Source organism: Micromonospora sp. NPDC093243 (assembly GCF_044753725.1).
Taxonomy (GTDB): Bacteria; Actinomycetota; Actinomycetes; order Mycobacteriales; family Micromonosporaceae; genus Micromonospora.
Map to the genome: position 1 here is coordinate 708,666 of NZ_JBIVNT010000002.1, position 54,503 is coordinate 763,168.

Here is a 54,503-nt window from a genome sequence, read left to right on the forward strand (position 1 = left end):
TGGTCAGCCCGTAGATCCGGTTGTTGAAGAGCAGGATCTTGAGGTTGACGTTGCGGCGCAGCGCGTGGATCAGGTGGTTGCCGCCGATCGAGAGGGCGTCACCGTCACCGGTGACCACCCAGACCGAGAGGTCCGGCCGGGTGACCGAGAGGCCGGTGGCGATCGCCGGGGCCCGGCCGTGAATCGAGTGCATCCCGTAGGTGTTCATGTAGTACGGGAAGCGCGACGAGCAGCCGATCCCGGAGACGAAGACCGTCCGCTCGCGGGGGATGTTCAGCTCCGGCATGAACTGCTGGATGGCGGCCAGGATCGCGTAGTCACCGCAGCCGGGGCACCAGCGCACCTCCTGGTCGGACTTGAAGTCCTTGGCGGTGAGCTTGAGGGCGACGGGCTCAGACATTCTTCAGGACCTCTTCCAGCATCGTCTCCAGCTCGGCGGCCGTGAACGGCAGGCCGCGGACCTGGTTGTAGCCGATCGCGTCGACCAGGTACTTCGCCCGGATCACGTGGGCGAGCTGGCCGAGGTTCATCTCGGGGATGACCACGCGGTCGTAGGAGCTCAGCACCGTGCCGAGGTTCGCCGGCATCGGGGCGAGGTGCCGCAGGTGCGCCTGGGCGATGGAGAGCCCACGCTGGCGCAGACCGCGGCAGGCGGCGCCGATCGGCCCGTACGTCGAGCCCCAGCCGAGCACCAGCACCCGGGCGTCGCCGTCCGGGTCCTCGACCTCGACGTCCGGCACCGGGATGGTCTCGATCCGGGCCGCCCGGGTACGCACCATGAAGTCGTGGTTCGCCGGGTCGTACGAGATGTCGCCGGTCTTGTCGGCCTTCTCCAGACCGCCGATCCGGTGCTCCAGCCCCGCGGTGCCCGGGATGGCCCACGGTCGGGCCAGGGTCTCCGGGTCGCGCAGGTAGGGCAGGAAGGTAGTGCCGTCCTCGCCGTTGGGCGCGGTGGCGAACTCGACCCGCAGGTCGGGCAGGGACTCCACGTCGGGCAGCAGCCACGGCTCGGAGCCGTTGGCGACGTAGTTGTCCGACAGCAGGATCACCGGGGTGCGGTAGGTGAGCGCGATCCGGGCGGCCTCCAGCGCAGCGTGGAAGCAGTCGGACGGCGACTTCGGGGCGATCACCGCCACCGGGGCCTCGCCGTGCCGGCCGTAGAGCGCCATGTTGAGGTCGGCCTGCTCGGTCTTGGTCGGCATGCCCGTGGACGGCCCGGCCCGCTGCACGTCGACGATGACCAGCGGCAGCTCCAGCGCCACCGCCAGGGAGATCGTCTCGCTCTTCAGCGCCACGCCCGGGCCGCTGGTGGTGGTGACGCCGAGCGACCCGCCGTAGGCGGCGCCCAGCGCCGCGCCGACCGCGGCGATCTCGTCCTCGGCCTGCATGGTGAGCACGCCCAACTTCTTGTGCTTGCTCAGCTCGTGCAGGATGTCCGAGGCCGGCGTGATCGGGTAGGCGCCGAGGAACACCGGCAGCCCGGAGCGGACCCCGGCGGCGACCAGGCCGAGCGAGAGCGCCGCGTTGCCGGTGATGTTGCGGTAGGTGCCGGGCTGCATCTTCGCCGGCTTGACCTCGTAGCGGACCGCGAAGTCCTCGGTGGTCTCGCCGAAGTTCCAGCCGGCCCGGAAGGCGGCGATGTTCGCGGCGACCAGCTCCGGCCGGGCGGCGAACTTGCGCTCCAGGAACCGGAGGGTCGACTCGTAGGGCCGGGAGTACATCCAGGAGAGCAAGCCGAGCGCGAACATGTTCTTGGCCCGCTCGGCGTCCTTCTTGGACACCTCCTGCGCGGCGAGGGCACCGATCGTCATCGAGGTCAGCGCGACCGGGTGCACGACGTAGCCGGCGAGCGAGTCGTCGTCGAGCGGGCTGACCTGGTAGCCCACCTTGGCCAGGTTGCGCTTGGTGAACTCGTCGGTGTTGACGATGATGTCCGCGCCCCGGGGCAGGTCGGCCAGGTTGGCCTTGAGCGCGGCCGGGTTCATCGCCACCAGCACGTTCGGCGCGTCACCGGGGGTGAGGATGTCGTAGTCGGCGAAGTGCACCTGGAAGCTGGAGACGCCGGGCAGCGTCCCGGCGGGGGCGCGGATCTCGGCGGGGAAGTTGGGCAGTGTCGAGATGTCGTTGCCGAGCTGGGCCGTCTCCGAGGTGAATCGGTCGCCGGTCAGTTGCATGCCGTCGCCGGAGTCGCCGGCGAACCGGATGACCACCCGGTCGAGTTGACGGATCTGCTTGGTCACGCCTGCACCTCGCTTCGCTGCGCGCGGTTGCGCGGGCGGCTCGACATGATGGTGACCCCGCCTTGCCCGGCCACGTGACCTCCTTGACGCACCGCTGCACCGCGCCGGCCGTGACTGGCCCGGCCCGCTGTGGTTTCTCCCCTGAGAGCCTACGTCGGATCGACCCGTCACCTTCCCAGGAGGTTCGCCGACTGGGACCGAATCGGGGGGTGAAATTCACCTTTTAGTGGTGATTGGCCCCTCGCGCCGTAATCGAGATCACCGTCCGCCGATGCTCCGGCCCGGAATGTGCCCGCCGATCCGGGGGCTCCGCCGCTCACTCCTGGGTAGCGGGCGACCGCCCCGGGTCGGTCACCGGCTCGGCGAGCCGGCGGCGCAGCGACGTGGTGGCCAGCCAGAGCGCCAGCACGACCAGCAGCGTCGAGACCACGATGAGGATGACCGCGGTGCGCTGCACCGAGCTGGCCCCGTCGCCGCCCGTGCCGGCGTCGCCGGCGCCCAGCACGCCCTGTGAACCGGTCGGCGCGGGCGCCGCGGCCACCGGGGTGGCCAGCGCCGCCGCCGCGGTGATCCGGAAGCTCATCTGCACCTGCCGGGTCCGGCCGCTGCGGGGGTCGAGCTGGCCGACCACCGCACCCGAGAGCGGGGCATCCCGCTGTGCGTCCGGTGTCGCCTCGACCGGGAGCCGCAGCTCGGCGTGCCCTCCGGCGGGTATCGCGCCGACGTCGCAGCGGGTCCGGGTCGGGTCGACCGCGACGCAGCCCGCCGGCGGCGCCGGCACGGTGACCCCGGCCGGGAGGACCACGTCGACCCGCCCGGTGGCGTCGACCTTGCCGGTGTTGCCGAGCCGCACGCCGAGCTCGCTCGCCGCCCCGCTGATGTCGAAGGCCACCTCATCGGCGTGCAGCGCGATGCCCGGCACCGGCGGGCCCGGCGGGAACAGCACCGCGAACCCCTCGTTGTCGCTCACCGCGCCGGTCACCCCGGGGGCGCTGGCGGTGACCGCCACCGAGCCGCTCAGCGGCATCCGTCGCCAGGCGGTGCCGGAGATCCGGACCCGGACCAGGGTGCTGAACCGGGCTCCTGCCGCAGCCGTCCACTCACCGCAGCGGTACGAGCCACCGCCGCTGGCCGCGCAGCCCTCGGTGCCGGCGTCGGTCAGCCCGGCGGGCAGCGTGTAGGAGAGTCGGATCCGCTCGGCGGTGCTGCCGGTGTTGGTCACCGTCACCCGAAGGGTGGTGTTCGTGCTGGCCGCGTTCCAGTAGCCGCTGCTCAGGGTGATGTCGCCGGTGGTGATCCGGATCCCGAGCGGGTGCTGGGCCGGTGCGCCGCCGGGCGCCGGCGGTCGGACCGGTGGGACCGGCGGCACCGGCGGCACCGGTGGGCGGCTGGACGTGCCGGCGCCCGGCGTCGGCCCGGTAGCCGGCCCCGACGTCTCCGGGGCGCCGGTGGTCGGCGCCGGTTCGGTGGTCGCCGGCGGCGTCGTCTCGGCGGGCGGCTCGATGGTCGGCGGCGGCGTGGTCGGGTCCGGGGCTGTCTCGGTCGGCTCCGCCGTCGGGGTCTCGTCGCCCGGCTCCTCCGCCGGATCGGTGGCGGACGCGACCGGGCTGGCCTCCGGGACGGCCGCGGTGGCCCAGCCCGGCACGACAGCGATCGCGGTCAGCAGGCCGAGCGTGAGCGACATCGCCAGCAGGGGCGCGCTACGCCGGCCACGCGCCCGTCGCCCGGGGGGTACGTCCACGCTGGCCATCTGTCCTCCGGTCCGACGGGTCAGGGTCCAATATTCGGTAACGCTTGCCCCGCGGCACTAGTCCCAGCCGGAAACAAATCCGTAACGTGTTCGGTACGTGCCCGCGGAGCGGACGGTAGGCTGCCGACCGTGACCGGTTACCTGGGCTCGTACGCGACGCTCGGGCTCTTGCTGCTCGCCAGCGTCCTCTTCTTCGTTACGGCGTTCTCGGCCAACCGGATGTTACGTCCTGACCGTCCGGCTGATCCACCCGGCAAACGGACCAGCTATGAGTGCGGGCTGGACCCGGTCGGCGGCGACTGGGCGCAGATGCAGATCCGCTACTACGTCTACGCCTACCTCTACGTGCTCTTCGCGGTCGAGGCGGTGTTCCTGTTCCCCTGGGCGGTGGTCTTCGACCGGCCCGGGTTCGGCCTGGTCACGGTCGTCGAGATGGCGATCTTCGTGGCGGTGCTGGCGCTGGGCATCCTGTACGCCTGGCGTAGGAACATCCTGCGCTGGACCTGACCGCCCCGGCCATCGGCGATCGTCTCGGCCCGGCCGCCCGTTCGCGCCGCCCCGGCCGGTCGGTCATGTCCGGCCCACGCCTGATCGGCGGGCGGCCGACGCGGATCAGGCGAGGCCGCGCCGGGTGGCCGCCGGCGGGCGGTCACCCCGGATCGTGGCCACCATGTCGAGCACGCGGCGGGTGGGGCCGACCTGGTGGGCGCGGAACACCCGGGCGCCCAGCCAGGCGGAGACCGCGGTCGCCGCGAGCGTCCCCTCCAGCCGCTCGGCGACCGGCAGGTCCAGCGTCTCGCCGATGAAGTCCTTGTTGGAGAGCGCCACCAGCAGCGGCCAGCCGGTGGCGGTGAGTTCGTCCAGCCGCCGGGTGATCTCCAGAGAGTGACGGGTGTTCTTGCCGAAGTCGTGCGCCGGGTCGATCAGGATGCCGTCCCGGCGTACGCCCAGGGCGACCGCGCGCTCGGCGAGACCGGTGACCGTAGCGACCACGTCGGCCACCACGTCGTCGAAGGCCGCCCGGTGCGGCCGGGTGCGTGGGGCCAGACCGCCGGCGTGCGAGCAGACCAGGCCGGCCCCGGTCTTCGCGGCGACCCCGGCCAGCGCGGGATCGGCACCCGACCAGGTGTCGTTCAGCAGGTCGGCCCCGGCGGCCACCGCCTCCACCGCGACCTCCGCCCGCCAGGTGTCGATGGAGATCACCACGTCCGGGAAGGCGGCCCGGACCGCGGCGATCGTGTCGACCGTGCGCCGGATCTCCTCGGCGACGTCGACGTCGTCACCCGGGCCGGCCTTGACCCCGCCGATGTCGATGATCTCGGCGCCGTCGGCGACGGCCCGCTCCACGGCCCGCAGCGCGCTGTCGGCGGCGAAGGTGGCGCCCCGGTCGAAGAACGAGTCCGGCGTGCGGTTGACGATCGCCATCACCACCAGCTCGCCGGAGGCGAAGGTCCGCCCACCGAGCCGAAGCTCCCCGGCCATCGCGCCTCCCTGAGATCAACCTGGTCGGCCGCCGCACCGTCGGCCGGTCCCGACGCTAGCCGGTCGATCCGCGTCCCACCCGTGCGGTACACCCGCCCGGCGTGGGTGGCGGGCTCGCTCCGGCCCGGTCGACATGCCACGATCTGTGCATGGGTCAGCTTCTGCTCATGGTGGTCGTGGCGTTGACCGTCGCGGCGGTGGTGTTCGGGGTGACGGTGCTGGTCACCGGTCGGGATCCGGGGCTGATGCCGGCCGAGCCGGACGGCCGGGCCGTGCCGCTGCCGGGCAACCGTCCGCTGCGGGAGTCGGACGTGGGTGAGGCGCGGTTCGACACCGCGCTTCGTGGGTACCGGATGATCCAGGTCGATCAGGCGATGCGCCGGGCCGCCTACGACATCGGCTACAAGTCGGAGCTGATCGGCGTGCTGGAAGCGGAGGTGGCCGCGTTGCGCGAGGGACGGACGGCGGACGCCGACGCGCTGCGCCGGGCGCGCGAGCAGGCAGCGGGCGTCGGGGCGGCCAACGGAGTGGTCTCCGTGCCGGGTGCGACCCCTGCCCCGGCGGCCGACGGGCCGGCGGTCGGGCCGGTCACCGTGACGGCGGCGGAGCACGACCCGAATGCCCAGGCGAACGACACGGAGGCGAAGCGCGGGGCGGGGCGGCCCGGCCCGGCGGTGCCGTCGGAGTCGGCGTGACCGACCCGGACGGCGGGGACGGCCTGCGCGAGGCGGCCCAGCCGGGCGCCGGCGAGGTGACCGCCACGGTGATCGTCGACGCTCCGGCGGAACGGGTCTTCGCCGCGCTGATCGCCTGGGAGCGCCAGTCGGACTGGATCCCGTTCACCCGGGTGCGGGTGGTGGAGGGCGACGGTCGCGAGGGCAGCCTGGTGGAGGCGGTGACCGCGCTGGGGCCGGCCGAGGTGCGCGACGAGATGCGGGTGGTCCGGGTCGACGAGCCCTACGAGATCGGGGTGGTGCACTGCGGCCGGCTGCTGCGCGGCCCGGGCGTGCTGCGCTGCACTCCGCTGGCGCGCGACCGCACCCAGGTGGTGTGGCACGAGTGGTTCCACCTGCCGGGTGGGCCGGCCGGCCGGGTTGCCTGGCCGGTGGTCTGGCCCGGCTCCAAGTACGGCCTGACCCGGGCGTTGCGGAAGTTCGGCCGCCTGGTCGAGCTGGGCCTGCTGCCCTGACCGTTTCCGGGGCCGAGGCGGGTTGCGGCCTACGGTGTTGCTCCGCCGCCGGCCGGTGCCGGTTGCGGCGCGCCGGTGGCCGGCCGGGATGTCTCGGCGGTGGCGGGTTGCCAGCCGGGTGACCGGAACAGGTGCCCGGCCCGGCTGCGCCAACTGGCCGCGGCCCGCAGGTCACGGGCGATCGACACGTACTCGTGGAAGGCCACCCGCACCGGGTTGTGGGTGCCGATGTTCTTGGTCAGGCCGTAGACGCAGCGCTCCCGCTCCGGGGCGAACGTGCCGAAGAGCCGGTCCCAGACGATCAGGATGCCGCCGAAGTTGCGGTCCAGGTAGCTGCCCTGCGAGGCGTGGTGCACCCGGTGGTGCGACGGGGTGTTGAACACCGCCTCGTACCAGCGCGGCAGCTTGTCGATCCGTTCGGTGTGGATCCAGAACTGGTAGAGCAGGTTGACCGAGCCGCAGAAGGCGACCACGGCCGGGTGCACCCCGGCCAGGATCATCGGGATGTAGAAGACCCAGCTGGTCAGGCCGGTCCACGGCTGGCGCAGCGCGGTGGAGAGGTTGAACCGCTGCGACGAGTGGTGCACCACGTGCGAGGCCCAGAGGATCCGGATCACGTGATGGCCGCGGTGCGACCAGTAGTAGCAGAAGTCCTGGGCCAGCAGGATCAGCGGCCAGCTCCACCACACCTCGGCGATCCGCAGCGGGGTGAGCGCGTAGAGCAGCGCGTACGCGGCGGCGATCGGGATCTTCCAGAGCAGGTCGGTGAAGACGCTGCCCAGCCCCATCGTCAGGCTGGTGGCGGTGTCGGCGCCGCCGTAGCCGATCTCGTCGTCGTCGCGGTGCAGCAGGTAGGAGATCCGTTCCAGCACGACCAGCAGCAGGAACGCCGGGATCGACCAGGCGATGACGTCCGGGAACTCCTTCATGGGTCGCCTCCCGTGCTCGGTGCCCTCGGTGCGGCCGCACCCACGGGCGGTGGCCGCACCCCTACCGGTCGGTAACCTGCACGATAGGCAGCCGTGCGCCCGCTGGCAATGGGGTGTCGGAGGTTTGCCCTAGCGTGTAGGCCGTGACTGACCTGGTGATCGGCGCCGACGGGCTGCCGCGCTGCGCCTGGGGGTCGAGCACCCCTGACTACGCCGTCTACCACGACACCGAGTGGGGGCAGCCGCTGCACGGCGACGACGCGCTCTACGAGCGGATGACGCTGGAGGCGTTCCAGTCCGGCCTGTCCTGGCTGACCATCCTGCGCAAGCGTCCGGCGTTCCGGCTGGCCTTCGACGAGTTCCGGATCCCGACCGTCGCCGGCTACGGCGAGGCCGAGATCAACCGGCTGCTCGCCGACGCCGGCATCGTGCGCAACCGGGCCAAGATCGAGGCCGCGATCGCGAACGCCCGGGCCGCCGCCGAGCTGCCCGAGGGGCTCTCCGCGCTGCTCTGGTCGTTCGCGCCGGCGCCCCGGCCGGCCCGCCCGGCGTCGTTCGCCGAGCTGTCGGCGATCACGCCGGAGTCCACCGCGATGGCCAAGGCGCTCAAGAAGCGCGGCTTCCGGTTCGTGGGCCCGACCACGGGCTACGCGCTGATGCAGGCCACCGGGATGGTCGACGACCACCTCGCCGGCTGTCACGTCAAGCCCACCGGGACGGCGTGATGAGATTGGCTGCATGACGACCGACACCGCGCACCGGGCGGACGGGCCGGGCCGGGCCGCGAGCACCGGTGCCTGGGCCGTGCTGCTGCCCGCCGCCCGCTACGACGCCGAGCGGCTCGTGCACCACGACACCCTCGAGCTGACCGGCCTGGACGAGATCGGCCGGCCCCGCCCCGGCGACGAGGTCGCGGTGCTGGCCGACGAGCCGCTCCGGCTGGTGGCGCTGGGCCGGGTCGCCGCACCGACCGGCGCGCGGGCCGAAGACCCGGACGACCCGCAGTCCGACCGGGAGGCGGCGCTGGTGGTGACGTACACCCGGCGGGCCTTCGACGAGCCAGTGCCGGCCGAGCGACTCGCGCTCGACGGGCCGGTCACCGCCCTCGACCCGGCGGCCTACCGGGCGCTCGCCGACCGGCTCGGTCCGCCGCCGGCGCGACGCACCTGGCTGGTCAGCCTCGACCTGCCGATCGAGGCCGACACCCCGGCCGAGGCGGTCCGGCTGTTCTGGTCCTACGTGCAGGAGCTCGGCCCGCGCGAGCTGCCCGCCTTCGTCTCGCCGGCCGGCGACGAGCTGGCCATGCAGGCGTTCGTGCTCGGCGCGGAGGCTAACCAGGATCCGGAGGAGGACGACTGACCGAGCCGCCCGCTCGGTGCGGGCGGCGGCTCAGCGCCCCTCGAAGACCGGCTTCTGCTTGCCGACGAAGGCGAGGGTGGCCGCCCGGTGATCGGTCGTGGCGCCGCAGATCGTCTGTGCCTGGGCCTCGGCGGCCAGGGCGTCGGCCAGGGTGCCGGCGTCGGCGATGGAGAGCTGCCGCTTGATCGCCCCGTACGCGACGGTGGGGCCGGCGGCGAGCCGGGCGGCCAGCTCCTGCGCGGCCGGCAGCACCTGCTCGTCGTCGTCCACCAGGCGGTTCAGCAGCCCGAGCCGACAGGCCTCCTCGGCACGGACCGGCTCGGCGAGCATCAGCAGCTCCACCGCCTTGGCGTGGCCGACCAGCCGGGGCAGCGTCCACGAGGCGCCGGTGTCGGCGGCGAGCCCGACCTTGGCGAACGCCATCAGGAAGTTGGTGGTCGGGCCGCCGATCCGGATGTCGGCCAGGAAGGCCAGCGAGGCGCCGGCGCCGGCGGCCATCCCGCGCACCGCGGCCACCACCGGCTTCGGCAGGTTGGCCAGCCGGGCGGCGATCGGGTTGTAGTGCGCCCGGACGGTGGCGAGCGGGTCGCCGCTGGTGGACTCCAGGGTCGCCACGTGCTCGCGCAGATCCTGCCCGGCGCTGAACGACCCGCCCGCCCCGGCGAGCACCACGGCCCGGCAGGTCCGGTCGGTCTCCAGCTCGGCCAGGGTGTCCCGGAGCGCCTCCTTGAGCGCCACGTCGAGCGCGTTCATCGCCTTCGGGCGGTTCAGCGTCAGCGTGACGACGGCGTCGGTCCGGTCGACGAGCAGCGGTTCGGTCACGTGTCTAACGACCCTTCTGTCGGACGATGCGGTTGCCGGCGTCGAGACACTGCTCGACGTACCGGTCGGCGGCCGGCCGCAGCCGGGCCGCGTGCCGGTCGAAGAAGCTCGCCGCGGCGGTGCCGGGCCAGCGCTCCGGGAGCAGCGCCGGGGGTAGCTGCGGGTCCCGGAACAGGAAGGTACGCCACGCGTGCACCAGCCGGAACCGGGCGGCGTACGCCTCCTCGTCCCCGCTGCGCACCGTCACCCCGGAGAGCAGCGGGCGTTGCTCGGCGACGAACCGCTCGTAGGCCCGGCCGATCTCGGCCAGGTCCCAGGCGCGGCGGACCACTCCCATCGCGCCCGGCGTGCCGGCGGCGTGCGCCGCGGTGAACCGCTCGTAGCGCACGCCCGCCTCGCTGAGCAGCAGGTCCACGTCCTCACCCGGCCGGGTCGCCACCCAGTTGCACTCGTCGAGCGTGCCGTAGCCGAGGAAGGTGAGGTTCGCGGCGAGCCGCTGGCGTTCCCGCCGCGAGGTCGGCGCCTCCAGCACGAGCAGATCGAAGCGGCCGTCCCAGCCGACCCGGCCGGTCCGGTAGATCCGGGCGGCCGCCTCGTCGAGTCGCCGGGCGGCTTTCGGTGTGATCGAATACCCCGGTCCGGACGCCAGCCGGAGCGGGTCGAGCCACCCCTGGCGGACCATCCGGGAGACCGCGGTCCGCACGGCGGGCGGGGCGATACCGAGCGGCGCCAACAGCTTGACCAGGGCGGCGACCGGCGCCCGGCCACCCCTCGGTCTGAGGTAGTCGCCGTACAGGTCGAAGAGTGCCGACCGTGCCTGCATGACCGCACATTGTGACAGGCCTTCTCAAGATAAGCTAGATGCTGTTACATCAATGCTGCTTCGGTTTGGGTCCGGCGGTGTTCATCAGGGAAAATCGTTGGTCGACGCCCCGCGGCGGTTGCGGGTGGGTCGTGAAGAAGTGGCTGTGGGGCAACCCACCGACCCTGGTGTAGGTCTGAGGGGAGACAACATGGCGGCGATGAAGCCGCGGACGGGCGACGGTCCGCTGGAAGTCACCAAGGAGGGGCGGGGCATCGTCATGCGGGTCCCGCTGGAGGGCGGTGGCCGGCTCGTCGTCGAGATGACTCCGGACGAGGCCAACGCGCTCGGTGACGCGCTGAAGGCGGCCGCCGGCTGATCGAGGAGCGGCCTGGGCGGCAGCTGCCGCCCGGACGGTTCGTCATACCCTGAGCCACCGGCCCGGCCGGTGGCTCAGGGCTTACCGGCGCGGAGCGCCGTGGGGGCGATCCCCGCTCCGCGATCCCTTTCCTGGAGGTACGGTCCCGCGTGCTCGCCATCCGTCTGGTCGCCGAGCCTCACCGGCTCGACACCCTCGTCCTGCCCCTTCGACCGGCCGGGACGGAGGCGGGCGGCGACGCCCCGACCGCGCCGGTCCCGACCGCGGTGACGCTGCCCGACGGCGTCGCCGACGAGGCCGCCGCACTGGCCCCCGCCGCCCGGCTCACCGGCCGGGCCGGTGAGGTCCGGACCCAGTTCCGCCCGGGGCGGACCCCCGGCGTGCTGGTCCTGATGGGCATCGGCGACGGCGACGAGGGCGATTGGCGGCGGGCCGGCGCCGCGCTGGCCCGCGCCACCACCGATGAGACGCACATCACCATCGCGCTGCCATCCGACGCGTCCCCGGCCGCGGTCCGAGGGCTCTACGAGGGGCTGCTGCTGGCCTCCTACCGCTTCCGGCTGACCGACGCCGGCGACGCGCCCGCGCTCGCCGCAGTCGACCTGCTGGTCGGCGACCCGGACGCCTACCTCGCGGTGGTCGAGACGGCCCGGACCACCGCCCGGATGACCCGGCTGGCCCGCGATCTGACCAACACGCCCTCGTCGGTGAAGAACCCGGAGTGGTTCGCCGGGCAGGTCGCCGAGGTGGCCGGCGGGACGCCGGACCTGCACCTGCGGGTACGCGAACCGGCCGAGCTGGCGGCCGAGGGCTTCGGCGGCATCCTCGCCGTCGGCGGCGGCTCGGCCAGCGGGCCGCGGCTGGTCGAACTGGACTGGCACCCCGCCGGCGCGAGCACCCACGTGGTTCTGGTCGGCAAGGGCATCACCTTCGACACCGGCGGCATCTCGATCAAGCCGGTGCCGGCGATGAAGCTGATGCGCAAGGACATGGGCGGCGCCGCCGCGGTGATCGCCGCCACCCTCGGCGCTGCCGCGCTGCGGCTGCCCGTCCGGATCACCGCACTCGCCCCGCTGGCCGAGAACATGGTCAGCGGCTCGGCGTTCCGCCCCGGCGACGTCATCCGGCACTACGGCGGGATGACCAGCGAGTCCACCAACTCCGACGCCGAGGGACGGCTGGTGCTCGCCGACGCGCTCGCCTACGCCGCGGCGCAGCTCAAGCCGGACCTGCTGGTCGACCTGGCCACGCTGACCGGCGCGAACGCCGTGGCGCTGGGCAAGCGCACCGGCGCCCTCTACAGCGAGAACGACCAACTCGCCGCCGACCTGCTGGCGGCCGGCGAGGCGGCCGGCGAGTCGGCCTGGCGGATGCCGCTACCGGCGGACTACGTCGAGTTCCTGGGCAGCGAGGTGGCCGACCTGTACAGCGCGCCGGAGCCGGCCAAGTCGGTCACCTCCGCCCTCTTCCTGCGCGAGTTCACCGGCGACCTGCGCGACCGTTGGCTGCACGTGGACATGTCCGCGCCGTCCTGGGCGGACGCCGACGACGCGGAGCTGACCCGGGGCGCGACCGGCTGGGGCGTACGGTTCCTGATGCGCTGGCTGGCCACCCTGAGCTGACCGCCCGACGGTGAGCGATCCCGGCGGGCGAAGCCTCGCCGGGGTCAGCTCAGCACTTGACGGCGGCGAGCAGGCCGTGGCCGACCGGTAGCAGCGCCGGGATCCAGTGCTCGGACTCCCGGACGGCCTTGATGGTCTCCCGGACGGTCACCGTCTCCGCGTCGCGGGCGGCCGGGTCACCGATCCGGCCACCGGCGAGCATGCCGTTGAGCGCGAGCACGCCGCCGGGGCGCAGCAGCCGCAGCGCGGCCTCGACGCAGGCGTGGAAGCCGGTCGCCTCGGCGTCGACGAAGACCAGGTCGTACGCGCCGTCCGCGAGCCGGGGCAGCACGTCGAGCGCCCGGCCGGTGATGATCCGGGTCCGGCCCGAGACGAAGCCCGCCTCGGCGAAGATCCGCCGGGCGATCCGCTGGTGTTCCACCTCGACGTCGATCGTGGTGAGTACACCGTCCGCCCGCATGCCGCGGAGCAGCCAGACCCCGCTGACCCCGGTCCCGGTGCCGATCTCCACCACCGCGCGGGCGTTGCCGGCGGCGGCGAGCAGCCGCAGCGCGGCGCCCGCGCCGGGAGTCACGGCGTCCAGGCCCACCTCGCGGGCGAGGCTGCGGGCGGTGCGCAGCACGAGGTCCTCGGCAACGTACGACTCGGCGAACTGCTGGGCCGGGCTCGTCGAACTGCCAGAACCGGCGACCGTGGCGATGGGGCACCTCCGGGCGGCGAATGGTGCAGGGGGCGGGTTGGGCGCTATGAGCCTAGAGGCGGCGGGTCCACGGCGCAGCCGCGCGTCCGGCCCCTGGCGATCACGGGGCGGCAACCGCTGACCCCATCCCGCACATCCGTGCAATCCTGGAAGCGGTGTCCCGCCAGTCGGGGCCGGACGGGTGTTCCCGTCGGGCCACGGAGCGCGCGGGATCCGGGGGACGGACTGGGAGGCACCGACGTGACCGACGGCTGGGACTGGCGCCGGCCCGGTGATGCTCCGGCTCCGGCGGCGGGACCGCCGGGGACGGGTGTCCCACCGGGGTCGGCCGCGCCGCGCAGCGCCGGGGAGGGCACCGCATCGCCCTGGTGGTCCGACGCCCTGGTCGACCCGTGGCGGGACCCGGCCGCGCCGGCCGCGGTGGTCGTACCGGCGGTGACCGACAGCGCGACGGCGCCCGAGGCGGTCAGCGATCCGGATGCGCCGGGTCGGCCGGCGCTTCGCCAACTGCTGCTCATCCCGCTGGTGACCGCGCTGCTCGCCGGCACCCTCGGTGGCGCGCTCGGCTATGCGTTCGCGGTCCGCGGCGGCGCCGCCGGCACGGTGCTCGGCGCCGATCCGGCCCAGGCGCCCGCGCTGGCCCAGCGCAAACCGGAGTCACTGGCCGGGGTCGCCGAACGGGTCCTGCCCAGCGTGGTGACCGTCCGGGTGAGCAGCCTCGCCGGGACGAGTGAGGGTTCCGGCTTCGTGGTGAGCGCCGACGGGCACGTGATCACCAACGACCACGTGGTGGCCGGCGGCACCGGCAAGGCCTCGGTGGTCTTCAACGACGGCAGCACCGCGCCGGCCCAGATCGTCGGCCAGGATCCGGAGTCGGACATCGCGGTGATCAAGGTGGATCGCAGCGGGTTGCGGCCGGTCGAGTTCGGCGACTCCGACGCGCTCGCCGTCGGCGACCCGGTGCTGGCGATCGGCTCGCCGCTGTCGCTGGCCAACACGGTCACCGCCGGCATCGTGAGCGCCCTGGACCGGACGATGCAGGCCGGTGAGCCGGGTGGCCCGGTGCGCTACTACGCGGCCATCCAGACCGACGCGGCGGTCAACCACGGCAACTCCGGCGGCCCACTGGTGGACGGGGCCGGTCGGGTGGTGGGGGTGAACTCCACGATCAAGTCCCTGGTCTCCGACGGGCAGGAGGCGGGCAACATCGGTCTCGCCTTCGCCATCCCGATCAACCAGGCCAAGCGGGTGACCCAGGACATCATCGGCACCGGCAAGGCCCGGCGGACCGTGATCGGCGCCCAGGTCGGCGGCCCGGGGGCGGGCGTCGCCGGCGGCGGCGTAAGGCTCGCGGCGGTCGAGCCGTCCGGGCCCGCCGACGGGGCCGGGCTCCGAGCTGGTGACGTGGTCCTGCGGCTGAACGGCCGGCCGATGACCGAGCCGACCGACCTGATCGCCCTGGTTCGTAAGTTCGCGCCCGGTTCGGTGGTCACCGTCGAGTACCGCCGGGGCTCCGATCGGCAGAACGCCTCGGTCACGCTCGCCGCGGATGCCAAGTGAGGACCCTGTCACCCCCTCCCCGCTTCCTCTCCGACGTGCGTAGTCTTGCTGCTGACCCCGAGAGGAGGCCCGCGGGATGCTCGACAACCTGAACTGGTGGGAGATCGGTGCGCTGCTGCTCCTGGCGCTGCTGATCTTCGGTGACCGGCTGCCCGCGGTCATCACCGACGGGCTGCGGATGGTGCGCAACCTGCGCAACATGGCCCGCAACGCCACCACGGACCTGAGTCGGGAGCTCGGCACCGACATCCAGCTCGAGGATCTGCACCCGAAGGCGTTCATCCGTAAGCACCTGCTCAGCGAAGAGGACGAGCAGGCGATCCGGAAGCCGTTGCAGGGCGTCTACGACAACCTCCGGGCGGACGTCACCGGCGTGCACAACGACCTGAAGGACGTGGCGAACGCCGCCGACGTGCGGTCCACCGGCACCCGGTCGTCCACGGCCACCGGCGGCGCCCCCGCGCCCGCCCCTCGAGCCAGCTACGACGACGCCACCTGAGCTGCGTCCGGCTCTTCTCGATCGACTCCGTATCGCCGAAACGGGGGGTGTCCCGCTAGCGGGACACCCCCCGTTTTCGGGGAAAAGACAGCTGGGCCGGGGTCGGATCAGCGGCCGGCGGGCTTGAGGCCGAGCGGCTTGCCCAGCAGCGACTCGCGCCGGACGGCGAGCCGGTCGGCCACCGAGCCGAGCGCCGCCGCGGCCGGCGACTCCGGCTCGGCCAGCACGATCGGGGTGCCCGCGTCGCCGGCCTCGCGTACCCGGGTGTCCAGCGGGATCTGCCCGAGCAGCGGCACCTGGGCGCCGATGGTCCGGCTCAGCGACTCGGCGACGGACTGACCACCGCCGGCGCCGAAGATCTCCATCCGGGAGCCGTCCGGCAGCTCCAGCCAGGACATGTTCTCGATCACACCGACGATCCGCTGGTGGGTCTGCAACGCGATCGCGCCGGCCCGCTCCGCCACCTCCGCGGCGGCGGCCTGCGGGGTGGTCACCACGAGGATCTCCGAGTTGGGCAGCAGCTGGGCCAGCGAGATGGCCACGTCGCCGGTGCCCGGGGGCAGGTCGAGCAGGAGCACGTCCAGGTCGCCCCAGTAGACGTCCGCGAGGAACTGCTGCAACGCCCGGTGCAGCATCGGGCCGCGCCACACCACGGCGGCGTTGCCGGCGGTGAACATGCCGATCGAGATGACCTTCACGCCGTGCGACTGCGGCGGCATGATCATGTCTTCGACCCGGGTCGGGCGGCCGTCCGCGCCGAGCATCCGGGGCACCGAGTGACCGTAGATGTCGGCGTCCACCACGCCGACGGAGAGCCCGCGGGCGGCCAGCGCCGCGGCCAGGTTGACCGTCACGCTGGACTTGCCGACGCCGCCCTTGCCGCTGGCCACCGCGTACACCCGGGTGCGGGAGCCGGGCTGGGCGAACGGGATGACCGGCTCCGCGGACGCGCCGCCGCCGCGCAGCTGCGCCTGCAACGACTGGCGCTGCTCCGGGCTCATCACGCCGAACTCGATCTGCACGCCGGTCACGCCGGGCACCGCGGCGACCGCGGCGGTGATGTCGGAGCGCAGCTTGTCCTTCAGCGGGCAGCCGGCGACGGTGAGCAGCAGCTCGACCCGTACCACGCCGTCCGGGCCGACCACGGCGGACTGGACCATGCCCAGCTCGGTGATGGGCCGGCGGATCTCCGGGTCGTTGACGGTGGCCAGGGCGGCCTGGATCGCGTCCTCGACGGTGCTGACGGGTGCTGACATGCCCGCAATGCTACGTCGAGGGTGATCCGGCCCCGCGCTCAGCGGGCCCGGTGTGAGCGAGTCGATGGCGATGCCAGCCCCCGACCGGGGGCTGGACGGCCAACCGACGAAGTGGGACGATCGAGACGAACGCCGCTCGCCTGGCCCCTTGAGGCGCGCGGCGTTCAAAACGTTGCGGCGCCCGGCGCGCTCAGCCCTCCGGGGTCCGCGGTGTCGCGGGGTCCGGCCGGCGGTCCCGGGTGAAGTCACCGTCGAGGTCGTCGCGCGGCTCATCCAGCCCCTCGCCGCCGGTCGACCGGGCCTGCTTCTCCTGCTGACGTCGGTCGAGCCGTTGCCGGCGCTGCGCCGCCTCGTCCAACTCCTCGGCCAGCCGGGCCAGTTCGGAGCGGAGGAAGTCCCGGGTGGCGACCTCACCCATCGCGTTCCGCAGCGCGGCGATCTCCCGGGCCAGATACTCGGTGTCCGCCTTCTGCGCGGTCGCCCGCCGCCGGTCCTCCTCCAGCGCCACCCGGTCCCGGTCCGCCTGCCGGTTCTGCGCCAGCAGGATCAGCGGGGCCGCGTAGCTGGCCTGCAACGACAGCACCAGGGTGAGGAACGTGAAGGTGTACGGGTCGAAGCGCAGGTTCGCCGGGGCCAGCGTGTTCCAGCCGAACCAGATGGCGATCACCGCCGTCATGTAGACGATGAAGTTCGCCGTGCCCATGCTGCGGGCGATCCCCTCCGACCAGCGGCCGAACGCCTCCGGGTCGAACCGGGGCAGCTTGACGCCCCTGGGCTCGCGCGGCTGATCCAGCCGCCCCGCCCGCCGCTGCTCAGTCATCCGCGCCGTCCAACGTCGCCTCGGCGGGGCCCTGGGTTCCGATCGCGTCCCGGTCGCGCCAGTCCCTGGGCAGCGAGTGGTCCAGCACGTCGTCCACCGTCACCGCGCCGACCAGCCGGTTGCTGCGGTCGATCACCGGCATGGCGACCAGGTCGTAGGTGGCCATCCGGCGGGTGATCTCCGGCAGCGGGGTGGTCGGCCGCAGCGGGTCGATGTCGTTGACGACCACCCCGCCGAGCATGTCGGCCGGTGGCTCGCGGAGCAGCCGTTGGAAGTGCACCATGCCCAGGTAGCGCCCGGTCGGCGTGGTCAGCGGCGCCCGGGTGACGAAGACCTGCGCGGCCACGGCGGGAGAGAGCTGCGGCTCGCGGATCCGCGCCAGCGCCTCGGCGACGGTGGCGTCCGGCGGCAGGATCACCGGTTCGGAGGTCATCACGCTGCCGGCGGTGCCCGGGGTGTACTTCAGCAGCTGGCGTACCGGGTCGGCCTCGTCCGGGGTCATCAGGTCCAGCAGCACGTCCTGCTCCGGCGGCGGCAGCTCGTTGAGCAGGTCCGCGGCGTCGTCCGGGTCCATCTCCTCCAGCACGTCGGCGGCCCGTTCCCGGTCCAGCGCGGCGAGGATCTCCACCTGGTCGTGCTCGGGCAGCTCGCTGAGCACGTCCGCCAGCCGCTCGTCGTCCAGCGCCGCGGCGACCTCGTTGCGCCGGGCGTCCGGCAGGTCCTGCAACGCGTTGGCCAGGTCGGCAGGGCGCATGTCCTCCAGCACGGCGAGCAGGTTGGCCGTGCCCCGGTCGTCGGCGATGCCACTGAGTCCGCGTACCCGGTCCCAGTCGACCTGGTGCAGGTGTCCCCGCCGGGTGAGTCGGCCGGTCTGCTCGCGCACCGCGACCCGGCTGAGCGACCACTCGCCGCCCCGGCTGCACTCCATCGCCACGTCCACCACCGTGCCGGCCTGGCCGCCCGGGTCGAGCTGCACCCGCCGGTCGAGCAGTTCCTGGAGCACCAGCAGCTCGTTCGGCCGCTTCTCGAAGCGGCGCAGGTTGAGGGTGCCGCTGCCGAGGACCACCGCGTCGGCGTCGATCGAGGTGATCCGGTTGATGGAGAGGAAGATCCGCCGACGCAGCGGCATCTCGGCGACCAGGCCCACGACCTCGGGCGGTCGCTGGGTCGGCCGGAGCCGCGCCACGGCGTCACGGACCCGGCCCACCTGGTCACCGTTGGGGTCGAAGACAGCGACGCCGGCGAGCCGGGCGATGTAGACCCGGGTCGGGGTACTCACGGGCACCAGCCTAAGCGCCTAGTGTTTGTCAGCATGTCGACCTTGGCGTACGAGATCGTGGACGTCTTCACCGACCGCCCCTTCGCCGGCAACCCGCTGGCCGTGGTGTTCGGCGCGGAAGCCCTGGCAACCGAGCAGATGCAGGCGCTCGCGCTGGAGTTCAACCTCTCCGAGACGGTGTTCGTGCTGCCACCCACCCAGGTCGGCGCCACCTACCGGGCGCGGATCTTCACCCCGGCGGCGGAGTTGCCCTTCGCCGGTCACCCGAGCGTCGGCGCCGCGGTGGTCGCGAGCCGCCGCGGCCTGTTCGGTGTGGGGCAGGTCACCCAGGAGTGCGGCGCGGGCGTGCTCCCGCTGGAGGTCACCGCGACCGGGGCGACGCTGACCGGCGGCGGTCCGACGCTCGGGCCCGAGCTGGACCCGGAGCCGCTGCTGGAGATCGTCAGCCTCGGCTCGGCCGACTACGCCGGCCCGTCGCCCCGGGTCGCCGGCTGCGGGCTGGAGTTCCCGTACCTCCCGGTCCGTCCGGACGCGGTGGCCCGGGCCCGGGTCGACGTGGCTGCGGCACAGCGGTACGGGGTGGAGCACGTCAGCGTCTTCTCCTGGGACGCCGCCGGCCAAACCGCGCACGCCCGGGTCTTCGTGCCCGGCCTCGGTGTGCCGGAGGACCCGGCCACCGGCTCGGCGGCGCTGGGACTCGGCGTCTGGCTGGTGGCCAGCGGCCTGCTCCCCGCCAACGGCCGATCCTCGTACGCCGTCCGCCAGGGCATCGAGATCAACCGCCCCTCCTCGCTCGCCTGCACCGTGACCGCGGTGAACGGCGCGGCGGTGGGCGCCACCGTGGGCGGGCAGGTGGTCCCGGTGGCCCGCGGCGAGATCATGGTGCCGCCGTTCCTCGGCTGAGTGGTCGACCCGGCCCGCCAGGCTGACGGGACCGGCCCCGGTGGGGGAGGATGCCGCTGTGACGGACGAGGACGGGCGGAGCAGCACGCCCCTGGTCGACGAGGTGATCAAGAAGGCCGCGGTGGCCTGGGTGAGCGTCTCCGGCGGGCCGGCCGTGGCGCTCTGGTGCGCCACCCTGGAGGGCGCACTCGTCGTGATCAGCGGCCCGGGCGAGCAGGCCGCGCCGGGGCTGGCCGACGCGACGCAGGCGCAGGTCACCATGCGCGGTGACCACGGCGGCCGGATCGTGACCTGGCCGGCCCGGGTCAGCCGGGTGCGACCGGGCGGCGAGGAGTGGGAGACCCTCGCGCCGCTGGTCGCGGCGAAGCGGTTGAACGCGTCCGGGCCGACCGTCGAGCTGGTACGGCGCTGGGCGGACGACGGCTGCGCGCTGAACCGGCTCACCCCGGCCGGCGAGCCGCTCTCCGGCGAGGCCCTGCCCAACGGTTCGCAGGCCGAGCCGCCCCGGGAGACCCCGGCGGTCCGAGCGGCCCGTCGACCGTTCCGGCTGCACCGGGTCCGCCGCCGCTGATCCCCGACCGTCGGCTCAGCCGCCCACCGGGGCCGTGGCCGGGCGGTGGTCCGGCCGGGCCGCCACCTCGGGTGCGGCTTCGTCGGCCGGGTCGACCCCTAGCCTGACCAGGTCGACCACCTCGTGCAGCGCACCGAGCACCGGGCCGCGCCAGTCAAGGTCGGCGTTGAACACCATGTGCTCGGCGAGATCGGGCTCGGCCAGTCGGGCCGCGGTCATCCCGGCCCGCTCCGCCCCGGTCAGCTCCTGGCTGCCGCCGTCACCGACGTAGAGGCAGTCCTGCGGGGCCAACCCCAGCCGCCGGCACGCCGCCAGGTAGAGCGCCGGGTCGGGCTTGCACCGTCCCACCTGCACCGAGAAGACCCGGACGTCGAGCAGCGGGGCGATCGCCAACTGCGGAAGGAAGGCCGGCAGCTCGTGGGTGCAGTCGCTGATCACACCGGTACGCAGGCCGAGTTGGCGCAGTGCGGCCAGCGTCGACACCGCGTCGGGGCGCAGCCGGGTGTCCGCGCGTACCGCCCGGTGCCGGGAGGCCACCGCCGCGCGCACCGCGGCGTCCGACGGGCGTACGCCGGCCTGTGCGCAGACCCAGCGCAGAGTCGCCTCGGCGTTGCCGAGCTGCCCGGTGGCCCGCTGGTAGAAGGTCCGGTCGAGCACCTCGGCGAGCACGTCGTTGGTGCAGCCCAGCAGCTCAGCGGTGCCGTGATGAGCCGCGCCACGCTGGACCGACGTGGTCAGCGTGCCGAAGAAGTCGAAGAGCACCGCCTGGAACCTGGGCATGGGCAAGCGCCTCCGGGCGTAGGGGTGTCGCCGGCGCGGACCGCATGATCGTAACGGAGTGCTGACGTTCCGTGGTGACCGGGGCGTGTGAGGATTGCTCTCCGTGTCCCCATCCCCGCACCGCCCGCCGCTCGACCCGATGACCACCGGGGCCGTCGCCCTCGCCGTGGTCGCGGTCTCCTCGTCCGCGCCGCTTGTCGCGTTCGCGGCCGCACCGGCGCTCGCCATCGCGTTCTGGCGCAACCTACTCTCGGTCGCCGTGCTCGGCCCGTTCTCGGCGACCCGGCGTCGCGCCGAACTCCGGGCGCTGACCGTGGGCGCGGGCCGGCGGGAGGGCTGGTACTGCGTGCTCTCCGGCGTCGCGCTGGCCGCCCACTTCGCCACCTGGATGCCGAGCGCCCAGCTCACCTCGGTCGCGGCCGCCACCGCTCTCGGCGCCACCCAACCGGTCTGGCAGGGGCTGATCGCGCGGGGCCAGGGTCGCCGACTGCCGATGGTGGTCTGGGCGGGGATCGGGGTCGCGGTCGCCGGTGCCGCGCTCGCCACCGGAGCGGACATCGCGGTCTCCGGGCGGGCGTTCGCCGGCGATCTGCTCGCGGTGACCGGCGGGATGTTCGCCGCGATCTACACCGCCTTCGGGGAACGGGCCCGGGCCAGCATCAGCACCACCACCTACACCACCATCTGCTACGGCGTCTGCGCGTTGATCCTGCTGGTCGTCTGCCTGGTCGGCGGGGTGCGCCTGGTCGGTTTCGACGGCCACACCTGGCTGGCCATCGTCGCCCTGGTGGCGGGCGCCCAGCTGCTCGGGCACTCGATGTTCAACTACGCGCTGCACCGGATCTCCGCCACCACGGTGAGCGTGCTGATCCTGCTGGAGGCGCCGGGCGCCGCCCTGATCGGCTGGGTCTGGCTGGGTCAGCTGCCCCGCCCGCTCGCCCTGCCCGGGCTGGCGCTGCTGCTCGCCGGGGTGACCGTGGTGATCGTGGGCGGCGCGCGTGCCGGCCGCCGTACCGATCCGGTCCCCGTCCCCGCCGACGGCGCGCCGCTGCCCGACTGACCCACCCGGTCGGGCCACCTGCCCACGGCGTCCCGCTGCCCCGACTGCCCCCCGGGCGGGGCAACCTTCTCGGCGAAGAGTCGCGATTCCGCCGCCGACGGGGCCGCTTTCGGTGACAGTGCGGAGGGAGCCGGGCGACGAAAGAGCGGGGATGGGGCGGCGGGACAGCGGGGGTGACGAGGAGCGGACGCCGGGGATGGCGGTGACCCCGTCGGCCGAGTTCCCGCCGCTGAGCGAGGACGAGCTGGGCGCGCTGCGCCGGATCGGCGAGCAGTGGCGCGACGTCCGGGCCGCCGCCGATCTGCCGATCGACCCCGCGCTCCGCCGGCACCCCACCGAGCCCGCCGCCGGCCGGTTCGGCCGACTCGCCCCGATCGAGATGTTCCAGGTCGGCGATCCCGGCGAGCTGGTCGCGACCGAGCCGGCCAACGTACCCGGCACCCGCGTCGGCCGGGAGCTGACCCGGATCCGGCGGGCGCTCTTCGGGCCACCGCTGAGCAGCGCCGCGGTGCTCTACGAGCGGATGCGCAAGCTGGTCGCCCTGCCGGTGCTCTCGTCCGACCTGCTCAGCTCGGTGGCGTACGGGCCGGAGGCGATGCTGGCCGTGCTGGTGCTGGCCGGCGCCGGCGCGTTGGGGCTGTCCCTGCCGCTGGCCGCCGTGCTGGCCCTGCTCATGATCGCCGTCGGCCTCTCCTACCGGCAGACCGTGGTCGCCTATCCGCACGGCGCCGGCTCCTACGTGGTGGCCACCGACAACCTCGGTGCCCGGCCGGGGCTCGCCGCCGCGGCCGGCCTGATGGTGGACTACGTGCTCACCGTCGCCGTCTCGGTGGCGGCGGGGGTGCACGCGGTGACGTCGGCGCTGCCCGGGATGAGTCGGTTCACCGTGCCGCTCGGGGTGCTGATCATCACCGTGCTACTCGCCGGGAACCTGCGTGGGGTACGGGCCGCCGGCAACCTCTTCGTCTGGCCCACGTACGCCTTCGTCGTCGCGCTGCTGCTGCTGCTCGTGGTCGGCTACGCCCGGGCGGCCGAACGGGGGTTCGCCCCCGTCGCACCCCCGCCGGTGCCGGCGGCCGAAGGGCTGGGCGTGCTGCTGGTGCTGCGGGCCTTCGCCTCCGGCGCGGTGTCGATGACCGGTATCGAGGCGGTGTCGAACGCGGTGCCCGCGTTCAAGCCGCCGGAGTGGCGCAACGCCCGCACCACCCTCAGCTGGATGATCGCCATCCTGGTGCTCTTCTTCGTCGGGCTGACCGTGCTGATCCACCTCAGCGGGCTGGTACCCACCACGCAGGCGACGCTGCTGTCCCAACTTGCCCGGGTCACCTTTCCGACCGGTCCCTGGTTCGGCCTGGTGCAGGCCGCCACCGCCCTGATCCTGCTGCTGGCCGCCAACACCGCGTTCGCCGGCTTTCCGCGGCTGCTGTTCTTCATGGCCCGGGCCGGCCACGCGCCGCGACGGTTCCTGCACATGGGCGACCGGCTGGCCTTCAGCGACGGGCTGATCGCGCTCGCGGTCGCGGCGGGGCTGGTGTTCGTCGCGTTCCGCGGCCACACCGAGGCGCTGATCCCGCTCTACGCGGTGGGGGTCTTCCTCGCCTTCACCCTCTCCCAGACGGGCATGGTGGTGCACTGGCGTCGACGGCGCGACCAGGGTTGGCGCCGTCGGGCGGTGGTGAACGCCGTCGGGGCGACCCTCTCCGGACTGGTGCTGGTGACCGCCGCGCTGACCAAGTTCACCGAGGGCGCGTGGGTGGTGGTGATCGCCGTGCCGCTGCTCGTGCTGCTGTCGCTGGCCATCCACCGGCACTACCGGACGCTGGACCGATCGCTGGCGCTGGCCCCGTCACCGAACGGCAAGCGGGCGCTGACCCCCGCGCCGCTGCCCGGCGCGATCGAACCGGGCGCGCCGGCCGAGGCACAGGAACTTCCGCAACAGGTCCGACACCTGGTGGTGGTGCCGGTCGCCCGGCTGAACCGGGCCTCGCTGCGGGCCCTGGCGTACGCGGCCTCGCTCGGACAGCCGACCCTGGCCGTGCACATCGCCCCGGAGGACGCCGAGTCCGACCGGTTCCGTGAGCAGTGGCGGGCCTGGGGCGACCACGTGCGGCTGGAGACGATCGTGTCGCCGTACCGGGCGGTGATCGGGCCGCTCGCGCACTACCTGGAGGCGCTGCACGTCTCCCGGCCCGACGTGCTGCTCACCGTGATCGTGCCCGAGGTGGTGCTGCGCAGCCGCTGGCACCGGCCGCTGCACAACCGGGTCGAGCAGCGGCTGCGCCGGGCCCTGCGCCCGCTGCCCGGGGTGGTGGTGACCAACCTGCCGGTGCACCTGAGCGAATGAACCCTGCGCCCGTGGGAGCGGTCAGACGTCCTGGACCGTCAGCACCCGGGTGACCGGGGCGGCGTCGCCGAGCGTGGCCCGCAACGCGAGGCGTTCCGGGTCGGCCATGAAGCTCTGCTGCCCGGCCCGGCCGGCGAACCGGATCACGTGCACCTCGGTCCGCCCGTCGCCGGTGCGTAGCCGCCGCTCCAGCCGTCCGCCGTGCCGGTCCAGCAGCGCGAGCACCGCGTCCTCGTACCGTTGCCCGGCCTCGACGTCGGGCAGCTCGACCAGCGCGACCAACCGCACGGTGTCGGCCGGGTCGGTCACCAGCGACTTCCAGAAGTGATGGTCGACGTGGCCGCCGGGGATGCCGTCCCGGATCCCGGTGTCGGTGTAGCCGTGCCGCCGGTAGAAGGCCGGCGCCTGGAACGAGAACGACGACACCGAGATCTCGGTGCAGCCCCGTCGCCGGGCTTCCTCCTCGGCCGCCCGCAGCAGCCGGCCGCCCCACCCTTCGTGCCGGCGCTCCGCCTGGACCCACACCGTGTTGATCCCGGCCCGCCCGCCCCAGGTCCAGCCGGTCAGGCCGGCGACCAGCTCCCCGTCGGCGTCGGTGACCCGGACCGAGAGCCCGGCCTCGTCGTCCGCGCCGGTGGCGGCGTTGTTGAAGACGGTCAGCTCCCGGTCGATCCGGGCGGCCAGTTCGGCGTCCTCACCGGACACCCGCAGCGTTGGTGTGTCGTTCCCCGTCGTCATGGCCGGAGTATGCCAGTGGATGGAGCGCCGCGGACAGCGTCGAACTCGTCAGGCGTCGACGCCGACGGCCTTGGCGCTGGCCGTCCAGAGCCGGGCGGCGAGCTGCGGGTCGGCCGCCTTGCGCAGCGGCCGGCGCAGTCGGCGGTCGTAGTAGTAACCGCCGTTCACCAGCCGGGCCGGGTCCGAGCTGGCGAGCCAGATCAACGTCTGCGCGCCCTTCTCCGGGCTGCGCAACGGCAGCACCCGCATCCCGAAGGCGACCAACCGGCTGTCGTTGGCGAACCTGGTGCGCACGACGCCCGGGTGGAAGGAGTGCGCGGGGACCTCCGGCCAGCGTCGGGCCGCCTCGGCGGCGAAGAGGATGTTCGCCTGCTTGCTGGTGCCGTACGCGGTCATCGGCCGATAGCGGCGCAGCGTCGCGTTCAGGTCGTCCGGGTCGAGCACCCCGCTGCGGTGCGCGCCGGAGGCGGTGACCAGGGTCCGACCGATCCGATCCTTCAGCAGGTTGCTGAGCAGGAACGGAGCCAGGTGGTTGGCCTGGATGGAGAGCTCGAAGCCGTCGACGGTGGTGATCGGCTGCAACACGATCGCGCCCGCGTTGTTGATCAGCACGTCGATCCGGTCGTACGCGGCCCGCAGTCGCTCCGCCAGCCGGCGCACGTCGTCCAGCACCGCGAAGTCGGCCCGGAACAGCTCCGGCCGTTCACCCGCCGCCTCGCGGACCCTATCCCCGGCGGCCTGCAACCGGGCCGGGTCCCGACCGACCAGTACCACCTGGTCGCCCCGGCACGCCAGGTCCACCGCGGTGGCCAACCCGATGCCCGAGCTGGCCCCGGTCACCACCACCAGCCGACGCCCAGTGAGATCTTCCACAGGTCCATTCACCCCGGTCATGGCGCGAGGTTACCGTGTGGTCACAAACACCTTTGGGATCGTTAAGGCCGTCGGTGTCCCCGCCGGCCCGTCGTCAGGTGCGCCGGCGTGCCCGCCGGACGCTGGAAGGAGCGCATCCATGGCCGCTGTCGGTCGCCCCCGCCGGTCCTGCCTCGCGGTACCCGGTTCCAGCGTCAAGATGCTCGGCAAGGCCCAAGGACTCCCCGCCGACCAGGTCTTCCTCGACCTGGAGGACGCGGTCGCGCCACTGGCCAAGCCGGACGCCCGCAAGAACATCGTGGCCGCCCTCAACGAGGGTGACTGGGCCGGCAAGACCCGGGTGGTCCGGGTCAACGACCTGACCACGCCGTGGACCTACCGGGACGTCATCGACGTGGTCGAGGGGGCCGGCGCCAACCTCGACTGCGTCATGCTGCCCAAGGTGCAGAGCGCCGCCCAGGTGCAGTGGCTCGACCTGACCCTCACCCAGTTGGAGCGGACCCTCGGCCTGGAGGTCGGCCGGATCGGCATCGAGGCGCAGATCGAGAACGCCGCCGGACTGGTCAAGGTGGACGAGATCGCCGCCGCCTCGCCGCGGGTGGAGACCATCATCTTCGGCCCGGCCGACTTCATGGCCTCGATCAACATGAAGTCGCTGGTGGTCGGCGCGCTGATCCCCGACTACCCCGGCGACCCCTACCACTACATCCTGATGCGGATCCTGATGGCCGCCCGGATGCACGACAAGCAGGCCATCGACGGCCCGTTCCTGCAGATCCGGGACATCGACGCGTTCCGCGAGGTGGCGAAGCGGTCGGCCGCGCTCGGCTTCGACGGCAAGTGGGTGCTGCACCCGGGTCAGATCGACGCGGCGAACGAGGTCTACTCGCCGGCCCAGGCCGACTACGACCACGCCGAGCTGATCCTCGACGCGTACGAGCACTACACCTCGGAGGCGGGCGGCCGGCTCGGCGCGGTGATGCTCGGCGACGAGATGATCGACGAGGCGTCCCGGAAGATGGCCCTGGTGATCGCCGCCAAGGGCCGGGCCGCCGGAATGAGCCGGACCTCGTCCTTCACCCCGCCGGCGGAGTGAGCCCCGCCGGCGGGCCAAGGACCGGTCAGTAGCTGGTGTTGTCGCTCTGGGTGATGGCGAAGATGATCGCCACCACGTAGAAGAGAATCACCAGCACCAGCAGGGCGGTGAGGATCCAGCCGACGATGATGGCCGCCTTCGCCATCCCCTCGCCGCCCTCGCCGGTGACCCGGATCTGCTTCTGCGCCATGTGCCCGAGGATCGCGCCGATCGGCGCGGTGATGCACGAGGTCAACCCGATCAGGGAGAGCACCAGGGCCGCGATGGCCAGCCCGTTTGTCTTCTGCGGCGGGGCATAGCCGTAGCCCGGATGACCGGGCGGCGGATAACCCGGCAGGGCGTACGCGGTGGTGGGCGCCGGCTGCTGCCCGGCGCCGTACGGGTCGACCGGGGCGTACGGATCGACCGGGCCCGGCTGGGTGGGCACCGGCTGGCCGCCGATCGGCAAAGTCGGGTCGGCCGGCGGGCCGGACTGCTGGCCCGACCACGCCGGATCGTGCCAGCCGCCGGACGGTGGGGGATAGGTCATGTGCTCTCTCCGTCGCGTGGGGTGCGCCGTCAGGGTAGCCAGCACCACGCAAACCCGATGCCCCCGCTACCGGGTGCCGCATTGCCCGGACCGGCCCGAACGGGCAGGATCCAGGCATGGCAATCGACGCGCGCGCCGCGGACCGTTCCGGCAGCCGACCGAGGCGGGACGCCAGCCGCCCGGGCCTGGGCCGGCGCAACCGCGCGAGCGCACCGGCGGGTCAGCACGGTCAGGACGAGCCTGCCGCTCTCCCCGAGCCGGTGACCATGCGGCTCGACGGCCGGGTCGCGCTCGTCACCGGGGCGGGCAGCGCGGACGGGATCGGCTACGCGACCGCGCGGCGGCTCGCCGACCTGGGTGCCCGGGTGGCGATCGTCTCGACGACCCGGCGGATCCACGAGCGGGCCAGCGAGCTGGGGGTCACCGGTTTCGTCGCCGACCTGACCGACGAGTCCGAGGTGGGCGCGCTGGCCGACGCGGTCGCCGACCAGCTCGGCGACGTCGAGGTGCTGGTCAACAACGCCGGCCTGGCCAGCCGGGCCAGCCCGGAGGTGCTCCGCCCGGTCGCGCAGCTCAGCTACGACGAGTGGCGTGGCGAGATCGACCGCAACCTGACCACGGCGTTCCTGTGCAGCCGGGCGTTCATCAGCGGGATGGCCGAGCGCGGCTGGGGGCGGATCGTCAACCTGTCCGCCACCGCCGGCCCGGTCAACGCGCTGCCCACCGAGGCCGCCTACGCGGCGGCGAAGGCCGGCGTGATCGGCCTGACCAGGGCGTTGGCCATGGAGATGATCGCCGACGGGGTGACCGTGAACGCGGTCGCGCCGGGCACCATCTACACCGCGGCGTCCACCATGGCCGAGATCAAGCAGGGCCTCGGCACACCGGTCGGCCGGCCGGGCACGCCCGACGAGGTGGCCGCGGCGATCGCCTTCCTCTGTTCGCCGGCCGCGTCCTACATCACCGGGCAGATGCTGGTGGTCGACGGGGGCAACAGCGTCCGCGAGGCCCAGTTCCGCTGACGCGGAGCGGTCAGTAGCCCCCGCTGTCGCCGCTGTAGCCGGTGAAGGCCAGCAGGGCGATCCAGCCGCAGCAGGCCAGCAGTCCCAGCCCGGTGAAGACGTAGCCCAGGATCAGCCCCCAGGTGGCGAGCTGGTCGCCCTCCTCGCCGCTGGTGCGCAACTGCCGTTTGGCCAGGTGACCGAGGACGGCGCCGGCGGGCGGGAAGACGAACGCGAAGACCAGCGACAGGATGGCGAGCACGTTGGTGCCGCGCCCGGGTCCGCCCGGCGCGGGACCGTACTGGCCGTAGGGCACCTGCGGGGCGTACGACGGCTGCTGCCCCCACTGCGGGCCGGGCGGGTAGCCGCTGGGCTGGCCGAACGGCGGCTGGTCCGGGGCGGGCGACTGGTCGGCGGGCGGGCCGTACGGCGAGCCCTCCGGCGGCGGCCCGTACGGCGAGCCCTCCGGCGGCCGCCCGAACGGCGACCCGTCGGACGGCGGCGCGTAGGGCGAGCGCTCCGGCGGCGGCTCGTACGGCGACGGAGGCTGTTCGGGGCGGGACGGGTCGGACGGCTCGGACGGCGGCGGATTGGTCACGGTCTCCTCCTCCTGCCGGCGCCGCCGGTCGGGGCCCTCTTGCCGGACGCTACCCGCAGCGGTGAACCTTTTCACAGCGGTTGTGGGGACTGGTCACCTTGGCCTCGCCGCCGCGGCGACCGATACTGACCCAGCGTTCAGTTACCCAGGAGTAATACGCCGATCCCCCGGAGGCTGAGATGGCTCGACTCGCCCAGACACCCGGCCTGACCGATGTGCAGCGGTCGATCCTGGAGACCGTCCGGGAGTTCGCCGACAAAGAGATCATCCCGCACGCCCAGCGGCTGGAGCACGCCGACGAGTACCCGACCGACATCCTCGACGGGATGCGCGAGATGGGCCTCTTCGGCCTCACCATCGACGAGGAGTACGGCGGGCTGGGCGAGTCCCTGCTGACCTACGCACTGGTGGTCGAGCAGCTCTCCCGGGGCTGGATGTCGATCTCCGGCATCGTCAACACCCACTTCATCGTGGCGTACCTGATCTCCCAGCACGGCTCGGCCGAGCAGAAGAGCCGGCTGCTGCCGAAGATGGCCACCGGCGAGGTGCGCGGCGCGTTCTCCATGTCCGAGCCCGAGTGCGGCTCCGACGTCTCGGCGATCAAGTCGAAGGCGGTCCGCGACGGCGACAGCTACGTGCTCAACGGCCAGAAGATGTGGCTGACCAACGGCGCGTACTCCTCGGTGGTCGCCACCCTGGTCAAGACCGAGACCGGTGCCGACTCGGTCTACGGCAACATGAGCACCTTCCTGCTCGAGAAGGAGCCCGGCTTCGGCGAGACCGCCCCCGGCCTCACCATTCCCGGCAAGATCGACAAGATGGGCTACAAGGGCGTCGAGACCACCGAGATGGTGCTCGACGGGGTGACCGTCCCCGACTCCGCCGTCCTCGGCGGCGCGGAGCAGGTCGGCCGCGGCTTCTACCAGATGATGGACGGCATCGAGGTCGGCCGGGTCAACGTCGCCGCCCGGGCCTGCGGCATCTCGCTGCGCGCCTTCGAACTCGCCGTCGCGTACGCCCAGCAGCGCCGCACCTTCGGCCAGCCCCTCGCCAAGCACCAGGCCATCGCGTTCAAGCTCGCCGAGATGGGTACGAAGATCGAGGCGGCGCACGCCCTGATGGTCAACGCCGCCCGGCTCAAGGACGCCGGCCAGCGCAACGACGTCGAGGCCGGAATGGCCAAGCTGCTCGCCTCCGAGTACTGCGCCGAGGTGGTGCAGGAGGCGTTCCGCATCCACGGCGGCTACGGCTACTCCAAGGAGTACGAGATCGAGCGGCTGATGCGGGAGGCGCCGTTTCTGCTGATCGGCGAGGGCACCTCGGAGATCCAGAAGACCATCATCTCCCGCGGCCTGCTCAAGGAGTACAAGCTCTGACCGCCGTCTGAGCGACCGCCGGGCGTGGGCGTACCGGGCCCGGCGGTCTCACCGGCGCTCAGCCCAGGCGGGTCAGGCCGGCCGCGGCGCGTTCCACGATCAGGCAGCGGTCCTCGACGTAGTCGATGCCCGCCTCCTCGGCGATCCGCCGCGCCTCGGGCGAGACGATGCCGAGCTGCAACCACACCGCCGGGGCGCCGATCGCCACCGCCTGGCGGACCACCTCGACCGCGTCCGCGGCCGGGCGGAAGACGTCCACCAGGTCGACCGGGTGCGGGATGTCGGCCAGCGAGCGATAGACCGGCTCACCGAAGAGCTCGTCGGCGGTCGGGTTGACCGGGATGATCCGCCAGCCGTACCGCTGCATCTGCGACGGCACGCTGTGCGCGGCCTTGAGCGGATCGCGGGACGCGCCCACGACGGCGATCACGGCGGAGTCGGCGAGGATCTGCTGAGCGGTACGCACCTGGCGACTGTAACTCCGCCGCGGCGCTCCCCACCGCGCGGGCGGGCGACGGCGACGCTGTCGGGGCTGGGCGGCGTGGGTGCGCCGACCCGGTTCGGTCAGAGCAGGGACAGCTGCTCGGCGGCCGGGGACGGCGACGACTTCGTGACGCGGCGGTGCCCACCGCGCTCACCGGGCCCACCGCGCTCACCGGGCCCACCACTCTGGCCGGACTCATCGGGCTCCGCCTGCTCGGCGGGCTCGCTGCGGTAAAGGCCGTGCCGGCGGGCCGCGATCCGCACCCGTGCGGTCAGCTCGCGCTGGTAGGCCTGCGGGGCGTAGGCGCCGGCGCGGTAGAGCTCGCGATAGCGCGGGACCAGGTGCGGGAACTCCCGGGCCAGCCAGTGCGCGTACCACTCGCGGGCGCCGGGGCGCAGGTGCAGGGCGATCGGGGCGACGCTTGTCGCGCCGGCCGCCGCGATCGCCGCCACGGTGGCGTCGATCGACTCGTCGCTGTCGCTCAGCCCGGGCAGGATCGGCGCCATCAGCACGCCGACGGGGAGCCCCGCGTCGCTCAGCGCCCGGACGGCGTCCAGCCGCCGGCGCGGGCTCGGGGTGCCCGGCTCGACGGCGCGCCAGAGCCGCTCGTCGACGAAGCCCACCGAGTAGGAGACGCCGACCCGGGTGACCTCGGCGGCCTGGCGCAGCAGCGGCAGGTCGCGCAGGATCAGCGTGCCCTTGGTGAGGATCGAGAACGGGTTGGCGAAGTCGCGCAGCGCCGCGATGATCTGCGGCATGAGCTGGTAGCGCCCCTCGGCCCGCTGGTAGCAGTCGACGTTGGTGCCCATCGCGACGTGCGCGCCCCGCCAGCGTGGCGCGGCCAACTCGCGGCGGACCAGCTCGCCCGCGTTGACCTTGACGATCACCTTGCTGTCGAAGTCCGCCCCGGCATCGAGGTCGAGATAGGTGTGAGTATTCCTCGCAAAGCAATACACACACGCATGGCTGCAGCCACGGTAGGGGTTGATCGTCCACTCGAACGGGACGCGGGAGGTGCCCGGCACCCGGTTGATGATCGACTTGGCCCGCACCTCGTAGAAGGTCATCCCGGCGAAGGCGGGGGTGTCGAAGGTGCGGACGGTTGCGCCGGGCAGCGCCAGCGGCAGGGGTGGCGTCGCTGGCGCTGCCCGCTCGGGAACTCCCTCGACCGGGGGAGCGGTGAGGTTGTCCCAGCGCATGGCCACTATTCGAACACACGTACGAGCGTGCCGCAAGCGGGCGCGCCGGGTGTTCCTCCCCACCTCGTCGATTCCGCGCCGACCCTCGGGTGGAGGATGGAGGCATGGAGAGGTCGACGTTCGTCTACGACGGGGACTGCGCGTTCTGCACCCGCTGCGCCGAGTTCATCGAGCGGCGCATCCCCACCTCCGCCCGGGTGGTGCCGTGGCAGTTCGCCGACCTGGCCGCCCTGGGGCTGACCGAGGTCGAGTGCGAGCAGGCTGTGCAGTGGCTGGGCGTCGACGGCGTACGCGCCGCCGGGCCGGACGCCATCGCCCGGCTGCTGGGCGACAGCGGGCCGTTCTGGCGGGTGGCCGGGGCCGGCCTGCGGCTCCCGCCGGTACGCGCCGCTGCCTGGCCCGCGTACCGCTGGGTGGCCCGCAACCGGCACCGGTTGCCCGGCGGCACCGCGGCCTGTGCGGTGCCGGCCGCGCGGCGGGACTGACCCCCGCCGCGGCTCAGTCCGGCAGGCCGGCGCAGGCCGCGCCGTCGATGGTGCACGCGGTGGGTGCGGCGCTGATCGGAGCGCCGGCCACCCGGAACGTCACCCGGGTCGAGCCGCGTCCCGGCACCTGGCCTGCGGCGCCGTCCGGCACGAAGATCCACTTCGCGCCGTCGCGGCTGGCTCGGGCGCCGCTCACCGCGGTGACGTCGAGCGACTCGCGGGGCAGCGTGACCACCAGCGTCCACTTCGGTGCCGGGGCCGGGCCCGGGTTCTGGATGGTCACCGTGGCGCCGTAGCTGAGCAGCGCGCTCTCCCCGATGGCGAAGTCGGCCCGTAGCGGTACGGCCGCCGGGGCGGACGTGGTCGCCGCGCCGGTGGTGGTGGGCGGCGCAGCGGAGGTCGGGGTCGCGATGGCAGACGGCCGGGTGGGCGACGGGCGGGCGGACGCCGGCGGCAGAGCCTCCGCGCCGGGCGTGCCAGGCTCGGGGACGTTCGGCACGTAGGGATTCGGAGGCGGGTCGAGGGCCACCGGGGCCAGCCGTTCCGGGGTCCGCAGCACCAGGACTACGGGGACCGCCGTGGCCACCAGCACCGCCAGCGAGGCGAGGATGGCGATCTGGGCGAACCGGGACCCCTCACCCCGCCCGGTGACCGCGTACCGGATGGCGTTCGCGACGTCCATGATCCGGTCGAGCAGGATGATCGCCACGGTCCGTCGTGGTTGCGGCGGTGATGCCGGCACTACCTCGTTCCCCTTTCAGATTTCCACCGGTGGCCGCCGTGCGGCACCGGCGTCGCGGTCGGCCAGCTGCTCACAGCGCGCGTAGCCCGGCGAGCAACTCCCTCAGCAGGTCCTCGGACGGCAGTTCGGAGAGGGTCGGCGGCTCGTGCGTCTCGATCAGACCGGCGGCGAGCAGGTCGCCGAGGAGCACCCGGACGGTACCCACCGGAAGGTCCAGATCCGCGCCGATCTCGGCCACCGAGAGCGGTCGCCGGCACATCTCGACGATCGCCGCCTGTTCCGGAAAGAGCTGCGCGGTCGGCGGCGCCGGGCCCCGGGAGACGACCAGCGTGATCAGGTCGAACCGACCCTTGTCGGGCGCGCTACGCCCGCCCGTCATGGTGTACGGGCGGACCACCGGCCCGGCGTCGTCGTCGTACCACGCCTCCTCACCGGCCCCGGTCGGCTGCACCGATCTCCCCGCCCGTCACTGTCGAGGCCGGTTCGAGGTACACCGGCAGGTGCCGCTCGGCCTGGCCCACGAAGAGCGCCACCTCGTACGCCATGTCACCGACTTCGGCGTCCCCACCGATCCGGACGGTCAGGATCGCGCCGTTGCGGGTGGTGGCGACGAAGAGAAACGCCCGTGCCATCTGTACCACGACCTGGCGCAGCGCGCCGCCGACGCAGACCCGGGTGGCCGCCGTGCCGAGCGCCTCCATGCCGGCGACCAGGCTGGAGAGCTGGTTCGCCAGCCGGTCGTCGACCTCGCGGCTGGCCCCGAGCAGCAGCCCGTCCGGCGAGAGCACCACCGCGAACTCGGCCCCGTGCACCCGATCGACCAGATCGTTCAGGGCGTCGGTCAGGCTGTCGGCGGTGACCACTGATTGCGTCATGAGCGTCCTCTCGCTGCTCTGGAGACCGGTATCTCGACCGTGTCGGAGCCGGCCGCTCCCGGCCCGGGCCGCACCGGCCCGGGATGTCGGCTCCGCACCGGCAGGTCGCCGGCTCCGGATCCGGCTGGTGACCGCGTCGGCGGTACGGGCTGGGGGCCGGTCGGCCCGGTCGCCGCCCCGTCGGGCCCGGCAGGCGTGACGAGGGTGGCCGGGAGCAGGACGACCGCTGCCGTTCCGCCGCGGGGACCGGGGTGCAGCGAGACCCTGGCACCGCAGCGGGCGGCGAGCAGGGCAGCAGCGTACAGCCCGTTGCGGCCGGCCGGTGGCCCCGTCGGCGGCGGTTCGGCCAGCAGGTGGTTCGCTGCGGCGAGGGCGGCCGGGTCGAGGCCGGGCCCGTCGTCGGTGACCACCAGGGCGCGGCCTTCCGGGCGGTCCTCGCCGGCCAGCCGCACCGTGGTGCTGGCCGGCGAGAACGCCAGCGCGTTCTCGACCAGCTCGGCGAGCAGGTGGGTGACGTCGGTGACCGCGGGGCCGGCGAGCGACCCCGGCCAGTGCGGGGCGACCAGCACCCGCTGGTAGTCGGCGACCTCGGCGACCGCGCCTCGCGCCACGTCCAGCAGCGGCACCGGCCGGCGCCAGCGCCGGGCCGGCCGCGCGCCGGCGAGGCTGACCAGTTTCTCGACGTTGCGCCGGAGCCGGGTGGCGAGGTGGTCGAGCCGGAACAGGTCGGCGGTCTCTTCCGCGCTGTGCTCGCGCCGCTCCATCGCGTCGAGCAGGGTGAGCTGCTCGCGCAGGAGCGCCTGGTTGCGCTGGGTGAGGCGCAGGAACAGCTCCCGGGTGGCCGCCGCCGAGGTGCGCTCGTCCCGTCCGGGTCCGACCTCCGTCGTGGCCTGCGGCGCTGCCACCACCGCGGCCGGCGACACCGGGCGGGCGCCGCGCTCCGGTCCGGTGTCTTCCCACTGGTGCGGATGGATTGCGGGGTCCGGACCGGCGGTCGGCGGGGTCGCGGCGGGGCGGCCGGGCTCGCCGGTCAGCCGGCGGACGGTGCGGGCGCCGGCGACGAGCGCGGCGAGCACCGCGATGAGTCCGAGCCCCAGCACCGCGCCGGTGCGGGCGACCACCAGGGCGGCGCCGGGCGTGGCCCGTTCGACGCTGCCCAGGGCCGCGGACCGGACCAGGTCGTGCAGTCCGGCCAGGGCGGGGTCGGCGGCGGCCTGCCACTCCTCCGCGGTCAGCGGGGGAGGGCCGTCGTCGGCCCGCAGCAGCCGGTCCTCCTGAGAGAGCAGTACCGCGAACCGGGGGCCCTCCAGCAGGGCCCGGTAGCCGTTCCGGTCCGCCGTCGGCAGTCCGGTCACCGCTTCGGCGCCGGCGTACCGCTGGTTGCTGACCAGTTCGGTGAGCCGCCGCCGATCGTCGGCGCTGATCCGGCCGCTGGTCAGGACGGCGGTGAGCAGGGTGTCCTCGCGGGCGAGCAGTTCCCGGGAGCGGGCGAGCGCGACGACCGCGCGGGTCTCCGCGGCCAGCGCGGTCTCCCGCGCGCCCCACTCGGGGCCGTAGATCGCGAAAGCGCTGTCGATCAGCCGGTCGTAACCGGCGATCGACTCGGCCCGGCCGGCGTCCACCTCGCCCCGCAGACCGGCCAGCCCGTCGAGTTGGCGGAGCAGTTCGTCGGCCCGGTCGCGTACCGCACCGGCGGTGAGCAGCCGGAGGTCGCCGCCGGCGGCGGTGTCGCGCAGCGCGGCCACGGCCCGGTCGGTGTCCTCGCGTACGCGACCCAGCGCGGTGCGCGCCCGGGGGGCGCCGGCGACGGTTCCGGCGGTGAGCCGCCGCTCGGTCTGCAGGCCCAGGATCAGCCGGTCGGTGGGCTGGCCGAGCGTCTCCGCCAGGGCGCGGATCCGAAGCAGGTCGGCCGCGTCCCGCCCGGTCAGGTACGCGGCGTACGACCAGAGCGCGATCAGCACCACCGCCACGGCGAGGAACTGCCGCCGGATCCCGTTCGGGTTCATCGTGGTCCCACCTCCGCTCACCTGGCCGCTCCCGTCCGCGCTCATCGGGCCGACCGTTCGGGCCAGGGCTGCCCGGCGGCGACGCCGGACCGGTCGGCCACGATGGTGCGCAGCAGGGCCAGCAGTTCGGCCCGGTTGGCGCAGTTGAGTCGGGAGCGCATCCGCGCCACGTGGTGCTCGACGGTCTTCGCCGAGATGAAGAGCCGGTCGCCGATCTCCCGGTAGGTCAGTCCGGCCAGCACCAGCTCGGCCACCTCCCGTTCCCGGTCGCTGAGCCGCTGCCCGGCCGGGGTGGTGAGGGCGTCCGCGACCTGTCCTTCGGTGCCGGTGGGTCGCTGCTCGCCTTTGACGCCGGCCGATCGGCCCTGCAGCGTCCGGGCGCAGTCCAGCAGGGCGGTCATCGCCCGCCGGTCGGAGGTCCGGATCGCGGCCTGCCCGGCGAGGCGGGCGCCGTCCCAGCAGAGCCCCGCTTCGTGCAGTCCGCGGGCGGCAGCCTCCACCCGGGCCGCGTCGACCACGCCGCGTAGCACGTCGACCCAGCTGGTGGCGGCCGCCGCGACCACGGTCGCGTAGCGGCTGTGCGGTGCCGCGGCGGTCAGCGCGGCCACGTGGTCGTCGGCGACGGCGGGCTCCTCGGTGAGAATGGCGGCGTGCAGGCCGCTCCAGTGCAGTGGCGCGCTCCACAGCGGCGGGTCGCCGAGTCGGGCCAGCAGTGATCGGGCCTCGCGCAGGTACGGCGCCAGCCGGTCCAGGTCGCCGAGTCGCGCGCCGGCGATGGCCAGTTCACCGAGCGGCAGCAGGGTGAAGAGGTCCACCGGGTGCCGCACCACCGCCTCCAGCGCGTGACCCCAGCCGCGCTGTAGCGCGCCGAGGTCACTGTTGCGTCGGGCGACGGCCAGCTCCAGCGCGGTGGCGAAGAGCAGGTCGCGCGATTCGAGCGGTCGGCCGCCGGCGGTGACCGTGCCGAGGCGTTCGGCCGCGACGGCCGTCTGACCCCGGACCATCAGGATCCAGGCTTGCAGCAGCCGGTGCCGGCGGGCCATCAGCGGGCCGCCGATGCCGCTGGCCAGCGCTCGGTCGAGCACCCGGTCGGCGATGTCGAGCTCGCCGCAGTGCACCGCGGTCAGCGCGGCGAGCGCGGCCGGGCTGTCCGGCAGCAGCACCGCCCGGCCGTCCGGCTCCAGCAGGGCTGTCGCCTGCACCAGGGTGGAGAGCGCGGCGGTGGGTACGCCGTCGACGCTGTCCCGCACCCCGGCGGCCATCAGCCGGGCGGCGCTGGCGTGCAGGGTGGGCGGACCGTCCCGGTCGTCGCCGGGAGTGGCCGTCGATCCGGCCGGATCGCCGCTGGCCAGCGCGCCGACGGTGGCGAACGCGGCGGCCGGGGCGGCGCCCGACCACCGGTACAGCTCCACGCTCCGGCTGACCTGGCCGCGGTGCGCGAGCGCTGTCGCGGCGACCACCGCGGCTTCGGCCCGGTCGGTCGGCGCGGCCGAGGCGAGTAGCCGGTCGGCGAGCCGCAGTGCGGCGTCGAGGTCTCCGGCGAGCGCGGCGGCGACGGCCTGCCGCGCGCCGATCGGGCGTCCGGCGGCCGCGGCGGCGGCGAAGAGTTCCGCCGCGAGGGCCGGTTCGGTGGTGAGCGCCTCCTCGGCGGCGGCTTCCAGCGTTCCGCCCGGGCAGTCGCCGGCCACCCCGGCCGCGAGCAGGGCGCGGACCAGCGGCAGCACCGGGCCGCCCCGGGCCAGCTGCACCTCGCTGAGCCGGCGCCAGACCGCGGTGCGTTCGGTGGCCGGGCTGAGGGCGGTCACCGCCCGCCGGACCAGCGGCGCGAGCCGGCCGTCCGCACCGAGCAGGCCCGCCGCCCGGGTCGCCGCGACGATGCCGTCCACCTCGGCCGGCTCGCGGCCGAGCAGCGTGCCGAGCAGCTCCACCGGCAGCGGTACGCCGGCGGCGACGGCCAGCAGCAGCCGCCGGACGTCGGGAGCGAGGTCGTCCAGGTCCGGCCCGAACTCGAGGACGGCCTGCCGTGGTGGTTCGGTCGGTACGCCGGGACCGAGTTCCCGCCCGCGCAGCCCGCGGACCAGGCGCTCGACGTCGCGGGGCACGCCGGCGGTCTGGCCGTGCACGAAGTCGACGAGTTCGGCGCGCCGGCCGAGTTCGGGCGCGGCGGCGAGGTAGGCGGCGGTCTGGTCGCGGGCGAACGGGGTGAGCAGGACGACCTGCCCGTCCCGCCGCAGCGTGTCGGCCAGCTCGACCAGCGCGCCCGGCCGCGGCCACGGCCGGTAGCCGACAGCCAGCCGGTGCCGCCGCCCGGCCGCGAGGCGGCGCAGGGCGCGGAGCCGACCGTCGTCGAGCAGATGGGCGTCGTCGACCAGCAGCACGGTGTCGGGGTCGATCTCCTCGGGCAGCTCCGGGACGTCCTCGCGGACGGTGACCCCGGCCCGGCGGTAGACCCGGGCCAGTTCCTGGAGGTACGCGCTGCGGCCGTGCCCTCCCGGGCCGGTCACGGCCAGCGCCAGCGGCGCCGCCGGATCCGTGGCCACCGCGTCGAGCAGGGCCTTCGGTGCGCGGTCCAGCACCAGTCCGCCTCCGGCGGCAGTGCTCATGATCATGGTGGTCATCCTTCGCGTCCCCGGGTCCGGGCCAGCGCCAGCCGGGACGGCCTCGGCAGGTCCAGCGGAGCGATCCGGACCGGGGGACGGGGTGGGGGCTCACTGTGGACAGCCGGACGGCCGTGGTCGGGGCGGCGTGGTGAAGGAATGGCCGGTGCGGCGTCCCGACGGGCCTCGGAGGTGGGGCGGGGCGGCCGGTCCGGTTCGGCCGGCCGCGGGCGGGGCGACACCACCTGGCAGGCGGCCAGCGCCGCGCCGGTGGCGGCGGTCAGCTGTGGGTCGGGTTCCACCTCGACCGGCACCGGAAATGCGGCGGCGAGCAGTTCGCCGACCAGTGGAATGCGGGTGGAGCCGCCGGTCAGCAGGACGGCGTCGAGTTCGGCGGGCCGCAGCCCGGCGGAGTTCACGGTCCGGAGCAGCAGGTCCACGGTGGCCTGTACGGCCGGGCGGATCATCTCCTCGAACTGCACCCGGCTCACCGGCACCCGGGCCGGCCCGCCGGGCAGGTTCAGCAGCACGTCGGTCCCGGTGTCGACGGTCAGCGCGCGTTTGGCCCGGTCGCACTCGGGCCGCAGGGCGCGAAGGGTGGCGTACGTCTCCCGGCGGCCGGCGGCGGCGAGTTCCCGGGCGAGCACGGTGCGGACGTGCTCGGCCAGCGCCTCGTCGAAGTCGGCGCCGCCGATCCAGTCCAGCCCCTGGGGGAAGCCGAAGGTCTCGTACCGGCCGCGCGCGTTGCGGCGGACCAACGCCGCCTCGAAGCTGTTGCCGCCCAGGGCGTAGACCGCGGCGGCACTACCGGCGAAGCCCCGTGCCGCATGGCTCTCGGCGACCGTGACGGTACGGGGCAGCAGCGTCACGTGGGACAGTCCCAGCTCCCAGAGCGCGGCGTGCAGCAGGTCCCGCCGGTGCCGCCCCCACCCCGCCGGGTGGCTGAGCACGACCGCCTCGGCGGGCGCGCCCTCCCGGTCGTGGACCCGTTCGACCACCCAGGTGGCCAGCACGGCGGTGAGCATCTGCGGCGGGCACGCCTCGCCGGCCAGCAGCAGCGGCACGTCGTCGCCGACCCGGTGCACGAAGCCACGCGCGGTACGGCTGCCGTCGTCGGTGCCCGACTCGCCGACCACGAGAGTCCCGTCCTCGCCCAGGTGCAGCACGGACGGCACGGTCGTCGAGGCGGCGTCCAGCGCCACCACCTCGGGGCGGGCCCAGCTGGCCCCCCGTCGTCGGGCCACGGTGGCCACGGTGGTGGTGCTCCCGATGTCTATCCCCAGGACGTACGGCATCCGCCTATTTCTTCCTTCACCGCGAGTCGGCCGGTTGAGGGCCACGGGTTTCCCACCCCGTCTGTGGCCCACCCCCGGCGAATCCCCGTGGGCTCCTACGTTCGTACCAGAGATCTCTCCTGCATCGAGACCCTAAATCTGACCGGCCCGGTTCCCCCAGTCCCCCTAACGTACGAGGGGGTCGACGCCCTAACCGGGCGGGGCGGGTTGCGGGACGATCCCCGATGCCCGGTGCCGGTCCGTGCCCATAGCGTCGCTTTCGACGAGCGGCGGTCGACGACGCCCACATCCGAGGAGAAACCGGCACATGGACCAGACCCTGCACGACTTCGTGCTCAACCTGCTCACCGACGCCGACGCCCGGTCGGCCTTCGACCTCGACCCGGAGGGCGCGCTGCAGGCCGCGGGGCTCACCGACATCACCGCGGCCGACGTGCAGGACGTGGTTCCGCTGGTGGTCGACTACGCCCCGGTGAACGGGCTCGCCCCGGTGGCTCCGGTGGTCGGCCAGCTCGGCGCGGACCCGCTGGTGACCGACGCGACCGACGTCGTCGGCCAGTTGCAGAGCGTGGCACAGCAGATCACCATCAGCAGCAGCTACTCCGGTGTGGACGTCAAGGCCGGCGTGCTCGGCGCCATCGCCGTCGACCCGACGGCGGTCGCCGCGGGCGCGATGGTGCTGCCCGGGATCGGCCTCGGCGTCGGGCCCGGCGGCCTCGCCACCGACCTGACCGGGGTGCACGACGTCGCGAACACCCTCGACGCCGATGTGGTGGGCGCGGTGGACACCGTGGCGGACCCGGTGATCGGGGATGTCACCAGCACGGTCGGCAGCCCGGAGTCGGTGCTCGACTCGACCGACCACGGCCTGCTGGGTACGCCGGACGGTCTGCTCGGCGGCACCCTCTCCGGCACCACGGGTCAGGTCGGCGGCCTGGTCGACTCGCTCGGCGTCGACGACACCCTGGGCGGCCTGGGCCTCACCGGCGGCGACAGCGGCGGGGTCGGGCCGGTCGACGTGCCGTCCACGGTGGGCGGCGTGACGCATCAGGTGGATGGCGTCCTCTCCGGCGTGACCGGCACGGTGGGCAGCGTGACCGGTGGCGTCACCGACGGTGTGACCGGCGACGCCGGGGTCCACGGGGACGGTTCCGCGTCTCACGGCGGCGGGCTGCTGGGCATCACCGACGGTCTGCTCTGACCGACGCCCGGTCGGAGCAGGGGAAGGCCGGGTCGCCCGTTGTGGCGGCCCGGCCACTCCCCGTTTCCGGGATCCTCACCCTCTTGATAATTGATCCGAAACCAGCACACTTGGTGCGGTGATGGCGGGGATCTGGCTGGACGTGCTCGACGGGATCGCCCGCACGTGCCGGGAACACGGGCGCGGCGACCTGTTGCAGGCGGTCCGGCACAAGCGTGCCCAGCTGCTCGACCCGACCCTGCGCGTGCTGGTCGTGGGCGAGCCCAACCAGGGCAAGAGCCAACTGGTCAACGCGATCGTCAACGCGCCGGTCTGCCCGGTCGGCGACGGTCGCACCACGGTGCTGCCGACGGTGGTGCAGCACGCCGAGGAACCCGCGGTGGCGGTGGTGCAGACGCCTCCGGCCACCCCCGACCGGACCGGTGGCGGCACCCTCCCCGGGGCGGTCGAGCGGACCCCGGTGCCGCTGGACCGGATCGCGGCCGGCGTGGCCGGGACGCTCGGCCGCCGGCCGGGCGGCGGACCGGCGTACGTCGAGATCGGACTGCCGCGCGCGCTGCTCGCCGGCGGACTCGTGCTGGTGGACACCCCCGGCAGCGACGAGGTGGCCGCGCTCGGTGGCGCCGGCTCGGTCGCCGGCCTGAGTCGGGCGGACGCCGTGCTGGTGGTCTCCGACTCGACCCGGGAACTCTCGGTGGCCGAGCTGAACCTGCTGCTGCACGTCACCCGGTCGCACCCGAACGTGGTGGTGGTGCAGACCAAAATCGACCTGGTGCCGGACTGGCGGGTGGTCGCCGAACGCAACCGGCGGCACCTGGCCGAGGCGGGCGTGCCGGCGGCGCTGATCCCGGTGTCGGCGGCGCTGCGGTTGCGTGCGGCCACCGCGGACGACCGCGCGCTCAACGCCGAGTCGGGTTTCCCGGCGCTGATCGGGCGGCTCCAGCGGGACCTGGCCGGCAAGGCCGACGTGCTGGCCCGGGCCGCGGTGGGGCTGACCGCCCGGACGGTGGTGGAGCAGCTGGCCGCGCCGCTGCGCGCCGAGCTGGAGAGCCAGCGGGCCGAGGAGCAGTCCGGGCCGATGTCCCGGCTGCACGCGGCCCAGCGCGAGGTGGACGAGCTGCGCCGGTGCTCCACCCGCTGGCAGAACACGCTCAACGACGAGATGGCCGACCTGCTCTCCGACATCGAGTACGACCTGCGTGACCGCACCCGGCAGATCCTGCGGGCGGTCGACGAGGCCTTCGACACCGCCGACCCGTTGGTCGCCTGGGAGACCTTCCAGGAGTGGTTGAGCCGCAGCCTGGTCGAGGCGGCGGAGGCCAACCACGAGTGGCTGGCGCAGCGCTGCGACCACGCCGCCCGGCGGGTGGCCGGCAACTTCGCCCGATACGGCTACGACGTGCTGCCGCCCTGGTCGATGACGGTGCCGGAGGATCTGGTCGATCGGCTGCCGGAGATCGAGCGGCCGAGCATCGACCGGTTCACTGCCACCCAGAAGGTGATCACCGGCATGAAGGGGTCGTACGGGGGCCTGCTGATGTTCGGCCTGGCGCTGACGCTGGCCGGTATGCCGATGATCAATCCGGTCTCGATCGGCGCGGGCGCGCTCTTCGGTGGCAAGAGCATCCGGGACGAGAGCCGCCAGTTGCTCCGCCGGCGCCAGGCGACGGTGAAGACGGCGATCCAGCGGCACGTCGACGACTTCTTCGTCCGGATGACCAAGGACTGCCGGGACGCCGCCCGCCAGGTGCAGCGGATGCTGCGGGACCACTTCACCGCGCTCACCGACGAGTTGCAGGAGGCCATCGTCCAGTCGCTGCGGAGCGCCAAGCAGGCCGCCGACACCGACGCGGCCGTGCGTGACCAGCGTCAGCGCGAGATCAAGCTGAAGATGACCCGGTTGGCGGCGCTCTACGAACAGGCCCAGCAGTTGACCGGAGCCCGGCCGGCGCCGGCACCGCTGGAGCCCCGGTCATGACCGTCGGCCTGCGCCTGGACGAGGCGGTCTGGGGACTGCTGCACCAGGCGTTGCAGCTCTATCGGGACGATCCCCGAGCCACCGGTCACCTGCGTCGTCAGCTGGCCCGGCTGGAGCAGCCGCTGCGGGTCGCCATCGCCGGCCCGTGGCGCGCCGGCAAGTCGACGCTGCTGAACGCGCTGATGGGCGAGGAGGTGGCCCCGGTCGTCGGGGCCGACGGCAGTGCCGTCTTCACCTGGTACGAGGACGGCCCGCAACCGGGGGCGACCGGATACTCGGCCAGCCATCCGCCGCAGGAGCTGGCGATGGTCAAGTCGGCGACCGGGATGCGGGTCGACCTGGTCGGCTGGCGGGCCGGCGAACTGCGCGACATCGTGGTGCGCTGGCCCACCCGGGCGCTGCGGCAGGTGACCCTGATCGACACGCCGGCGGTCGGTCAGCCCGGCGAGCACGGCCGCTCGCCGGTGATGGACCGGGTGCTGCGCGAGGCGGACGCGGTCATCTACCTGACCCGGGACGGGCGCGGCACCGACCTGCGGGTGCTGGAGTCCGGCCGGGAGAGCGCAGTGGGCCAGGCCGCCCCGGTGAACGTGATCATGCTGCTCTCCCGGGCCGACGAGACCGGCGGGGGCAAGATCGATGCGCTGCTCACCGCGCGGCAGCTCGCCAGGCGGCACTACCGCGACCCGCGGGTGAAGGCGCTCACTGTCGCCGTGGTGTCGTGCAGCGCGTTGATCGGGCTGGCCGGTCGGGTGCTCAGCGAGTCCGACTTCGCCGCCCTCGCCCAGTTGGCCACGGTGCCCCGCCCGGAACTGGAGGCGCACCTGCTCTCCGCGGACCGCTTCCTGCGCGGCGCGCTGCCGGTGCCGCTGGACGCGGAGCTACGCGCCGGCCTGCTGGACCGGCTCGGCCTGTTCGGCGTCCGGCTGGCCGCCACGCTGGTGCGGACCGGTTGTGACAGCCGGGCCACCCTCTCCGCCGAACTGATCCGCCGCAGCGGCCTGGCCGAGCTGCGCGAGTCGGTGACGCGCTTCTTCGTCGACCGGCGGGACACGCTCAAGTCGCGCTCGGCCCTGGCGGCGGTCGAGGCGCTGGCCCGGGCCGAGCCCCGCCCGGGCACCGCGGAGCTGCTCAGCACCGTGGAACAGATCCTCGCCGGGGCGCACGAGTTCCAGGAGCTGCGCATGCTGGCGGCGCTACGGGACGCGCGGCTCGGCTTCGACGCCGAGATCGCCGCGGAGGCGCGGCGGCTGGTGGGTGGCGACGGCGTCGGGCTGGCCGCCCGGCTCGGTGTCGAGCACGACGCCACCGTGCAGCGGCTCTGGGAGGTCGCCGCCGACGCGCAGTGGCGCTGGCGGGACCGGGCCGAGGACCCCCTACTCCGGTTGGCCCAGCGGCGCGGGGCGCAGGTGGTGGTCCGCAGTTGTGAGGGGATGCTCGCCGAGCTGGCCGACGGGGGCCGGTGAGCCGCGGCGGCGCAGCCGGCGCAGCCACTCGATCGGGCGGACCCGCTCCAACGGCAGGAAGCTGGTCATCGCGGCCAGGTGTGGGGCGAACGAGATGGTGATGGTCGCCATGGTGACCGCGTGGAACGAGTAGAAGAAGCCGACCATGGCGTGCCGCCACCGCTCGGGCAGCAGGAAGACCAGTGGGCTGGCCAGCTCGAACGCGACGATTCCGAACTGGGCGACGATCAGCAGATAGGGCACCTGGGCGATCAGGTCGGCGAACTCGGTGCCGCGCCGGATGATCGCCCGGGCCAGCACCGAACCGGTCAGCCAGTCCAGGCCGCCGAAACGCAGCTTCGCCCAGGCGGCCAGGAAGTAGGTGCAGACCACGGCGATCTGGGTGACCCGCAGCGCCCACCCGCCGGCCTCGCTGCGGGTGGCGTCGCCGTGCCGGGCCCTTCCGGCGGTGGGGAGCACGGCCAGCGCGACGAGCAGGCCGACGCGGTCGTGGTCGACCTTGCCGTAGCTCATCGCGATGATCATCCACTCGAGGTACAGCGCGCAGACCGACCAGCCGAGGAGCCGAGGCGCGCGCCCGGTCGCGGCGAGCAGCGAGAGCAGCAGCAGCGCCCAGAAGATCACCGCGACCAGCGCCGGGGTCGGCGTCGGCAGCGGCAGGAGGCGGCCGATCAGCAGTGGCTGGTAGAGGTCGCCGGGCACGCTCACCCGGGTGCGTACCCACGGGGTGAACACCACCAGGTCGGCGGCGACGAAGAGGTAGATCAGGGTCCGGAAGGCGGCGATCCGGCCGCGTGGGACCGGTTCGGTCAACCAGCGGCTCATCGCGGAGCCTGCCAGCGGACCACCGTCTCGTCGGTGTGCCGGCCGGTGGGGCGGCCGCCCTCGATGCCGAACCAGCGGATCACGATGCGGACCTCGACCAGCTCGGGGGCGGCCGGGTGCCGCTCGGCGTACGCGTCGGCGACCTCGGCGAGCAGCGCGGGCTCGGCGGCGTACCGGCCCTGCTGGCCCTCGATCTCGGCTCGGCGGATGCCGGTCGCGTCCTGACCGAGACTCACCACCGCGCCGGTGGCGTCCACCCCCTCGACCCGGGTGTCCGGGGCCGGCGCGTTCGGCGGGTTGGAGGTGGCGTACATCCGGAAGGGGCCGAACGGGAAGTCGTCGTCGCTGCCCCAGACCGTGCCGGCGAGCAGCACGGCGAGGCCGAGCGCGGTGACGCCGAGCCGGGCGACCCGTCCGCGGGTTGTCAACGTTTCCATCGGATCGTGACGATACGGGAAACATTGCAAGGCCCGGGTCCCTCTGACGGCCATACCTGACCTGCCTGCCCGGCCCGCCGAAACAACGACGGCCGGGCCCCGGATCGGGGCCCGGCCGTCAGCGCCGTGCGGGTCGCCGGCTCAGTGCTTGTGCTCGGCCAGCTGCTTGCGGACGTCATCCATGTCGAGCGCCTCGACCTGCTCGATCAGGTTCTCCAGCGCCGACTCGGGAAGGGCACCGGGCTGCGCGAAGACGATGACGCCGTCCCGGATCGCCATGATGGTCGGGATGGACCGGATGTCGAACTTGGCGCCCAGCTCCTGCTGCGCCTCGGTGTCGACCTTGCCGAAGACGATGCCCGGGTGCTTCTCCGAGGAGCGCTCGTAGACCGGGGCGAACCGCTTACACGGACCACACCAGTCGGCCCAGAAGTCGACCAGCACGATGCCGTCGTCGCCGGTCACCTCGTCGAAGTTCGCCGTGGTCAGCTCAACGGTAGCCATTTGCACTCTCTCCGATCACCGCGGATTACCTACGTCCCGTAGAACCAGGGCTGACCATCTCGCATTCCCGCCCACGGGCAGGCGAAACCTGTGACGTGGCGGGCACTCGGCCACGATGAGTCATCGACCCGTGTCTGTCCGGGCCCGCCCTGCGGAACGCAAGTGCACGTCGCACTTGCGTGACGAGCCGTGATGGGAGCGTTTCCAACATGATCCACAGTATCGACCGGAACGAATCGGTAACTTGATGCCTGACAAGGGGCTATCCGGCCTGCGAAGATCGCTCGGTAAGCCGCCGACAGTAACTGTGCGTAGTGTTACAAAAGTATAAATGTGACCTCTGTCTCTGTCGGTGCCGGACAGGCGTACGGCAGAATCTTTCTCATCAGAGCGTGGGCGGCGGGTGCCGGGGAGGGCCCCGCCGCTCATTGCGTCTCCCCCCAGATGTGGCCGGTGTGACTTTTCCGCACGGCCCGCGCCCCGGGGATCGCCTTAACCCTCGATAAGGCATGCTGTGCCGAACTCCATCGCCGCCCGTCGAAGGGGACCAGGATGCAGTTCGGCCGCTACTACGAGGAGTTCGAGGTCGGCGCGGTCTACCGGCACTGGCCGGGCAAGACCGTCACCGAGTACGACGACCACCTCTTCTGCCTGCTCACCATGAACCACCATCCGCTGCACATGGACGCCCACTACGCGGAGTCAGCCAGTCAGTTCAAGCGCAACGTGGTGGTCGGCAACTACATCTACTCCCTGCTGCTGGGCATGTCCGTGCCCGACGTGAGCGGCAAGGCGATCGCCAACCTCGAGGTCGAGTCGCTGCGGCACGTCGCACCCACCTTCCACGGCGACACCATCTACGGCGAGACCACCGTGCTGGACAAGCGGGAGTCGAACTCCAAGCCGGACCGGGGCGTGGTGTCGGTGGAGACCCGCGGCTACAACCAGGACGGCACGATGATCTGCGTCTTCCGCCGCCGGGTCATGGTCCCGAAGCGGGAGTACGCGGCCAGCACGGTTCCCGAGGGAGTCGACCCGGAGCGGCCGAGTTTTCCCGAGCCGCGCTGAAGCGCCGGGCCCCCGGGCAGCGTCCAGCCCTCTTCCCGCCGTGTTCCGGTGGGAAGGGGGCTCTTTTCGCGATCCGGGGCAATATGCTGGCGCCGGAGGTCCCCATGAGCCACTCCGTCGCAGGAGAGCCGCCCTCTGCCGGCCCGCGCGCCGCACCGCTGACCACCGCCGGCTACTCCGCCGACGAGTGGGATCTGCTCACCAACCTGCCCGGCCGGGTGATCGTCGCGGCCACCGCGGCCGGTCCCGGTCGACCCCCGCGCGGGGTCGCCGACGGACTCGCCGGCCTGGACGCGGTGGCCGCCGGCCGATCCTTCGACAGCGACCTGATCCGCGCGGTGGTCTCCGCGATCTACGCCCGACACGACGGCGCCACGACCTCCGGCGACCGGGCCACCGACCTGGTGGACCTGCTCGCGGCCTGTCGGGCGGTGGTACGGGTGCTCGACCGGCGGGCCGACCCGGCCGACTCGGCGGCGTACCGTCAGTGGGTGCAGTCGGTCGCGGCGCGGGTCTGCCGTGCGGTGCCGGCGGGAGCCGCGCGGATCGCCGTCACGGCCCCGGCCGACCGGCGCTTCCTCGACCGGCTCGGTGACGCCCTCGGGCTGCGATGACCGGCCGGTGCCTGCGGGGACGGCCCGGCCAGGTGCCGTAACCTCTGCTGACCGTGACCGGTGAGCAGCTCGATGTCGGCGTGGGCCCCTGGCCGGGAGACCTGCCGGACGACCCGCGGTACGACCCCGACCTGCTCGCCGAGGGGGACCGGCGCAACGTGGTCGACCGCTACCGCTACTGGCGGCGCGAGGAGGTCGTTGCCGACCTGGACCGGCGCCGGCACGACTTCCACGTGGCGATCGAGAACTGGCAGCACGATTTCAACATCGGCACGGTGGTGCGCAACGCGAACGCCTTCCTCGCCGCCGAGGTGCACATCGTGGGCCGGCGACGGTGGAACCGGCGCGGCGCGATGGTGACCGACCGCTATCAGCACGTGCGACACCACGAGACGATCGAGGAGTTCGTGGCCTGGGCGGCCGCCCATGAGCTGCCGATCGTCGGCATCGACAACCTGCCCGGCTCCCGCCCGATGGAGACCACCACCCTGCCGCGACGCTGCGTACTGCTCTTCGGTCAGGAGGGGCCGGGCCTGTCGGCGCCGGCCCGGGCGGCCTGCGACCAACTCTTCTCCATCGCCCAGTACGGATCGACCCGCTCGATCAACGCCGGGGTGGCCAGCGGCATCGCCATGCACGCCTGGATCCGGGCGTACGCCGGCCCGCCGCCGGACTGATCCGGGGGGAGAACCACACCGGTCACCTGCCGCCGTCTGAGCGGCGGTCCGGTGTTCGGGCAGGGGCGCCGGCCGATTCCTCGCCATTCGCGACGGAAACGGCTGCTCCGCTTGACGGCCCCGCCCGACGGGGTGACGGTGGGGATGTGAGTGTCGCGGTGAGTTGTCCCAGATGCGGAAGTCAGGTCCGGTCACCGGACCTCATGCACACCGAGTCGAGGTGTGTGCGGTGCGGGCCGGTGTCACCGCTGCACGTGCCCGAACACATCGGAGCCGAGATCGTGGCGAGTGTGGTGGAACGGATCACCGCCGGCGCCGAGCCACCACATCGGCCGGCCGCGCCACTCTGGTGCCCGTGGCCGCTGCCGCCGGGCTGGACGATGACCGGGGTGGCGTACGCCGGGGACGACCGCACCGGCGTACGGGCCACGGCGGTGGCCTGCGCCGGCCCCGAGCCGCTCGGCGGCGGCCCGGCCGACCTGGTCTTCGTCGCCGAGGAGCCGGGCGTCGGCCTGGGTACCCGGCTCGCGGGCATGGCCGGTCCGGATCCCGGTCCGCAGCTCGCCGAGGCGTTGACCGACCCCGGCCCGGGCCACCCCGAGCACGTCGGCCAGGCCCGGATCCGGGTGGCCGGGCACCCTACTCCACTGTGGTTGGTTCATTCACCGACGGATCGAAGCGCGTACGCCGGCGAGGCTCGGGGAATGTGGCTGCATGCGATAGCCTGGCCGGCGAGTGCGGGTCACCTGCTCGCGGAGGACGTCGTGTTGCACGACCTGACCGAGTGGACTCCACCCGAACTCGTGTACGGCGCACCATCTCCGTACCTGCATGGGAGGGCTTGACAACCCTCCCGGAATGACGGAGAACGGACGCAGATATTCACTGTACGACACCACACTGATACTCTGGGTGCCGCTGCGGTAATGGGACCCGGCGCCGCGCGAGAGGATGGCCCGCCATGGTCAAGAAGGTCCTCACCTGGGCCGGTATCGCATTCTTGATCTTCTTCGTCGCCTACCGGCCAAACTCTGCGGCGGATGTGTTCAAGTCGCTCGGCGGCGGGATCATGGACATCGCCCAGGGGTTCGGCGACTTCTTCACCAGCCTCGTCGCCTGACCCCCGATGGGCAGCCCCTCCGGTCCACCCTTCGACCCCGACGACCCCGACCGGGAACGCCGGGAACGCGACACGGAGCCGATCCCCCGGGTCCCCCCGGACGAGGGGCCCGGCTACGGCGCCGGTCCAGGCCTCTCCGACGGTCCGTCCCTTTCGGACGACGTCGGCTACGGCGACGGGCCCGGCTACGCGGGCGAGGGCCGCTCCGGCCGGTCCTGGATCCGCGACCCGGAGGCCGGCTACCAGGCCCCGGCGATCTCCGAGGACGAGCTGGCCGGTCTGCGCGCCGACGCGGCCGGCAACGCGCCCCGGCGGGTGCTGCCGCTGGAGGACGAACCCAGCTCCCTGGTCGCCCGCTACCTCTTCCCGACCGAGCGCTACCGGGGCGAGTGGAAGCGGCACTGGATCCACCTCGCCACGCCGATCCTCATCGGGATCGCCGCGACCTTCGTGCTCGGCTACCTCTCCGGCTTCCTCGCCGGGCAGGACGTCGGTGCGCTCACCACCATCGCCGTGCTGCTCTGGTTCGCGGTGATGGGCTGGGTGGCGTGGAAGGTCGCCGACTGGTGGTATGACCGGTTCATCCTGACCAACAAGCGGGTGATGGTGGTCAACGGCATCATCACCCGCCGCGTGGCGATGATGCCGCTGGTCCGGGTCACCGACATGAAGTACGAGCAGACACCGAGCGGCCGGGCGCTCAACTACGGCACCTTCGTGCTGGAGTCCGCCGGCCAGGAGCAGGCGCTTCGCGAGATCAAGAACCTGCCCAACCCGAACGAGCTCTACCTGCGAGTGGTCGAAGAGATGTACGAGCCGCAGGCGGTCGAGGCGCGGCTGGGCAAGGAAGCGGACGAGGCCAAGGCCGACGACGGCGCGTGACCGAATCTGTCCGAACATCGGAGGAAGTGCACACCTTTCGCCATGGACCTCGGCCGCCCTGGCATGGCAACCTGCCAGGACGGTCGGGGTGTGGAGGTGGGCAGTGGGGAACAGGGATCCGCTGGAGGAGGAGTTCCGCGAGTTCGTCGCGGCCCGATCCGGCGCCCTCCTGCGCACCGCCTACCTGCTGACCGCCGACTGGGCCACCGCCGAAGACCTGCTGCAGACCGCGCTGACCAAGACCTACCTCGCCTGGAAGCGGCTTGGCGGGATCGAGGCGATCGAGCCGTACGCCCGCCGGGTGATGGTGAACACGTCGACCAGTTGGTGGCGGCGACGTTGGCACGGTGAGCGCCCCACCGAGGTGCTGCCGGAGCGGGCCGCCGCCGACGAGATCGAGCAGCAGCTCGACCGCGACGTGCTCTGGCGCCACCTCAGCGCGCTGCCCACCCGGCAGCGGGCCGTACTGGTGCTGCGTTACTACGAGGACATGTCCGAGGCGCAGACCGCCGCGCTGCTCGACATCTCCCCGGGCACGGTGAAGAGCCAGACGTCGCGCGCGCTGGCCACCCTGCGCAAGCGGATGGGCGCCGAGGCCGCCCAGGAGCTGGCCGTCGAGCCGAGCGCCGCGCCGGCTCGGCCGAGCCGGGGGCTCCGGCCGGCGGGGCCCAGACCCCCGTCGGCTCGCCCCGACGCCCGGTCGCCCGAGCCGGCCGTCTCGGCGGCCGGCACCACGCCCCCTACCGCCTCCGGCTCCGACCCGATCCCGCGGCAGGCCGCGGCGGCGGCACCCGATCGCGGCGCCCAGCCGGCCGCCGGCGATGCTCCGGCGGCCGACCGGGCACGACGAGTGCCGCCCGGCGGGCCGGCGGACGACGTCCCGGTCCCGGCCGCCGCCTTCGCCGCCCCGGTCTCCGGCGTCCCGGCCGGCAGCACCCGTGGGGAACAGCGGTGACCGCCACCCGGCGTCGGGCTGGCAACCGGATTGCCGTCCCGGCGCGTCCATTCGAGGTGACGAAGGACGAGCTGGAATCCGCGGTGCGGGAGAGCTTCTCCCAGCAGGTCGCCGTGCCCCGGCCGCTCGCCGTCGACCCGGCCGGCGCCGCGATCCGCCGCGCCCGGCGGGTCCAGCGCCAGCGCACCATGACCGGCCTGGCCCTGGCCGCCGTCGCCACGGTGGCGGTCAGCACCGGGGTGGCCCAGCTGGGCGCCGAGCCGCATCGGTCGGTCCCGCCGACGGTCGTGCTCGGTGACCCGTACGCCTCGGCGCGGCCGGATCCCGTTCTCTCCTCGGAGCCGCCGATCGTCGACGGGCAGGCGCCCGGCACCGAGGTGGACCTGGTCGTCGGGACCGTCATCGTCGGCGCCGACGGGCGGCGGGTCGCGCTGGCCGGCGTCGGCCCGGCCGAGCGGGCCCACCGGCTGCCCGAGAACGCCGGCTGGCTGGTGGTCGGCCGCGCCACCACCGCGGGCCGCTCGCTCTGGTCGGTGTCCCGGGAAGGCAACGCCCAGGTGCTGCTGGCCGGCGCGGGGACGATCATCGTTTCGGCGGACGGCCGGCAGGTGGCCTGGCGCGATGGCACCGATCTGGTCTCTGCCGGGGTCGTCGGTACCCAGCTGATCGCGCCGGTCCGCACCCCCGCGCCGGCCGCCGCCGTGCCGGACGGCTTCGTCGGGGACGCCGTGCTGGTCCGGCCTGACCCGGCCCGGCCCGGCCACACCATCTGGCACCCGAGCGTCGGCCCGCTGTCGGTGGACGCCGATCGGGCCACCCTGAACCTCTACGGCGCCCTGCCCGACGGTCGACTGGTCGGGCAGATCTCCGGCGCTCGGGCCGACGGCCGCTGTCTCGCCGTGGTCGACCCGGGCCGCGAGCTGGCCCCGGTGCACACCGGATGCGGCACCACCCTGAGCCCGGACGGGCTCGGCGCGGTCTCCGGGGACGGCCGGTGGCTGCTGGCGAACGGTCGATACGACGGCACGGAGAGCGCCCTGCTGATCGACGTGACGCGGATCGGCGGCACGGTGACCGCGCGCCCCGCCGGACCTCCGATGACCGGCGCGGTGGCCTGGGCGTCGCCCGACGCCGCGGCGTACGTCGACGGCTCGGGCGAGCTGGTCCGGGTGCAGGTGAAGAACGTGCTGTCCGGCGAGCCGGCTGCCCCGGCCCCGGTGCCCGGCGCCGGCCCGACCGACCGCCCGGTGGTGGTGACCGGCTCCTGACCGCCCGGTGACCGCGGTGCCCTGGCTCCGGCGGGCGCCACGGCCCGGGCGGGTGAGCGGGTGGCATCGCCGGTAGCGTCGGGCGATGAGGATCGACCTGCACACCCACTCCACGGCCAGCGACGGCACGCTGAGCCCCGCGGAGCTGGTACGCGCGGCCGCCGACGCCGGGCTCGACGTGGTGGCGATCACCGACCACGACAGCACCGCCGGCTGGGCGCCCGCGCTGGACGCGCTGCCGGCCGGGCTCCGCCTGGTCCGGGGGGCGGAACTCTCCTGCCGATGGTTCGGCGCGGAGCCCGCGGTGCCGCTGCATCTGCTGGCGTACCTCTTCGACCCGGACGCACCGGAGCTAGTCGCCGAACTGGCCCGGGTGCGGGCCGCCCGCGAGGAGCGCGGCGAACGGATCGTGAACCTGCTGCGGGCCGACGGCATCGACGTCAGCTGGCCGGAGATCCTGGCCGGCGCGGCCGGCGGCACCGTCGGCCGGCCACACATCGCGCTGGCCCTGATCCGGGCCGGCCTGGTCACCAGCACCAGCGAGGCGTTCGGGCCGGACTGGCTGGGTGAGCGCTACCGGCTGCCCAAGGAGGACATCGACGTGTTCCGCGCGGTGCGGCTGGTCCGGGCTGCCGGCGGTGTACCGGTCTTCGCCCACCCGCGCGCCACTCGGCGGGGGCGGGTGGTGCCGGACGAGTTGATCGCCGAGCTGGCGGCGGCCGGGCTCGCCGGGCTGGAAGCGGACCACGAGGACCACTCCCCGGCCGAGCGGGCGCACGTCCGGGGGCTCGCCGCCGAGCTGGGGCTGCTGGTCACCGGCTCCTCCGACTTCCACGGCACACACAAGACCGTCCGGCTCGGCGCGTTCACCACCGACCCGGAGGCGTACGAGCGGATCGTCGCGGAGGCCAGCGGGGTGACCGAAGTCGCTTCCGGCTGATCCGCGGATCGGCCTCTGGCGCCGCCGTTAGGTTGATCAGGTGGATCTCAAGCTCTTCGGTGAGGTCTTCGTGACCCTGCTGGTGATCACCGACCCGCCGGGCATGATGCCCATCTTCCTCGCGCTGACCGGCCCGCTCTCCGCCCGGGACCGGCACCGGGCCGCCTGGCAGGCGGTCGCGCTGGCGCTCGGCGTGATCGTGGTCTTCGCGGTGGCCGGGCAGACCCTGCTCGACTACCTGCACGTCGACCTGCCGGCGCTCCAGGCCGCCGGCGGGCTGCTGCTGGTGCTGGTCGCGCTGGAGCTGCTGACCGGCAAGGGCGACGAG

57 protein-coding genes (2 of these 57 cut by a window edge) are annotated in these 54,503 nt (G+C 73.6%); 30 read left to right on the forward strand and 27 right to left on the reverse strand.

The genetic code is table 11. The features are described 5' to 3' along the window. The 3 genes from ACIP9D_RS08110 to ACIP9D_RS08120 all read right to left on the reverse strand — a co-directional run. Window positions 1-400, reverse strand: partial view of a 2-oxoacid:ferredoxin oxidoreductase subunit beta gene (locus tag ACIP9D_RS08110; protein ID WP_350867650.1) — the 5' portion only. The gene continues 635 nt to the left of window position 1, outside the view; the window shows 400 of its 1,035 coding nt (coding positions 1-400); the start codon lies at window positions 398-400; its stop codon lies beyond the left edge, outside the window. After that, the gene (locus ACIP9D_RS08115; RefSeq protein ID WP_350867648.1) at window positions 393-2,240 is read right to left on the reverse strand and encodes a 2-oxoacid:acceptor oxidoreductase subunit alpha; all 1,848 of its coding nucleotides are present in this window, start codon (window positions 2,238-2,240) and stop codon (window positions 393-395) included. The genes ACIP9D_RS08110 and ACIP9D_RS08115 overlap by 8 nt, the downstream gene beginning before the upstream one ends. A gap of 316 nt (window positions 2,241-2,556) precedes the next feature. Then, a complete protein-coding gene (locus ACIP9D_RS08120; RefSeq protein ID WP_350867647.1) occupies window positions 2,557-3,990 on the reverse strand; it encodes a hypothetical protein in 1,434 nt (477 codons plus the stop codon). 129 nt (window positions 3,991-4,119) lie between these two features. On the opposite strand from ACIP9D_RS08120, the gene ndhC reads away from it, so the two are divergent. Next, window positions 4,120-4,497, forward strand: a complete 378-nt coding sequence (gene ndhC / locus ACIP9D_RS08125; protein WP_350867645.1) for an NADH-quinone oxidoreductase subunit A — start codon at window positions 4,120-4,122, stop codon at window positions 4,495-4,497. A gap of 105 nt (window positions 4,498-4,602) precedes the next feature. Here ndhC and folP read toward each other — a convergent pair whose 3' ends face one another. Then, window positions 4,603-5,472: a dihydropteroate synthase gene (folP, locus tag ACIP9D_RS08130; protein ID WP_350867643.1), complete on the reverse strand. Its 870-nt coding sequence runs from the start codon at window positions 5,470-5,472 to the stop codon at window positions 4,603-4,605. Between the two features lie 149 nt (window positions 5,473-5,621). Between folP and ACIP9D_RS08135 the strand changes: the two genes are divergently transcribed. Together ACIP9D_RS08135 and ACIP9D_RS08140 are read left to right on the forward strand one after the other, a co-directional pair. After that, window positions 5,622-6,167: a DivIVA domain-containing protein gene (locus ACIP9D_RS08135; protein WP_350867641.1), complete on the forward strand. Its 546-nt coding sequence runs from the start codon at window positions 5,622-5,624 to the stop codon at window positions 6,165-6,167. Continuing rightward, window positions 6,164-6,661: an SRPBCC family protein gene (locus tag ACIP9D_RS08140; RefSeq protein WP_350867639.1), complete on the forward strand. Its 498-nt coding sequence runs from the start codon at window positions 6,164-6,166 to the stop codon at window positions 6,659-6,661. The genes ACIP9D_RS08135 and ACIP9D_RS08140 overlap by 4 nt, the downstream gene beginning before the upstream one ends. A 29-nt stretch (window positions 6,662-6,690) precedes the next feature. Here the strand turns inward: ACIP9D_RS08140 and ACIP9D_RS08145 are convergent, their stop codons facing one another. Next, window positions 6,691-7,590 carry a sterol desaturase family protein gene (locus tag ACIP9D_RS08145; RefSeq protein ID WP_350867638.1) on the reverse strand — a complete coding sequence of 300 codons (900 nt, stop codon included), beginning with the start codon at window positions 7,588-7,590 and terminating at the stop codon, window positions 6,691-6,693. A gap of 143 nt (window positions 7,591-7,733) precedes the next feature. On the opposite strand from ACIP9D_RS08145, the gene ACIP9D_RS08150 reads away from it, so the two are divergent. Together ACIP9D_RS08150 and ACIP9D_RS08155 are read left to right on the forward strand one after the other, a co-directional pair. Further along, entirely contained in the window at window positions 7,734-8,315 is a 582-nt protein-coding gene (locus ACIP9D_RS08150) for a DNA-3-methyladenine glycosylase I (protein ID WP_350867636.1), read from the forward strand. A 13-nt stretch (window positions 8,316-8,328) separates the two neighbouring features. After that, a complete protein-coding gene (locus tag ACIP9D_RS08155; RefSeq protein WP_350867634.1) occupies window positions 8,329-8,949 on the forward strand; it encodes a hypothetical protein in 621 nt (206 codons plus the stop codon). A gap of 30 nt (window positions 8,950-8,979) precedes the next feature. Here the strand turns inward: ACIP9D_RS08155 and ACIP9D_RS08160 are convergent, their stop codons facing one another. Both ACIP9D_RS08160 and ACIP9D_RS08165 read right to left on the reverse strand, forming a co-directional pair. Continuing rightward, a complete protein-coding gene (locus tag ACIP9D_RS08160) occupies window positions 8,980-9,771 on the reverse strand; it encodes an enoyl-CoA hydratase-related protein (protein ID WP_350867632.1) in 792 nt (263 codons plus the stop codon). A 4-nt stretch (window positions 9,772-9,775) separates the two neighbouring features. Beyond that, window positions 9,776-10,594 carry a PaaX family transcriptional regulator C-terminal domain-containing protein gene (locus ACIP9D_RS08165; protein ID WP_350867631.1) on the reverse strand — a complete coding sequence of 273 codons (819 nt, stop codon included), beginning with the start codon at window positions 10,592-10,594 and terminating at the stop codon, window positions 9,776-9,778. Between the two features lie 190 nt (window positions 10,595-10,784). On the opposite strand from ACIP9D_RS08165, the gene ACIP9D_RS08170 reads away from it, so the two are divergent. Both ACIP9D_RS08170 and ACIP9D_RS08175 read left to right on the forward strand, forming a co-directional pair. Continuing rightward, on the forward strand, window positions 10,785-10,952 hold the full coding sequence (locus ACIP9D_RS08170) for a DUF3117 domain-containing protein (protein WP_007455245.1): 168 nt from the start codon (window positions 10,785-10,787) through the stop codon (window positions 10,950-10,952). A gap of 149 nt (window positions 10,953-11,101) precedes the next feature. Beyond that, on the forward strand, window positions 11,102-12,574 hold the full coding sequence (locus ACIP9D_RS08175; RefSeq protein ID WP_350867629.1) for a leucyl aminopeptidase family protein: 1,473 nt from the start codon (window positions 11,102-11,104) through the stop codon (window positions 12,572-12,574). A 49-nt stretch (window positions 12,575-12,623) separates the two neighbouring features. On the opposite strand, the gene ACIP9D_RS08180 is transcribed toward ACIP9D_RS08175, so the two are convergent. Beyond that, window positions 12,624-13,196: an O-methyltransferase gene (locus tag ACIP9D_RS08180; RefSeq protein ID WP_350867627.1), complete on the reverse strand. Its 573-nt coding sequence runs from the start codon at window positions 13,194-13,196 to the stop codon at window positions 12,624-12,626. Between the two features lie 318 nt (window positions 13,197-13,514). Between ACIP9D_RS08180 and ACIP9D_RS08185 the strand changes: the two genes are divergently transcribed. Further along, complete coding sequence (locus ACIP9D_RS08185; protein ID WP_400449545.1) at window positions 13,515-14,834, forward strand: S1C family serine protease; 1,320 nt, start codon at window positions 13,515-13,517, stop codon at window positions 14,832-14,834. Window positions 14,835-14,910: 76 nt separating this feature from the next. After that, complete coding sequence (locus ACIP9D_RS08190) at window positions 14,911-15,333, forward strand: preprotein translocase subunit TatB (protein ID WP_350867625.1); 423 nt, start codon at window positions 14,911-14,913, stop codon at window positions 15,331-15,333. 107 nt (window positions 15,334-15,440) lie between these two features. Here ACIP9D_RS08190 and ACIP9D_RS08195 read toward each other — a convergent pair whose 3' ends face one another. The 3 genes from ACIP9D_RS08195 to ACIP9D_RS08205 all read right to left on the reverse strand — a co-directional run bounded on the left by ACIP9D_RS08195 (window position 15,441) and on the right by ACIP9D_RS08205 (window position 18,688). After that, on the reverse strand, window positions 15,441-16,589 hold the full coding sequence (locus ACIP9D_RS08195) for a P-loop NTPase (RefSeq protein ID WP_350867623.1): 1,149 nt from the start codon (window positions 16,587-16,589) through the stop codon (window positions 15,441-15,443). 190 nt (window positions 16,590-16,779) lie between these two features. Beyond that, entirely contained in the window at window positions 16,780-17,409 is a 630-nt protein-coding gene (locus ACIP9D_RS08200; protein WP_350867621.1) for a DUF1003 domain-containing protein, read from the reverse strand. Beyond that, a complete protein-coding gene (locus ACIP9D_RS08205) occupies window positions 17,402-18,688 on the reverse strand; it encodes a magnesium transporter MgtE N-terminal domain-containing protein (protein WP_350867620.1) in 1,287 nt (428 codons plus the stop codon). The genes ACIP9D_RS08200 and ACIP9D_RS08205 overlap by 8 nt, the downstream gene beginning before the upstream one ends. 33 nt (window positions 18,689-18,721) lie before the next feature. Between ACIP9D_RS08205 and ACIP9D_RS08210 the strand changes: the two genes are divergently transcribed. Continuing rightward, entirely contained in the window at window positions 18,722-19,591 is an 870-nt protein-coding gene (locus ACIP9D_RS08210; RefSeq protein ID WP_350867618.1) for a PhzF family phenazine biosynthesis protein, read from the forward strand. Window positions 19,592-19,649: 58 nt separating this feature from the next. After that, on the forward strand, window positions 19,650-20,162 hold the full coding sequence (locus tag ACIP9D_RS08215; protein WP_350867616.1) for a hypothetical protein: 513 nt from the start codon (window positions 19,650-19,652) through the stop codon (window positions 20,160-20,162). A gap of 15 nt (window positions 20,163-20,177) precedes the next feature. On the opposite strand, the gene ACIP9D_RS08220 is transcribed toward ACIP9D_RS08215, so the two are convergent. Further along, window positions 20,178-20,942, reverse strand: a complete 765-nt coding sequence (locus ACIP9D_RS08220) for an HAD family hydrolase (RefSeq protein WP_350867614.1) — start codon at window positions 20,940-20,942, stop codon at window positions 20,178-20,180. A 139-nt stretch (window positions 20,943-21,081) separates the two neighbouring features. Here ACIP9D_RS08220 and ACIP9D_RS08225 point away from each other — a divergent pair, with 139 nt between their 5' ends. After that, window positions 21,082-22,002: a DMT family transporter gene (locus ACIP9D_RS08225; protein ID WP_350868789.1), complete on the forward strand. Its 921-nt coding sequence runs from the start codon at window positions 21,082-21,084 to the stop codon at window positions 22,000-22,002. A 151-nt stretch (window positions 22,003-22,153) separates the two neighbouring features. Beyond that, window positions 22,154-24,346, forward strand: coding sequence for an APC family permease (locus tag ACIP9D_RS08230; RefSeq protein ID WP_350867612.1), 2,193 nt, complete (start codon window positions 22,154-22,156; stop codon window positions 24,344-24,346). A gap of 21 nt (window positions 24,347-24,367) precedes the next feature. On the opposite strand, the gene ACIP9D_RS08235 is transcribed toward ACIP9D_RS08230, so the two are convergent. After that, window positions 24,368-25,084: a GNAT family N-acetyltransferase gene (locus ACIP9D_RS08235; RefSeq protein ID WP_350867610.1), complete on the reverse strand. Its 717-nt coding sequence runs from the start codon at window positions 25,082-25,084 to the stop codon at window positions 24,368-24,370. Window positions 25,085-25,132: 48 nt separating this feature from the next. Then, on the reverse strand, window positions 25,133-25,957 hold the full coding sequence (locus tag ACIP9D_RS08240) for an SDR family NAD(P)-dependent oxidoreductase (RefSeq protein WP_350867608.1): 825 nt from the start codon (window positions 25,955-25,957) through the stop codon (window positions 25,133-25,135). A 139-nt stretch (window positions 25,958-26,096) separates the two neighbouring features. Here ACIP9D_RS08240 and ACIP9D_RS08245 point away from each other — a divergent pair, with 139 nt between their 5' ends. Further along, complete coding sequence (locus tag ACIP9D_RS08245; RefSeq protein WP_350867606.1) at window positions 26,097-27,053, forward strand: CoA ester lyase; 957 nt, start codon at window positions 26,097-26,099, stop codon at window positions 27,051-27,053. 25 nt (window positions 27,054-27,078) lie between these two features. Here the strand turns inward: ACIP9D_RS08245 and ACIP9D_RS08250 are convergent, their stop codons facing one another. Next, entirely contained in the window at window positions 27,079-27,582 is a 504-nt protein-coding gene (locus ACIP9D_RS08250; protein ID WP_350867605.1) for a DUF4190 domain-containing protein, read from the reverse strand. A 116-nt stretch (window positions 27,583-27,698) separates the two neighbouring features. On the opposite strand from ACIP9D_RS08250, the gene ACIP9D_RS08255 reads away from it, so the two are divergent. Further along, window positions 27,699-28,604: an SDR family NAD(P)-dependent oxidoreductase gene (locus tag ACIP9D_RS08255; RefSeq protein WP_350867603.1), complete on the forward strand. Its 906-nt coding sequence runs from the start codon at window positions 27,699-27,701 to the stop codon at window positions 28,602-28,604. A gap of 10 nt (window positions 28,605-28,614) precedes the next feature. Here the strand turns inward: ACIP9D_RS08255 and ACIP9D_RS08260 are convergent, their stop codons facing one another. Further along, complete coding sequence (locus ACIP9D_RS08260) at window positions 28,615-29,181, reverse strand: DUF4190 domain-containing protein (RefSeq protein ID WP_350867602.1); 567 nt, start codon at window positions 29,179-29,181, stop codon at window positions 28,615-28,617. 179 nt (window positions 29,182-29,360) lie between these two features. Between ACIP9D_RS08260 and ACIP9D_RS08265 the strand changes: the two genes are divergently transcribed. Next, window positions 29,361-30,557, forward strand: coding sequence for an acyl-CoA dehydrogenase family protein (locus ACIP9D_RS08265; RefSeq protein WP_350867601.1), 1,197 nt, complete (start codon window positions 29,361-29,363; stop codon window positions 30,555-30,557). A 58-nt stretch (window positions 30,558-30,615) separates the two neighbouring features. On the opposite strand, the gene ACIP9D_RS08270 is transcribed toward ACIP9D_RS08265, so the two are convergent. Then, window positions 30,616-31,023, reverse strand: a complete 408-nt coding sequence (locus ACIP9D_RS08270; RefSeq protein WP_350867600.1) for a CoA-binding protein — start codon at window positions 31,021-31,023, stop codon at window positions 30,616-30,618. Between the two features lie 98 nt (window positions 31,024-31,121). Beyond that, entirely contained in the window at window positions 31,122-32,240 is a 1,119-nt protein-coding gene (locus tag ACIP9D_RS08275; protein WP_350867599.1) for an Rv2578c family radical SAM protein, read from the reverse strand. Between the two features lie 104 nt (window positions 32,241-32,344). Here ACIP9D_RS08275 and ACIP9D_RS08280 point away from each other — a divergent pair, with 104 nt between their 5' ends. Continuing rightward, window positions 32,345-32,725, forward strand: coding sequence for a DUF393 domain-containing protein (locus ACIP9D_RS08280; protein WP_350867597.1), 381 nt, complete (start codon window positions 32,345-32,347; stop codon window positions 32,723-32,725). A gap of 13 nt (window positions 32,726-32,738) precedes the next feature. Here the strand turns inward: ACIP9D_RS08280 and ACIP9D_RS08285 are convergent, their stop codons facing one another. The 6 genes from ACIP9D_RS08285 to ACIP9D_RS08310 all read right to left on the reverse strand — a co-directional run bounded on the left by ACIP9D_RS08285 (window position 32,739) and on the right by ACIP9D_RS08310 (window position 40,240). Further along, a complete protein-coding gene (locus ACIP9D_RS08285; protein WP_350867596.1) occupies window positions 32,739-33,434 on the reverse strand; it encodes a cellulose binding domain-containing protein in 696 nt (231 codons plus the stop codon). A 103-nt stretch (window positions 33,435-33,537) separates the two neighbouring features. Next, window positions 33,538-33,846 (reverse strand): DUF742 domain-containing protein, encoded by a 309-nt coding sequence (locus ACIP9D_RS08290; RefSeq protein ID WP_400449604.1) that lies wholly within the window; start codon window positions 33,844-33,846, stop codon window positions 33,538-33,540. 49 nt (window positions 33,847-33,895) lie between these two features. Then, the gene (locus ACIP9D_RS08295; RefSeq protein ID WP_350867592.1) at window positions 33,896-34,342 is read right to left on the reverse strand and encodes a roadblock/LC7 domain-containing protein; all 447 of its coding nucleotides are present in this window, start codon (window positions 34,340-34,342) and stop codon (window positions 33,896-33,898) included. Further along, complete coding sequence (locus ACIP9D_RS08300; RefSeq protein WP_350867590.1) at window positions 34,339-36,393, reverse strand: nitrate- and nitrite sensing domain-containing protein; 2,055 nt, start codon at window positions 36,391-36,393, stop codon at window positions 34,339-34,341. The genes ACIP9D_RS08295 and ACIP9D_RS08300 overlap by 4 nt, the downstream gene beginning before the upstream one ends. Beyond that, window positions 36,390-38,957 (reverse strand): LuxR C-terminal-related transcriptional regulator, encoded by a 2,568-nt coding sequence (locus tag ACIP9D_RS08305; protein WP_350867588.1) that lies wholly within the window; start codon window positions 38,955-38,957, stop codon window positions 36,390-36,392. The genes ACIP9D_RS08300 and ACIP9D_RS08305 overlap by 4 nt, the downstream gene beginning before the upstream one ends. A gap of 5 nt (window positions 38,958-38,962) precedes the next feature. Further along, a complete protein-coding gene (locus ACIP9D_RS08310) occupies window positions 38,963-40,240 on the reverse strand; it encodes an Hsp70 family protein (protein WP_350867586.1) in 1,278 nt (425 codons plus the stop codon). A gap of 307 nt (window positions 40,241-40,547) precedes the next feature. Between ACIP9D_RS08310 and ACIP9D_RS08315 the strand changes: the two genes are divergently transcribed. The 3 genes from ACIP9D_RS08315 (at window position 40,548) to ACIP9D_RS08325 (ending at window position 44,885) form a co-directional block, all read left to right on the forward strand. Beyond that, window positions 40,548-41,441 carry an IniB N-terminal domain-containing protein gene (locus ACIP9D_RS08315; protein ID WP_350867584.1) on the forward strand — a complete coding sequence of 298 codons (894 nt, stop codon included), beginning with the start codon at window positions 40,548-40,550 and terminating at the stop codon, window positions 41,439-41,441. A 121-nt stretch (window positions 41,442-41,562) separates the two neighbouring features. Next, on the forward strand, window positions 41,563-43,419 hold the full coding sequence (locus ACIP9D_RS08320) for a dynamin family protein (protein ID WP_350868787.1): 1,857 nt from the start codon (window positions 41,563-41,565) through the stop codon (window positions 43,417-43,419). Then, entirely contained in the window at window positions 43,416-44,885 is a 1,470-nt protein-coding gene (locus ACIP9D_RS08325; RefSeq protein ID WP_350867582.1) for a hypothetical protein, read from the forward strand. Before ACIP9D_RS08320 ends, ACIP9D_RS08325 begins: the two co-directional genes overlap by 4 nt. Here the strand turns inward: ACIP9D_RS08325 and ACIP9D_RS08330 are convergent. The 3 genes from ACIP9D_RS08330 to trxA all read right to left on the reverse strand — a co-directional run bounded on the left by ACIP9D_RS08330 (window position 44,796) and on the right by trxA (window position 46,651). Beyond that, window positions 44,796-45,710 carry an HTTM domain-containing protein gene (locus ACIP9D_RS08330; RefSeq protein WP_350867580.1) on the reverse strand — a complete coding sequence of 305 codons (915 nt, stop codon included), beginning with the start codon at window positions 45,708-45,710 and terminating at the stop codon, window positions 44,796-44,798. The two genes, ACIP9D_RS08325 and ACIP9D_RS08330, sit on opposite strands and share 90 nt — an antisense overlap. Further along, window positions 45,707-46,147 (reverse strand): hypothetical protein, encoded by a 441-nt coding sequence (locus ACIP9D_RS08335; RefSeq protein WP_350867578.1) that lies wholly within the window; start codon window positions 46,145-46,147, stop codon window positions 45,707-45,709. The genes ACIP9D_RS08330 and ACIP9D_RS08335 overlap by 4 nt, the downstream gene beginning before the upstream one ends. Window positions 46,148-46,288: 141 nt before the next feature. Then, complete coding sequence (gene trxA / locus ACIP9D_RS08340) at window positions 46,289-46,651, reverse strand: thioredoxin (protein WP_350867576.1); 363 nt, start codon at window positions 46,649-46,651, stop codon at window positions 46,289-46,291. 552 nt (window positions 46,652-47,203) lie between these two features. Between trxA and ACIP9D_RS08345 the strand changes: the two genes are divergently transcribed. From ACIP9D_RS08345 to ACIP9D_RS08390, 10 genes are all read left to right on the forward strand, one after another. Further along, window positions 47,204-47,719, forward strand: coding sequence for a MaoC family dehydratase (locus tag ACIP9D_RS08345; protein WP_350867574.1), 516 nt, complete (start codon window positions 47,204-47,206; stop codon window positions 47,717-47,719). Window positions 47,720-47,802: 83 nt separating this feature from the next. Then, a complete protein-coding gene (locus ACIP9D_RS08350; protein ID WP_350867572.1) occupies window positions 47,803-48,333 on the forward strand; it encodes a hypothetical protein in 531 nt (176 codons plus the stop codon). A 53-nt stretch (window positions 48,334-48,386) separates the two neighbouring features. Further along, window positions 48,387-49,010, forward strand: coding sequence for an RNA methyltransferase (locus ACIP9D_RS08355; protein WP_350867570.1), 624 nt, complete (start codon window positions 48,387-48,389; stop codon window positions 49,008-49,010). Window positions 49,011-49,168: 158 nt separating this feature from the next. After that, on the forward strand, window positions 49,169-49,855 hold the full coding sequence (locus ACIP9D_RS08360; protein ID WP_357048130.1) for a DUF6758 family protein: 687 nt from the start codon (window positions 49,169-49,171) through the stop codon (window positions 49,853-49,855). Window positions 49,856-49,971: 116 nt separating this feature from the next. Continuing rightward, window positions 49,972-50,130 carry a hypothetical protein gene (locus ACIP9D_RS08365; protein WP_007455302.1) on the forward strand — a complete coding sequence of 53 codons (159 nt, stop codon included), beginning with the start codon at window positions 49,972-49,974 and terminating at the stop codon, window positions 50,128-50,130. Between the two features lie 6 nt (window positions 50,131-50,136). Beyond that, on the forward strand, window positions 50,137-51,012 hold the full coding sequence (locus ACIP9D_RS08370; protein WP_350867566.1) for a PH domain-containing protein: 876 nt from the start codon (window positions 50,137-50,139) through the stop codon (window positions 51,010-51,012). A 103-nt stretch (window positions 51,013-51,115) separates the two neighbouring features. Next, a complete protein-coding gene (locus tag ACIP9D_RS08375; protein WP_350867564.1) occupies window positions 51,116-51,967 on the forward strand; it encodes a SigE family RNA polymerase sigma factor in 852 nt (283 codons plus the stop codon). A gap of 56 nt (window positions 51,968-52,023) precedes the next feature. Next, window positions 52,024-53,235, forward strand: a complete 1,212-nt coding sequence (locus ACIP9D_RS08380) for a hypothetical protein (RefSeq protein ID WP_350867562.1) — start codon at window positions 52,024-52,026, stop codon at window positions 53,233-53,235. A gap of 85 nt (window positions 53,236-53,320) precedes the next feature. Then, complete coding sequence (locus tag ACIP9D_RS08385) at window positions 53,321-54,175, forward strand: PHP domain-containing protein (protein ID WP_350867560.1); 855 nt, start codon at window positions 53,321-53,323, stop codon at window positions 54,173-54,175. Window positions 54,176-54,215: 40 nt separating this feature from the next. Further along, window positions 54,216-54,503 carry the beginning of a MarC family protein gene (locus ACIP9D_RS08390; protein ID WP_350867558.1) on the forward strand. Its footprint extends 327 nt past the window's final position, so 288 of the gene's 615 nt are visible here — the first part of the coding sequence; its start codon is at window positions 54,216-54,218; its stop codon lies beyond the right edge, outside the window.

Coding starts and splice junctions, on each gene's coding strand:
- ACIP9D_RS08120 (WP_350867647.1), bottom strand. CDS start 3,990: ATGGCCAGCGTGGACGTACCCCCCGGGCGACGGGCGCGTGGCCGGCGT.
- folP (WP_350867643.1), bottom strand. CDS start 5,472: ATGGCCGGGGAGCTTCGGCTCGGTGGGCGGACCTTCGCCTCCGGCGAG.
- ACIP9D_RS08135 (WP_350867641.1), top strand. CDS start 5,622: ATGGGTCAGCTTCTGCTCATGGTGGTCGTGGCGTTGACCGTCGCGGCG.
- ACIP9D_RS08145 (WP_350867638.1), bottom strand. CDS start 7,590: ATGAAGGAGTTCCCGGACGTCATCGCCTGGTCGATCCCGGCGTTCCTG.
- ACIP9D_RS08155 (WP_350867634.1), top strand. CDS start 8,329: ATGACGACCGACACCGCGCACCGGGCGGACGGGCCGGGCCGGGCCGCG.
- ACIP9D_RS08165 (WP_350867631.1), bottom strand. CDS start 10,594: ATGCAGGCACGGTCGGCACTCTTCGACCTGTACGGCGACTACCTCAGA.
- ACIP9D_RS08170 (WP_007455245.1), top strand. CDS start 10,785: ATGGCGGCGATGAAGCCGCGGACGGGCGACGGTCCGCTGGAAGTCACC.
- ACIP9D_RS08190 (WP_350867625.1), top strand. CDS start 14,911: ATGCTCGACAACCTGAACTGGTGGGAGATCGGTGCGCTGCTGCTCCTG.
- ACIP9D_RS08195 (WP_350867623.1), bottom strand. CDS start 16,589: ATGTCAGCACCCGTCAGCACCGTCGAGGACGCGATCCAGGCCGCCCTG.
- ACIP9D_RS08200 (WP_350867621.1), bottom strand. CDS start 17,409: ATGACTGAGCAGCGGCGGGCGGGGCGGCTGGATCAGCCGCGCGAGCCC.
- ACIP9D_RS08210 (WP_350867618.1), top strand. CDS start 18,722: ATGTCGACCTTGGCGTACGAGATCGTGGACGTCTTCACCGACCGCCCC.
- ACIP9D_RS08220 (WP_350867614.1), bottom strand. CDS start 20,942: ATGCCCAGGTTCCAGGCGGTGCTCTTCGACTTCTTCGGCACGCTGACC.
- ACIP9D_RS08225 (WP_350868789.1), top strand. CDS start 21,082: ATGACCACCGGGGCCGTCGCCCTCGCCGTGGTCGCGGTCTCCTCGTCC.
- ACIP9D_RS08230 (WP_350867612.1), top strand. CDS start 22,154: ATGGGGCGGCGGGACAGCGGGGGTGACGAGGAGCGGACGCCGGGGATG.
- ACIP9D_RS08235 (WP_350867610.1), bottom strand. CDS start 25,084: ATGACGACGGGGAACGACACACCAACGCTGCGGGTGTCCGGTGAGGAC.
- ACIP9D_RS08245 (WP_350867606.1), top strand. CDS start 26,097: ATGGCCGCTGTCGGTCGCCCCCGCCGGTCCTGCCTCGCGGTACCCGGT.
- ACIP9D_RS08250 (WP_350867605.1), bottom strand. CDS start 27,582: ATGACCTATCCCCCACCGTCCGGCGGCTGGCACGATCCGGCGTGGTCG.
- ACIP9D_RS08255 (WP_350867603.1), top strand. CDS start 27,699: ATGGCAATCGACGCGCGCGCCGCGGACCGTTCCGGCAGCCGACCGAGG.
- ACIP9D_RS08265 (WP_350867601.1), top strand. CDS start 29,361: ATGGCTCGACTCGCCCAGACACCCGGCCTGACCGATGTGCAGCGGTCG.
- ACIP9D_RS08275 (WP_350867599.1), bottom strand. CDS start 32,240: ATGCGCTGGGACAACCTCACCGCTCCCCCGGTCGAGGGAGTTCCCGAG.
- ACIP9D_RS08280 (WP_350867597.1), top strand. CDS start 32,345: ATGGAGAGGTCGACGTTCGTCTACGACGGGGACTGCGCGTTCTGCACC.
- ACIP9D_RS08290 (WP_400449604.1), bottom strand. CDS start 33,846: ATGACGGGCGGGCGTAGCGCGCCCGACAAGGGTCGGTTCGACCTGATC.
- ACIP9D_RS08295 (WP_350867592.1), bottom strand. CDS start 34,342: ATGACGCAATCAGTGGTCACCGCCGACAGCCTGACCGACGCCCTGAAC.
- ACIP9D_RS08300 (WP_350867590.1), bottom strand. CDS start 36,393: ATGAGCGCGGACGGGAGCGGCCAGGTGAGCGGAGGTGGGACCACGATG.
- ACIP9D_RS08305 (WP_350867588.1), bottom strand. CDS start 38,957: ATGATCATGAGCACTGCCGCCGGAGGCGGACTGGTGCTGGACCGCGCA.
- ACIP9D_RS08310 (WP_350867586.1), bottom strand. CDS start 40,240: ATGCCGTACGTCCTGGGGATAGACATCGGGAGCACCACCACCGTGGCC.
- ACIP9D_RS08315 (WP_350867584.1), top strand. CDS start 40,548: ATGGACCAGACCCTGCACGACTTCGTGCTCAACCTGCTCACCGACGCC.
- ACIP9D_RS08320 (WP_350868787.1), top strand. CDS start 41,563: ATGGCGGGGATCTGGCTGGACGTGCTCGACGGGATCGCCCGCACGTGC.
- ACIP9D_RS08325 (WP_350867582.1), top strand. CDS start 43,416: ATGACCGTCGGCCTGCGCCTGGACGAGGCGGTCTGGGGACTGCTGCAC.
- ACIP9D_RS08330 (WP_350867580.1), bottom strand. CDS start 45,710: ATGAGCCGCTGGTTGACCGAACCGGTCCCACGCGGCCGGATCGCCGCC.
- ACIP9D_RS08335 (WP_350867578.1), bottom strand. CDS start 46,147: ATGGAAACGTTGACAACCCGCGGACGGGTCGCCCGGCTCGGCGTCACC.
- trxA (WP_350867576.1), bottom strand. CDS start 46,651: ATGGCTACCGTTGAGCTGACCACGGCGAACTTCGACGAGGTGACCGGC.
- ACIP9D_RS08345 (WP_350867574.1), top strand. CDS start 47,204: ATGCAGTTCGGCCGCTACTACGAGGAGTTCGAGGTCGGCGCGGTCTAC.
- ACIP9D_RS08350 (WP_350867572.1), top strand. CDS start 47,803: ATGCTGGCGCCGGAGGTCCCCATGAGCCACTCCGTCGCAGGAGAGCCG.
- ACIP9D_RS08365 (WP_007455302.1), top strand. CDS start 49,972: ATGGTCAAGAAGGTCCTCACCTGGGCCGGTATCGCATTCTTGATCTTC.
- ACIP9D_RS08370 (WP_350867566.1), top strand. CDS start 50,137: ATGGGCAGCCCCTCCGGTCCACCCTTCGACCCCGACGACCCCGACCGG.
- ACIP9D_RS08385 (WP_350867560.1), top strand. CDS start 53,321: ATGAGGATCGACCTGCACACCCACTCCACGGCCAGCGACGGCACGCTG.